Raw genomic sequence first — 56,137 nt, 5'->3', positions numbered from 1 at the left:
GCCGAACTCAGAAGTGAAACGAATTAGCGCCGATGGTAGTGTGGGGTTTCCCCATGTGAGAGTAGGACATCGCCAGGCTTTATATTATGGACACTTGCTTAATAGCGAGTAAGCCACTGCGGAGTGGTAGTTCAGTTGGTTAGAATACCGGCCTGTCACGCCGGGGGTCGCGGGTTCGAGTCCCGTCCACTCCGCCACTTATTCGAAAACCTCGCTTTTGCGAGGTTTTTTTGAATCTACAATGTGATAAACTGTAGTTTCTACAGGGGTGTAGCTCCAATTGGCAGAGCAGCGGATTCCAAATCCGCGTGTTGGGAGTTCGAATCTCTCCACCCCTGCCATATACGAAGCCTCAGCAGCAATGCTGGGGCTTTTTCGCATCTATTGCTTTTGCAAAGCAAGTGTTGGGAGCTTGTACGCAAGCCCGGTCGAATCTTCCACCCCGACCATATTCGAAGGCTCTAGCAGAAATGCTGGAGCCTTTTTCGTTTCTGGTAGAAACGAAATTAGAACGTTCGATATCTAAGATATCTCTCTTCGAGATGCGGGAACGTTCAGCATCTATGCTGCATCACTTCGAGAGGGGAAATGACTGCGATACTGCGTTTCGGGATCACTTCGTTCCGAGATGCGGGAACGTTCAGCCTCTTCGATACTTCACTTTGAAGAAGCGATCTCTAACCTGTCTTTTTAATTCTATATTCCAACGAGCGCTTCTCGACTCTCAATTCTCAACTCCCTTGCTCTTGCTCTTCTCCCGCATCCGTAGCGCAGCGTTCCAAACTCCGTTATCCGTTATCCGTTAAAGTGACTACTGTAACTTTTTCAATATCTTCTCTTTTGTTGGGTGAATATTTAGTTTGTAGACTCGAAATTTTGTAGGTTATGGCTACAATATAGCCACTTACAGTTTTGGGGGATTTATGGGACAGCTTTCCATTTTAGGTTTTATTGCTCTTGGTGGCGCTTTTGGTGCGTGTTCTCGCTATCTTGTCTCAGAGCTTTGTGTTGCCCTGTTAGGGCGTGGTTTCCCTTACGGGACACTTACTGTTAACGTTGTGGGTTCATTTATTATGGGGCTACTGATAGCGGCATTTGAAAGTGAAATCATGTCGATTGAACCTTGGCGCCAGATCATCGGTCTTGGTTTTCTCGGTGCGTTAACGACGTTTTCGACATTCTCGATGGATAATGTATTACTGATGCAACAAGGTGCTTTCTTTAAGATGGGGCTTAATGTTGTGCTTAACGTCTTTTTAAGTATTTCAGCTGCTTGGTTAGGTTTCCAACTGCTTATTAAATCTTAACAATAATTTAAAGAATTTGGCACAGGTCGGCTTGGATTCGACCTGTTGATTGCTTATAATCGAATCACTTGTCGGAGTGCCATTTGGCTGAGACCGTTAATTCGGGATCCGTTGAACCTGATCAGATTAGAATCTGCGAAGGGAACAGGAGAAGATAATATTGCTAGCGATCTTGATCCAGCTAGTGTACCTATCAACCAATCGATGTTGTTCTTAGGTTGTCACAACCTAAATTTCGATACCTCTTGTCATACCGTTCCGCCAAGCATTTTTATCCCATACGTTTATAAAAAATGAGCAAGGAAAAATGCTATGTCGATTCGCAAGCAAGCGAGACTGGAAGCTAAACAGTTTATTGATACTCTCTCAGTACAACCTTACCCAAATTCGCATAAGGTTTACGTTGAGGGTTCCCGTCCTGATATTCGAGTGCCGATGCGTGAAATTTCTTTGGCAGATAGCCTAGTAGGAGGCACCAAAGAAGCGCCTGTATTTGAACCTAACGAGCCTATTCGTGTTTATGACACCTCGGGTCTCTATACCGATCCTGAGCACCAAATCGACCTTTATAGTGGCTTACCTAAGCTTCGTGAGCAGTGGATTGAAGAGCGCAGTGATACTGAAATTCTTGATGATGTGAGTTCAGTGTATACCAAAGAGCGTCTAGAGGATGAGACTCTTGATGAGCTGCGTTATGGCAATCTACCACGAATAAGACGTGCTAAGCATGGTCAATGCGTCACTCAGCTGCATTACGCGCGTCAGGGTACGATCACCCCTGAAATGGAATATATCGCATTACGCGAAAACATGGGGCGTGCCCGTTATCGCGATCAAGTGCTTACTCAGCAGCATCCAGGTCAGGCTTTTGGTGCCAATCTACCGAAAGATATTACCCCTGAATTTGTGCGTAAAGAGGTTGCTGAAGGTCGCGCCATCATCCCATCAAATATTAACCACCCAGAGTCTGAACCAATGATTATTGGGCGTAATTTCTTGGTGAAAGTGAACGCTAACATCGGTAACTCATCTGTGACATCTTCAATCGAAGAAGAAGTCGAGAAACTGGTGTGGTCGACACGTTGGGGTGGCGATACGGTGATGGACCTCTCGACCGGACGTAATATTCACGAAACGCGTGAATGGATTTTACGTAATAGCCCAGTGCCAATCGGGACTGTACCAATGTATCAAGCACTTGAGAAAGTAAATGGCATTGCGGAAAACCTAAATTGGGAAGTGATGCGTGACACTTTGATTGAGCAAGCAGAGCAGGGCGTCGACTACTTTACTATTCATGCCGGTCTGTTGCTTCGTTACGTACCGATGACAGCAAAACGCGTTACAGGCATTGTCTCTCGTGGTGGCTCTATCATAGCCAAGTGGTGTTTAGCTCATCATCAAGAAAGCTTCCTTTATACCCACTTCCGCGAAATTTGTGAGATCTGCGCTAAGTATGATGTGGCGCTTTCGCTTGGTGATGGGTTGCGTCCAGGCTCGGTTGCTGATGCCAATGATGAAGCACAGTTCGCAGAACTTAGAACTCTCGGAGAGCTCACCAAGATTGCTTGGGAATACGATGTACAAGTGATTATTGAGGGTCCGGGTCATGTGCCGATGCACATGATTAAGGAAAATATGGAAGAGCAGCTTGAGCACTGTCATGAAGCCCCTTTCTATACGTTGGGACCGCTTACTACCGACATTGCTCCAGGGTATGACCATATTACTTCTGGTATCGGTGCAGCCATGATTGGTTGGTATGGCTGTGCCATGTTGTGCTATGTGACGCCGAAAGAGCACCTTGGTTTACCAAACAAAGAAGATGTGAAGACTGGCTTGATTACTTATAAGCTCGCGGCGCATGCCGCAGATTTGGCAAAAGGTCATCCAGGGGCACAAGTGCGTGATAACGCTCTGTCGAAAGCTCGCTTTGAGTTCCGTTGGGAAGATCAGTTTAACTTGTCGCTCGACCCAGAAACGGCACGCAGTTTCCATGATGAAACCTTGCCGCAAGAGTCTGGAAAAGTTGCACACTTTTGCTCAATGTGTGGTCCTAAATTTTGTTCGATGAAAATATCTCAAGAAGTGCGTGAGTACGCTAAAGACACCGAGCAAGTCGCAGCTGATCAAGCGATTGAGATAAAAATGCTTGATGACCCACTTGAAGGCATGCGCCAAAAATCTGCTGAGTTTCGTGCAACTGGATCTGAACTCTATCATCCAGCGGTCAGTTCAGAGGCAGAGTAATTATGGTCTCAATACTGGTTCCGTCGACTAAGATTGCGTTAACCGGTGAGATTCAACAGGCCCTATTGGTAGCCAAGCAACAAGGCTTGGCTATCGATTACATTGAGTTAGGCGTAAGCCTGACTCAGAATCTGTTGATCAAGACCGAAAGCTCTGAGCTCGCCATCGGCAGTGATTTATGGTCGTGTTCATCACCTGAATGTGATTTATATATTAACTATTTTAGTGACAAATTTAGCCAACCACTCAAGCACAATACCGCATACATCGGCGTTCAAGATGGTGATGTTTGCTTAGATGTTTGGACTCATCCTATTAACAACGAAGTGCGGGCAACTAGTTATGTGCGTGAGTCGAATCAGGCAAATTTTGACTCTCATTTTGCTTGGCTGATCGCTTTACTTAGTCTCGACTTTCCCCTCGAAGATGCGCTGATGCTTGCTCGTGCCAAGACCAATGTTTCACGTGAAACATGGCCGGTAGACTATCGTTGCTTTCCTAAACCTGTTCTAGAACATCAAGGTTTAGGTATCAAAGTCGGCTGGCGCGCCACGACAGATTTAGAACAATTCAGCCATGTTGAGCAAGATAAGTTAGCTTTGTATCCCGTCGTCGACCGTTTAGATTGGTTGGCAAAGCTGCTTGAGCTTGGTATCAAAACCGTTCAACTGAGAATTAAAGATCCCGATACACCCGATTTAGAACAGCAAGTCATCGCTGCGATCGAACTAGGCAAGCGGCATCAAGCCCAAGTATTTATCAATGACTATTGGCAACTTGCGCTTAAGCATAATGCTTATGGTGTCCATCTAGGGCAGGAAGATCTCGAAGTATCAAATATCTCTCAGCTGCAAACTGCCAATATCCGATTGGGTTTATCTACCCACGGCTATTATGAATTGTTGCGTATCGTGCAACTGAAACCTAGCTATATTGCCCTTGGGCATATATTTCCAACCACCACCAAGCAGATGCCATCTAAACCTCAGGGATTAGTACGACTGGCGCTTTATCAAGCACTGATTAATACCATTCCTAATCAGTACGGCACGAGTATAGATAAACAGTTTGGCTATCCTACCGTAGCTATCGGTGGCATTGATTTGAGCAATGCTGAACGAGTGTGGCGTTGTGGCGTAACTAGTTTAGCCGTGGTCAGAGCGATTACTTTGGCTGATGAACCGCAAAAGGTCATCACGCGGTTTGGCGACATTATGCAAAGTAGATGGCAGCGAGTTGAGGAGGTAACGGATGTTAACTGACAATCAGTTTCTTCGATATCAACGCCAAGTTGCGTTGCGAGAATTGGGGGAAATCGGTCAGCAACGTTTATTCCAGTCACATGTATTGATCATCGGTTGTGGCGGTTTGGGCAGTGCGGCAGCGCTTTATCTAGCGGGTGCAGGTGCAGGACGGTTGGTGCTGGTTGATGACGACAATGTTGAAGCCAGCAATCTACATAGGCAGATCGCTTACCGTAGTTACGATATAGACAGTGGTAAGGTCGATGCCATTTCTCGCCAGTTGTCCCAGCTTAATCCTGATGTTCAGTTGCGTAGTATCGCGCGGCGTATGGATGAGGCGCAGCTTAGCCTTGAAGTAATGTTAGCTGATGTCGTGCTCGATTGTAGCGATAATTTAGCGACTCGACAGTTAGTGAATCGTGTCTGCTTTCAGCAAAAGACACCGCTGATTTCGGCGGCGGCAGTGGGTTGGCAGGGTCAGTTTGCGGTGTTCGATTATCAGGTTAGTGCAGGGTGTTACCGTTGTCTCTATCCATTTGATGAGCTGCCAGATCCCAAGTCTTGCAGTGAGAGCGGAGTATTAGGACCCGTGGTGGGCATGTTGGGTAACTATCAAGCATTGGCTGCGATCCAAAAACTCGCACTCGAGCAGTTCTTTGTTGCCACCAATCAGCTTCATTTGTTTGATGGTAAAGCGATGCAGTGGCAGTTAATCAGTATTGCTAAAGATAGTCACTGCTCGGTTTGCGCCGCACAGGTTGAGGAGGGTATTCATGACTAATCCTAACAGTACAGATATCACCATTACGATTAATCAACAGACTCAAGTTGTTGCTCGTAATAGCCACCTAGGTCAGATCATTAGCTTACTCGGCTTGCCAGCGACAGGGTGTGTTTTTGCCATCAATAATCAAGTGATTCCCCAAAGTGAGTGGTCGAACACAACCGTTAACCAAGGTGATCAGATTGCTCTTTTTCAAGCGATAGCAGGAGGCTAAGCATGAGTCTTATATCACCATTAACCATCGCCGATAGAAGTTTTGAATCGCGGTTATTCACTGGCACGGGTAAGTTCGCCAATAGTGAAATTATGGCGCAAGCGATCAAGGCTTCTGGTTCGCAATTGGCAACCATGGCGTTAAAACGCGTAGATGTAAACGACAAGCAAGACGATATTTTGCAGCCTCTGATCGCTGCTGGAGTTAACCTCTTACCGAACACCTCGGGCGCAAAAACGGCGCAAGATGCGGTGTTTGCCGCGCATCTTGCACGTGAAGCTTTGGGCACTAATTGGCTCAAATTAGAAATTCATCCGGATCCAAAGTATCTCATGCCAGACCCTATTGAGACGCTTAAGGCTGCAGAACAGTTAGTGCGTGATGGCTTTGTGGTGCTGCCTTACTGCCATGCCGATCCTGTGTTGTGTAAGCGGCTTGAGGAAGTAGGTTGTGCCGCAGTGATGCCGCTTGGTGCGCCTATTGGTTCTAACAAAGGCATCGTTTCACGTGACTTTCTTGAAATTATCATCGACCAAGCACGAGTACCTGTGATTGTTGATGCTGGGATCGGTGCGCCATCTCACGCCTCTAAAGCAATGGAAATGGGTGCAGATGCGGTGTTAGTCAATACCGCGATTGCCGCTGCTCAGAAGCCCGTGATGATGGCTAAGGCGTTTAAACTGGCAGTTGAAGCGGGTCACTTTGCCTATCAATCTGGTTTGGCTGGGCGGGTTTCTCATGCGGTAGCCTCCAGTCCATTAACGGCATTTCTAGAACAGTAGGAGGCGTGATGAGCTTTTTACAGCAGTTCAATCAACTCAATTGGGACGATATTTCGCTGTCTATTTTGAGCAAAACCGCTGACGATGTGGAACGCGCCTTAAGCAAGCCCAAGCGAAATCTTGAGGACTTCAAGGCGTTGATCTCTCCGGCTGCGGAACCTTACTTAGAGCAGATGGCACAAGCCTCTTTTGCTTTAACGCGTAAACGATTTGGTAACACCATGTCGTTGTATATCCCGTTATATCTTTCTAACTTATGCGCGAATGCATGTACTTATTGTGGCTTCTCAATGGAGAATCGCATTAAACGTCGTACGCTGAATGCGCAGGAAGTGGAGGCGGAGATTAATGCCATTAAAGCCATGAAGTTTGATAGTGTATTGCTGGTAACCGGTGAGCATGAAACCAAGGTGGGAATGAATTACTTTCGTCAGATGCTCCCTGTCATTAAACCACACTTTAATTATCTCGCTATGGAAGTGCAGCCTTTAGCGCAGCATGAATATGCGGAATTAAAAAGCTTAGGACTTGATGCGGTTATGGTCTATCAAGAAACCTATCATCCTTCGACTTATGCACAGCACCACTTGCGCGGCAATAAAACTAACTTTGAGTTTCGACTAGAAACACCCGATCGGCTAGCAAAAGCGGGAATTGATAAGATAGGTATTGGTGCCTTAATTGGCTTAGAAGATTGGCGCACCGATTGTTTCTACGTTGCCGCGCATCTTGAATACTTAGAGCGAACCTATTGGCAGACGCGCTATTCGATATCGTTTCCTCGTTTGCGACCTTGTGCGGGAGCCTTACAGCCTAAATCGTTGATGAGTGATAAACAGCTAGTACAGCTAATTTGTGCTTACCGTTTATTGAACCCTGAAGTTGAGCTTTCGTTGTCTACCCGCGAGAGTGAAGTGTTTCGCGATAATGTATTGCCACTGGGCATCACTAGTTTATCTGCTGCGTCTAAAACTCAGCCGGGTGGTTATGCTCTGCAAGAGGAAGAGTTGGAGCAATTTGAAATCAGTGATGAGCGCAGTGCTGCGACCGTAGAAGCGATGATTCGCAGTAAAGGTTTTGCTCCGGTTTGGCGAGATTGGCATTCTGCTTATTCTGGTTAGCAGACAAGGAATGTTTCACGTGAAACATAAAAGGCTCCTTACGGAGCCTTTTGTTTATCGATGACTGGTTGGCCAAGTCACTGATTTAGTGGTTTAACGATCGAGTTGCTTCGCGCAGCCACTGTTTGACAGTTTCATCGTCAATTAAAGGACTAAGATCTTGCCATACTTTGTCATGGTAGCTATTTAACCAAGCGAGTTCAGGGCGAGTTAGCAGGTTGACATCGATATTACGTAGGTCGATTGGACAGCGCGTTAGCGACTCAAACGTTAGCACTGAGAAATCGCCTTGTGTTGGCAGTTCAACAACCAGCTCCAAGTTCTCAATACGAATACCAAATTGCTCAGCACGGTAGTAGCCCGGTTCATTAGACAGCACCATACCTTCAACTAAAGGCACATCAATTTGTCTTTTCGAGATGCTTGCCGGACCTTCATGCACACTGAGGAAGTGACCAACACCATGACCGGTACCGTGGTCGTAATCGAAGCCTTCTGCCCATAGATGTTGACGAGCAAGTGTATCGATTTGATAGCCACGAGTACCTTGTGGAAAGCGTGCACGCGCGATGCCGATGTGACCTTTTAGCGCAAGTGTGAATTGTTTGATCATCTCTGCGCTTGGCTGACCGATGGCGATGGTACGCGTGATATCAGTGGTGCCATCAAGGTATTGACCGCCGGAATCCACTAAGTACAAGCTATCCATAGTTAACTGACCTGGCTCAGGTTGGTTCTCATGGTTGTAATGACACATTGCCGCGTTACTGCCAGCAGCAGAAATAGTATCAAAGCTTAGATCCATTAAGGTTGGGTCTTGGCGACGAATCGACTCAAGTTGCTCAGCCAGCACAGCCTCATTATGCAAGTTACCTTTGGCAACCTCACTCTCTAACCAGCTTAAGAATTTGACCATCGCAACGCCATCACGAATATGACACGCTTTAATACCTGCAATTTCGGTCGCGTTTTTTGCCGCTTTTGGCATTAAGCACGGATCGGCAGCACTAATTACTTGAGCGCCTGCATTTTGCAGTACCAATTTCACCCAAGCGTTACTGGTCGCGGGGTCAACGAGGACCTTACTACCATTTAGTGCTTCGAGTTGTGCTTGTAACTGCTCAGGGTGGTAGACAGTTACGTCTTGACCAACATGCTGTGCAAACTCAGCAGGAATACGTGCTGGGTCTAAGAAAAATTCAACCGCGCCGTTAGTATGCAAAATAGCATGAGAGAGTAACACTGGCAGGCGAGATACATCTAAGCCACGGATATTGAGTAACCAACAAATTGAATCGAGAGCAGTAATCACTGCGCTGTCGGCACCTTGCTTCGCGATTAGTGCTGCGATCTGCGAGCGTTTCTCTTGGCTTGATTGGCCGACAGACTCGGTTGGCATTAGACGCACATCAGACAGTACTGGCGCTGGTCGGTCAGACCAAAGTTCATCAATTGGATTGCTAGCCAGAATTTCTAGTTGGTGGTTCTTCGCTAGCTTCGCTTGCGCACCTTCTAGCCAAGCACCATTGTGCATGCGAGGGTCAATCGCCACTTTACCGCCAACAGCAACTTGTTCTGTTACCCAATCCAATGCTGGTTCATTGATTAGGTGGCGATATTCGAACAGCTCTGCAGGTACTTGTTTGGTAACTTGTACCGTGTAGCGACCATCAACAAAAATAGCGGCTTTGTCGCGAGTAATAACCGCAACACCTGCTGAGCCGGTAAAGCCTGTTAGCCAGTGAAGACGTTCGTTATGCGCAGGCACATATTCACCTAAGTATTCGTCTTCATGAGGAACCAATAAAGCATCAAGGTTATGCTGAACAAGCCATTCTCTAATGGCATTCAAACGCTGTTCAGTAGTTGTAAGCATCGTTTTAATCCTTCAATTTGTTGTGGTCGCAACTCACGACGACCTTGGCGAATAAGCTACTCTTTTTACCCAACTGCTGCAAATACTAGCTGAAGCCTATTTGTCATTGCTTGGTTTTCACCGAGCCTTTGCCGGCAAGTTTATCTCAGCGCGTTGGTTTTATCGCGGATCATGGTTCTTAGCCAAGATAGAGCAGGGTCATTCTCACGATCGCGATGCCAAAACAGAGTGTAAGCCATAGGTGGAAACTCCATCGGTAACGGCAACACAGTCAAGTTGAGCTGCTTTGCCGCCAACTGAATAAAGTGGCTTGGCGCGGTAAAAATAAAATCGGTATAGCTACATAAACTAGCCGCACTGTTGAAGTCGGGCACGGTAATAGCGATATCTCGCTCGCGGCCCATGTCTGCGAGGCGATAATCGAGTAGCCAGCGATCGTTACCATCACAACGAACTTGTACGTGGCGCTGTTTGAGGTAGTTCTCAAGGTTCCATGGTTGGCTTAACGCGGGATGGTTATTGCGAATTAAGCACACTTGGTTATCGCGATAGATTTCCTGTTCACAGATGTCGCTTGGCGGCAGCATGGTGAGCTTGGCATCGTTAATGTCGATATCTTTACCAGTGATCCCAAGATCGATTTCGCCACGCTGCATGAGTGGAAAAGTTTGCTCATTCCACGGATGGGTACTGATGGTGACATTGGGCGCTTGTTTAAAAATATGCGGTAAAAAGTGCGGCAAGATTAGTGGGTAGACACTTTCGACGGCAGCGATTTGAAAGCGGTAATCGCTCGAGTCAGGTGTAAATTGCTCTGGTTGGGTGAGGATCTCCAATTGGTGGATCAGGTTATCGAGCTTAGGCTTTAAGAATAGCGCTTTGGGTGTGGCGGTTAAGCCATGGGAAGTACGGACGAAAAGCGGGTCATCAAACTGGGTTCGTAGCTTGGCTAAGTTCTTACTTACCGCAGATTGCGATAAGCATAGGCGACTGGCGGCACGCGTAACGTTGAGCTCCTCTAGTAACACCTTTAGGCAAACCAGCAAATTGAGGTCAATACGCGCAAGTTTTTCGATATTCATTGGTATTCCTAATTAGAATAACTGAGATGATTTAATGTCATTGGAAGTAATATCTAGCCTAACTTAGACTAGCGCCAATTTCATTATTTAATCGTTTAGTTGTTTCAATGCATACTTCATACACTCCGAAAAAATCGCAAATGGCGCTGTTAACTCTATTAGTGCTATTTAGCCCTTTAGCCATCGATATTTATCTACCTGCCTTACCATTGATGTCTGAAGCGTTTCATGTGGAACATGCATTAACTCAAGGGACGATCACTTGGTTTTTATTTGCTATGGGTATCGGTCAGCTATTTGCCGGTCCTTTGGCAGATAAACTTGGACGTCGAACTGTTGCATTAGGTGGTATTAGTATCTACGGTTTGAGTGCTCTATTGGCGTGGGGTGCTCAGAATATCGAGTGGATGCTAGTTGCTCGAATGCTACAAGGCTTAGGTGCGTGCGCGACATCGGTAGCAGCCTTTGCAACAGTTCGCGATCTATTTGGTCCAGAAAAGAGCGGGCGCATGATCAGCTACCTAAATGGTGCGATCTGTTTTATTCCAGCGTTAGCACCGATCCTCGGCAGCTGGCTAACCCAGCAGTTTGGTTGGCGTAGTAATTTTAGTTTTATGGCTTTGTATGCGTTGGTGGTGTTTGCACTGCTGTTCGTGAGCATGAAGGAGACCAACCCACAAGCAAGCCAAGAGCCGGTATTTCGCTTACGTCGTTACCTAGATATCCTGCAAACACCATCATTCTTATTCCACGCTAGTCTATGTATGTTAGCGATGGCAGTGATTCTTGCCTATGTGACGTCAGCGCCAGTTGTGCTGATGGGACAACTGGGTTTAGACATGAACCAGTTTACCTTCTGGTTTGGTATTAATGCCGCGCTGAATATCACTGCCAGTATGACGGCGCCAAAATGTATGGATCGATTAGGTACACGTGCGACCTTGTTAATTGGCTTGGCAATTCTGATGGTTGCAGGTGTGCTGATGCTGGCACTGGCGGATGTTGCGAGCCCAATTGCGTTTATGTTGCCTGTGTTTCTTTCATCGATTGGCTTTGCATGGATTCTAGGTGCAGCCGCAGGTAAAGCACTGGCGCCATTTGGCGATAAAGCGGGCACAGCTGCGGCGTTGTTAGGCTTGTTCCAAATGAGTGGTTCTGGCTTAGTGATTGGCATCGTGCAAATGACGGGTCTTGAACCTAAAGTGATGATTGCGATTCAAATGCTGATTGTGTTGCCTTGGTTTTGTATTCTGTTTACCAAACCGGCTCGTGCATGGCACCAAGTTGCTGCGCAATAATTTCTTCTGAGATTACCTGCCGACGACTATGCCTATGACTTCGTAGTAAAACGGTGTATATTTAGTCTTCAATTTTTTACGGGTGGATTTTAGCAAAACATGTCTTTAACGACGTACGAGATGGCTCGACTAATGGAGCAACTGGATAGTTCTCCAGAAAAAGTGATGTTTGGTAAATTACTTAACGAGTTGGGCAACCAAAGTGGTGAGCGTATTCAAAGTGCTGCGAAGCAAATACCGCTGCCAATGCTGAGAGATATCGTTTATCACTTTCAGCAAGTCATTGCGTCGCGCAAAGATGAGCAAGTTGACCTGTTAGCGAAACAAATCTCTGATCAAGGGATTTCAGTTGAAGAGTTAAAAGAGTATTTAGCCTCGCGCTAAATAAGCGTTTGAAAAGCTCACCAATGGCGAGCTTTTTTTATGGATTGACGTTGCGGTTAATCGGATTTTGTAGCGAGATCAGTGTTTCTGTTGATTGCACTTCATCGATCGCTTGCAGTTTATCGATCAACACGTATTGCAGTTCTTCAATCGAGCGACACATTAGCTTGACGAAGATATTGTAGGCGCCAGTGGTGTAGTAGGCTTCCACCACCTCTTCTAGCGCGTTTAACTTCTCAAGCGCTGAGTGATAATCACGTGCCGCATTGAGGTTGATGCCGATAAAGCAGCACACATCATAGCCAAGTTTTTTGGTATCGACGATCACCTCGGTGCCCTGAATGACTTCCGCCGCTTTCATCTTTTCAATTCGCACATGAATAGTGGCTGGGCTAACATTAAACGCCTTGGCCATTTCTGCGTAAGGTTTACGTGCATCGGCCATCAGCGATTTCAAGATCGCTTTATCTAGGTCGTCCAACTTATTTGCGTGAACTTGCATAAATTTTCCTATATTGCTCAGCTCTTTCGATATGTGTGAAGTACAAATTTACACCAACAATGTTACTATGAGTGCAGTAGAATTCCTAAATTTAAGAGCAACTTAAAGTGCGTTTTTGCCTCATATTTGTTACTTGTTTATTCAGTGCCTTTGCTGCAGCAAAAAGTAAAGATGTACTTATCGTTCACTCTTATCATCACGGTTTCTTTTGGACCGATCATTTTCAGCAAGGGTTAGATGAAGCATTGCAAGATGGCGACATTGAACCTCGCGTGCTGTATCTCGATACCAAGCGCTTACAAAGTGCGGAATATCTCGAGCAACTATATCGTCTTTATCAAACCAAGTTCAAACAAGAGACTTATGCTGCAGTTGTGGTGAGTGATAATAACGCACTCGACCTGATGCAAAAGCTTGCGCCGGAACTGGGTAATACACCAGTGATCTTTGGTGGCATCAACAACTACAACCCAGCAATGCATCGTGGGTTGCGAGCCACCGGAGTGACCGAAGAGATCGACATTGCTGCCAACCTTGCGCTTATCGAACGCCTGCAAAGTCAAGGTAAGAAAATCTATATTGTCACCGATAACTCGCACACTGGTGAAGTTGTGCGTGGTCAAGTGGACGCGTTTTTAGTCAACAACGCGGTATTGCAAAACAAGGTTGAGCAAGTTGTACCGCATTCGTTTCAAGATTTAATGGCATTTGTCCGCGGGTTAGATGCTCGTTCCAGTGTCATTCTGGCGGTGTTTTATCGTGATGAAATGGGCTGGGTAACCACCGCACGCGATTTACAGAAAGTGACTCGAGCATCAGGTGCGCCGATTTACATGGCGCATGATATGGGGCTGGGGTTAGGCGCTGTTGGCGGCATTATGCAAAATGGGCGAATGCACGGGCAGCAGGTAGGAGAGCAATTACTTAAAGTTCTCGAACAGCCCGACGCTGCGTTACCCGCAATCATTCAAGGCGCACAAGAGATCAAACTAGATTATCAGGCAGTATCGAATTGGAACCTTGGTGCGGAGGATGAACTTGCTTCGGTATTTATCAATCGACCAGAGTCGTTTGCCGATAAGTATCACTCGGAAATTCGTGTGGTTGGCGTACTGTTTTTGGCGTTAAGCATGGTGATTTTTGGTCTGATTTACTACCTCAGCCGGCTGAAAAAAAGTGAGCAATTGGCGCGTGATAATCAAACCATGATTGAGATGGTGTTTGATCAGAGTTACCACTTTATTGGCATTGTCGACCACACAGGTCAGTTGATTGCGACCAACAGCAAGCTGCAAAGTATTCTTTACCAAGATGATGCGCTAAGTGATCTACCGATTTGGCAATATCGCCATTGGCAAAAAGAAGCGGCAGCGCGAATTGAGCAATATTTTGCAGAGCTTGATAACAGCTCTGTGTGTCAGTTTGAGGCGGAGCTGTACCATCCTGAACAAGGAGCGATGGTACTGGAACTGTCGCTGCGTGTCTTGCCTAAACACGAATATCGTAAGCCACGAGTGATGTTAGAAGCGCGCGACATTACCTCGCGTAAACTGACCGAAGAGCGCTTATTTGAACGTGAAGCAACGCTTAGTTATTACTACAATCAGCAGCCAGTAATGATGCTGACCTTGGATGAGCAAAACCGAATCCAGCGCGTGAATAGTTTTGCGGAGCAGCTGTTGGGGTATCACGAAAAAGAGCTACTTGGGCATCGCTTAAAAGATTTCTATGTTGACCCAAAGGCAACCATTCCGCGCCAAGTATTGTTGCAGCCAAAGCAAGCCTTACAAGGTGTGTGGCGACGAGAGATTGAGTTTCGCCACCGTGACGGACATTCATTGTGGATCCGAGAAAATATCCGTCCATTGGCAGACAGCGGGCAAATCTTAATTGCTGGTGAAGATGTGACCGAGATGCGCCAGTTAGCCAAGCAACTTGCGTATCAAGCTCAGCATGACTTATTGACTGACACCTATAATCGTAACCACTTTGAAATCGAGCTAGATAAGGCGCTTAAAGAGGTGGAGAGCTACACCCGCACGCACGCGATGCTTTATCTCGATATGGACCAACTTAAGGTACTCAATGATACAGCTGGGCATGAAGCCGGTGATGCCGCGATTCAGTTTTGTGCCAGCATGCTGCAAGAAGTTTTGCCATACAATGCCACGCTCGCTCGGATGGGGGGGGATGAATTTGCGGTACTAGCCAAAGACTGCACAGAACGAGATGCAAAAAATATCGCCCATTCAATTATCGCGACCTTGAGCGAGAACCAGTTTATTTGGGATGAAATTAAGCTCAATTTAACCTGCTCAATCGGCATTCGCTTAATCGACCATACCGCTACCTCACCACAAATGGTACACGCGCAAGCGGACACGGCTTGTCATGCAGCCAAAGAAGAGGGGCGCAATCGCTACAACCTTTATTGCCCTGATGATGCAGAGCTGCGCCGCCGTGAAATGGAAATGAGCTGCGTGAACTTGGTACACAGTGCGTTAGCTGATAACCGTATTGAGCTCTTTGCGCAGCGTATCATGGGGTTAGATATTGACGATCAGCGTATGCACTTTGAAATCTTAGTGCGTATTCGAGATGCCAATGGTGAATACATCTCGCCGGGGATCTTTATGCCAGCATCGGAACGTTACAATATTGCCCATTTGCTGGATAAGCAGGTGGTGCGACAAACCTTAGCTTGGTTAGAGAGCCATCCTGAACAACTCGACAATCTCGCTCTGTGTGCGATTAACCTGTCGGGTCAGTCGATGGGTAATCAAGAGTTTATTGCCTTCTTGTTGGATGCGTTAAATCGCAGCCAAGTGCCGTGTAACAAAATCTGTTTAGAGATCACCGAAACGGCAGCGATGAGTAATATGAAACAGGCGATTGAATTGTTTACCCAACTCAAACAGTTAGGCTGTTTAATTGCCTTGGATGATTTTGGTTCGGGTCTTTCTTCATTTGGCTATTTGAAAAAACTGCCAGTTGATATTGTTAAGATTGATGGGCTGTTTGTTCGTGACATTGCCCACAATGAGATGGACCACCTAATGGTGCGTTCTATCAACGATCTCGCCAAGCAAATGGGCAAGAGAACCGTGGCTGAGTTTGTTGAAAACTCGCAGATCATCGACTTGCTGGTGGAGCTTGGGGTCGACTACGCTCAAGGTTATGTGATTGGAAAACCTAAGCCACTTGCCAGCCTGGTAGATGAATTAATGTTAGAAAGCCAAGCACTCGAACGTAGTAGCGTTGAGTAAAATTCGCTACACTTCGGCCTCTTTTTTCTGCGCTTTAATGGAGCACGCTTTTGCAACTACAACTTGTGTGTGAAGATCTAACACAAACCGAACGTCTCAATGAAATAGCTGCTCGTTGGGGGTTACAACATGATGAGCAGAGCGTGTTTGCTTTAGTGTTGACCGAGCAACGACTTGAACTGCGTAAGCTAGATGAGCCTAAACTGGGTGCGATTTATGTCGATTTGGTTTCCGGTGCGGTGGCACATCGTCGTAAATTTGGTGGCGGTAAAGGGCAGGCAATCGCAAAAGCAGCAGGTTTAAATAAAGGCGCTACACCAACCGTGCTTGATGGAACGGCGGGGCTAGGACGTGACGCATTTGTCCTTGCATCCCTTGGTTGTAAAGTGCAAATGGTCGAGCGTCATTCGGTTGTTGCTGCGCTACTCGATGATGGTCTAGCGCGAGCGAAGCAAGATGCAGAAATAGGTGAATGGGTTTCTGAGCGCATGTCACTGCTGCATGCTTCAAGCCACAGTGCATTGAGCGATCTGGCGAGTGATCCTGCGTTTGTTGCGCCAGATGTGGTTTACCTAGACCCAATGTATCCCCATCCAGAAAACAAAAAGAAAAGTGCTTTAGTGAAAAAAGAGATGCGCGTATTCCAATCGCTAGTCGGCGCGGATAATGACGCTGACGCGCTATTGCAGCCTGCACTAGCATTGGCAACCAAGCGTGTGGTGGTGAAGCGTCCGGACTATGCTGAGTGGCTGGATAATCACAAGCCAAGCATGGCAATTGAAACTAAGAAGAATCGCTTTGATGTCTATGTTAAGGCATCAATGAGCTAATTGTCACTTCTGTACCATCTCGATACACTTTGCGCTTGCGATAAAAGCGTACTACATGTATATCTTAGTAATAATAATTCTTATTCTTGCTGAGGTTGTTGTATGAGTAAGCGCTTGTGTAAATTGAATCGTCACGATATTGCTGAGCAGCTAAGTGATATTCAACGTATCGTTAGTGCGCCTAAATATTTGTGCAGCACTTGTGCACGAGCTTCGCAAGATAAAGATTTGCTGTGCAAACCGATGGCGCTGCAAGCGGTTAACCCGGAAGCCTCTCTAGCCATGCAGACGCAAAGTGGTTTACCTGCGCAGACAGAGATCCCACTGGGCGCTCAAGCCGAGCAAAGCGAAACCTTGTTGAGCAAATCCCAGCTGAAACAAGCGAAGAAACAAGCCAAACAGCAGAAGAAGTATTTCAAGAAGCTGAATAAGACGGTCAATAAGCAGCAAAAACTGCTGCGTAAACAGCGCAAGCTGGAAGCGCAGTTTAACAAGACCAATATGAGCCTCAATCAGCTTACGATTAGCAGTGTGCCGTCAGTGAATCCGCAAGCTATGCACTAACAAGCGATACACGAATAAATTCCGCTAATACTCAATCTAAACAAAATAGCCCGCTTATCACGGGCTATTGGCATTTATGGCAGGTAAGCTGTTAAGCAGAAGCGTAATCACGCGCGACGCGACGCTTTACCCAGGTCTCATTGACCCATAAAGACAGCATGATGATCGCACCGCCAATCCCTAAGCGCAGCAAGTCGACATCACGGTTCCAGATCACGATATTAACGATAAGTCCCGCAGGCACCAGCGCATTATTCATTACCGCCAGAGCACCCGCGTTAACCATGGTTGCCCCTTTATTCCAGGCAAAGTACCCAAGACCTGACGCAATCAAACCAAGATAAATCAGAATGCCCCATTGGGTGTTAGTGGTTGGTAGCTTATCTACATTCCCCATCAGGGCAAAGGCGATAGTAGCGACGACTAGAGCCCCGAGATAGAAGTAACCAAATACCGCGTGCTGTGGCAGTTCCACTTGTTCGGTTTCCATAATGTACTTGTAACCGACCTGACCGATGGCAAAGCAAAGGTTGGCGCCTTGTACCACCAAAAAGCCCAGTAGAAAGTTCTCATTAATGCCTGCAAACTTAATCACTGCCGCACCCGCAACCGCGATTGCTGCCGTGACTAAGTACCAAGGTGAGAAGCGCTTTTTAAGCAAATCGTATATTAGTGTGACGTAAATTGGCGTAAAGACGGTGAAAAGCAGTACTTCTGGTACAGAAAGGAGTAGGAAAGATTGGTAATAGAAGCAGTACATTAAGCCAAGCTGGAAGCCACCGACGACCATTAGCTTGCTGATCAGTGATTTGCTTACACCTTTAAATTTAATAAAGGGTAAAAACACCACGCTGGCTAATGCCACGCGCATAAATACTGAAAACCAAGAATCGACCTGACCGGCAAGGTAAACACCAATCAAGCTAAATGAAAATGCCCACAACAAGGTGACGGCTGATAGATAACCCATAATCTATACCCATGAACAATACCAGCCGTCAGTCTAAACGAGATTAATTCGCAGTGCGATCAATCCTTAAGTGGTACAACCAACAAATCGACCGGGGTACAATTTATTAGCTGACGAGTTGACGAAAGTAGTTTGCTCCAAAAATCTTGGTGGTGACCACACACCACTAAGTCGACTTTGTATTCGCCAATGTTTTCACACAACTCGTTACCCAGATCGCCGCTGCCTACCAAGGTATGCTTAATTGGGTAGCCCGCGTTGTCGGCGAGTTGTTGCAACTGTTGCTGCGATGCCTCGATAGCTTTGTGTTGCGTTTCTGCCATGTTGATATCGATTAGCCCGGTATACAACTCAGCATAATTAACATCAATATGAATAAAAGAGACGTCGGCGTTAAGCGGTTTTGCTAAAGAGACAGCTTTTTCCACTAAGTGTTTGCTGTCTTCAGACAGGTCGATTGCAACTAAAATATGTTGATAACTCATAATGCTATCTCCTCTAGGACTTTGAATTTAGGTTAGCATTGGTCGGCTAAGAATTATGCTAGAGCGATCTCATATCTCTTTAAGGATCGTGTTATAGTTTAGTTACTTGCAAGAATATTAGGAGTTGAACATGCTGTCACAGGCAATGGTTGATCAATTGAATGAACAAATTAACCTCGAATTTTTTTCATCCAATCTATACTTACAAATGAGTGCTTGGTGTGAAGATAAAGGATTCGATGGCGCGGCTGAATTTTTACGCGCTCACGCCGTAGAAGAGATGGAGCACATGCAGCGTTTGTTCACTTACGTGAGTGAAACCGGTGCAATGCCGATTCTAGGGGCGATAGAAGCGCCTCAGCACCAGTTTGAGAGCCTTGGTCACGTATTCCGTGAAACCTATGAGCATGAGCAAATGATTACTGAAAAAATCAACAAATTGGCTCATCTAGCGTTTACTTCACAAGACTACTCAACATTCAACTTCTTACAGTGGTACGTTGCTGAGCAGCACGAGGAAGAGAAGTTATTTAAAGGGATATTAGATAAGCTGGAGCTTGTTGGTGAAGATGGTAAAGCACTGTTCTTCATCGATAAAGATCTGGCAGCTTTAGCAAAAGAAGGTTCATCTTCTATCATGGATGCCCCGGCTGCTTAGTTAACAGCCAAAGACCCTCTAATCGGATCGTCTTTTCTTCGGGCATGTATAGAAGGTGTAGGGAGGAAAGATGATCAGTGCAGACACCATTCTATTCGTACTTATGTTGGTTACTCTAGTGAATCTAGCTAGGTATTTGACCGCGTTGCGTTCACTTATTTATGTGATGCGAGAAGCTCATCCTTTGCTTTATCAACAGGTCGATGGCGGTGGCTTCTTTACCACCCATGGCAATGTGAGCAAGCAATTCAAGCTCTACTCTTATCTCAAGACGAAAGAGTATCACCATCACCATGACCCGGTCTTTACTTCTAAGTGCGCTCGAGTCAGAGAACTCTTCATTCTGACGATGGCTTTGATCGGTGTTACGCTGCTGGCTGCCTTTATTCTCTGACCCCAGAAGTTCTGATTGATAGGCTAGCTAACAAGTTGTCGACTTGGGTTGATTAATTGGCAATCAGAAAAAGAATCGCTAGAATAGCGCCTCGATTAGCAAGGATGTGCAAAATTTGCACATCCTTTTTTATTGCGTTTAAAGTTGTTTGAGTAAGTCATCATGAGTGAGAAGTTTGACGTCGTCATTATCGGTGCTGGTGCCGCTGGATTAATGTGTGCTGCTGAGGCAGGCAAGCGTGGGCGCAAAGTATTGGTGCTTGATCATGCGAAAAAGCCAGGGCGTAAGATTCTTATTTCCGGTGGTGGTCGCTGCAACTTCACTAACTATGATGTCAGTGCGAACAACTACCTTTGCCGCAACCCCCACTTTGTTAAATCAGCTCTGTCGCAATACACCAACTGGGATTTCATCTCAATGGTGAGCAAATATGGGATTGAGTTTGAAGAGCGCGATCATGGTCAGTTGTTCTGTCTCGATTCAGCGAAGCAAATCGTCAGCATGCTGCTTGATGAGTGTCAGAATGCCAAAGTTCAGTTGCGCTACCAGCAAGATATTCATCAGATAGAGCAAACCGAGCAAGGCTTTAGTTTGCATACCAATACCAATCAGATTGAGTGTCAGTCATTGGTCGTGGCAACCGGAGGTTTGTCGATGCCAAAATTGGGCGCAACCCCATTTGGCTACAAGATTGCCGAGCAGTTTGGTTTGCCAGTGGTGCCAACTACCGCAGGCTTAGTGCCGTTTACTCTGCATAAGCAAGATAAAGAAGATTTCGAAATGCTGTCAGGTATCGCGATTCCGGCTGAAATTACCGCCCAAGATGGCACGGTATTTAAAGAGGCGCTGCTATTTACTCATCGCGGTTTATCAGGTCCTGCGGTGTTGCAAATCTCTTCCTTCTGGAAAGCAGGTCAGCAAGTGACTATCAACCTAGTGCCAGAAGCAGACGTAGATCAATTGCTTACCGCATCAAGAGAGAAGCACCCAAATCAGAGCCTGAAAAATACGCTGGCGAAAGTGCTGCCAAAGCGTTTGGTCGAAGTAATGATTGAGCGTAAAGAGCTGGAAGACAAACCGCTGAAACAATTTAATGAAAAGCAGCTTAAGCAGGTCACTGAATACTTAGAGAATTGGCAGATTGCCCCAAATGGCACAGAAGGCTACCGCACCGCAGAAGTGACTTTAGGTGGGGTTGATACCGATCATCTCTCTTCGAAAAGCATGGAGTGTAAGCAAGTGAAGGGCTTGTTCTTTATTGGGGAAGTGATGGATGTGACTGGCTGGTTGGGTGGTTATAACTTCCAATGGTGCTGGAGCTCTGGCTTTGTTGCTGGGCAGCACGCTTAATCGTTAAGTTATTTTCTTAAATCAAAGGGCGCCGAGGCGCCCTTTGTTGTTGGTTTTAAATGTGATTAGCGGTATTGATGTACGGCGTAACCACTAGAGAAAATCCATTGGTTGCCATTAGACCAGTAAACTTCAGGCTCTTGTACACATTGACCACCGGCATTGACGAAGCCAACCCCGTACCACTCACCGCCTTTAGTTAGGCTACACAAAGTGGCATTAGACTGTGGTGAAGCAATCACGGGTGCACCCACTTGGCTGCGGTCATGCAGTGACAGCCATTCAAACTGGTTAAGTTCTGAAACCATCTCACGTTCACCTTGGTTATCACGCACCGTAATGTCACTGCCGCCAGTACATTGGTAGTCACCGTTGCCGAATGATTCAACGTAACCATGCAACAGTTTTTCGTTGCCATTGATCGTCATTGGGAAGCGACACACATACTCAGATTTCTCGCCTAAGCGCATGGTTGCCAAGTAGCTGCGTTGATTTGCCGTAAGTTCCTCAGGATTAAATTGCTCGTTATGAGCCATCCAACCGCTCGGCATGTCGACATCAAAATCTTGGTAACCGTTTTCTTGTCCCACAATCACCGGACCGACTAACTCGTCTGCTGCCGGGTTACGTGGCGTCAGTACTGTATCGAGAATAGCTGTGCTGCCTTCTGCGCCAGAACATTCAATACTGATGCGCTCTGGATGACGTTCCGCTGGTAAATTGAGGTGGAACTTGTTGCTCTCACCGCTGCTGTAGCGTTTGCCATGCAGTGCAATTTTATCGACCGATCCATCTTGGTTTTCAACCACTAGCTGACACTGCTTCTGTGATTCCACTTGGTATTGGTCAATGCCACCTTGGTGAGTTGCGTAAGCCCAAAGCGCGCCATTGCTGTGTTTCATGCCATCAATTTGCTTACACTTGTTGTCCGCAAGGAAGCCCGCACCATCGTGACCGGTACCTGGCTTGTTGAGACTACACAACGTCATTTCACCTAGTTCAGGGGTTGGTGTGTAAGTAATATTGCCGACCAGTTCGCCTTTGCTTGCTAGCAGTTGGTATTGTAGCGATTCAGAGACCGGCACTTCTGTTTGACCATCAATATGCCAAACCATTTCGCTGGTTACACGGCACTGCTCACCCTCTTCATAGCCAATAAAGTTAGCTTGCGTACCGCCTTGGCTGGTGTAGCTAAACTGACACAGTGGCAACCACTGATTGTCCACTTTGATGGTTTGCCATTCGGTGTTGAGGCGATCTTCGGCAGTAATAGTATCGGCAGCGACCCAACCTTCACGTTGTACTGGGATGTTGCTTGGCTCTGGCAACTCAAACAGGTTGCCGTAGTTTGAGTAGATCAGTGGGTAGATCTGGCTTGGATTCGCTTCAGTTGGGTCGTAGATACCGAGTACGGTGATCACCGGTACGCCTTTCTCACTAACTGCGCGTTGATTGGTTGCAGATTCGACGTAACGTTGAGTCTCTTGATCCCACGCTGAGTAGCCCGTAGCGCTATTGGTATCGACGTTGCTCGCACCGTTAAACCAGTTTTGCGTTACGCGAGCGGCAATTGGGTGCTCTAAGGTGTAGTGACTGATCAAGCCAGTACGTGCACTTTCACCGCCACCCATTGCTTCGCGCATAAAGCGGAATTGATCAGCAAAGGGTTCAACGCTCTCGCCACTATTGGTATTGGTCACGGTTTGCGCTGCATCAGACCAGTGTAGGTTGCCGATAAAGCGGTTATAGCGCGCATCCCAACCCCAGCCAGATTCCATATCGTGGATTGAGGCGTTTTTCGGATGGTGACCACGACCGTAGTTGTGACCCAGCTCGTGAGACCATTCGTTACCACGGGTACCACTTAAGGTCACCATACCGCCGCCACCACTTAAACCATGGTGGATAACACTTGAGGTGATGTTGCCATCTTCATCTTCGGCGAGGTAGCGTCCGCGGTTGTTGTGCGCAGTAATATGGCTAAATGGACGAGCCCAGTGTGCGCTACCACCGGCGGTGTCAACGATGCCGAAGTTCGCATTATTGATGCCCATTGAAATCAGACGTTTACCAATGTATTCACGCATGTCACCAGCGTAAACCCCAGGGTTGTCGTATTCGCTGGCTCTAGTGTAAACCTTGCCATTGGGTAGCGTAACTTTGCGTAGGTGCAGCGGTGTGTAGTCTGCCATGACCAGTTTGGATACCGGAATTTTTTGGAAGTAGTCTGTCGCCAGTTCAGGCATACGGTCGATCATTTCGTACTGATCGCGCGGTTCGACCAACATACCGATATCGATGTTCTGAATCACCATTTCGGGCGCGCCAGCGAACACTAAATCATTTTGCGCTAGTACGCCTTCACGACCACGGTTGTCACTGAACTTAAGCGACAATCCCGGTTTCATCCAATCCCATTGCAGCGGTAGGCTCCAAGCGTATTTCGAGAAGACCACTTTGCTGCGACCGTTATCAGGTTGGTCTGTATCGGCTAGGGCACTCGGCGGTAGCAGCGCAAAGCGACCTTGGCTAATGCCATCCAGTTCAACCTCTACCCACATCTGTTGAATCAATGGTTGATTTGGTGTCACTAATAGCAGCGCTGCACGATCCATCACTAGGTTAGGGTGATTGAGTTCATCGTTGCCGTTTGGCATCACGCTGGTGTGGGTTTGGGTAAAGTTAATGTGCGCACGCAGTGAGCCTGAAAGGTGGTTTACTGCTGTGCGGCTATCGTTGTAGGCGAGACGCTCAGCTAAAGTCGTAAAGCTCAATTGTTGTTTAGCACAACCCAAATCATTACACGCTTCAATCTCAACTTCGTAGCGGGTGTTTGGCTCTAAATCACTGATATAGAGACCTGGCTCGTTGGTGCGGTAGCGGTAAACAATCGGTGAGCTGTTGGCTGGTCGTGCTGTAAGATCGATGACATAGTCATTGCCCGGGTGATGTTCATCCCAAGTTAGTTCAACGCCAATATCAGACAAAGAACCAATTTTGAATGACTCAAGGTTTGGTATTGCCAGCTCACCACAGTCAGACATAACGGTGCGCAGAATCATGTCGGATTCAGTGATGTAACTGCCGTCTTCGAGCTGTGAACCACGGCTTGCAGGGAGATATTCCACGTAGCAGCCGATGTCGTTAGCGTTCATTACGCCAAGTTCACGATGCATCAAGTAGAAACCACCATTGTAGGCGATGTATTCCCAGTTACTGTCGACAAAAGGAAAAGCGGTCGAGTATTCACCGCCAGCATCGTTGAGTGGGAACTTCGGGAAGTTCTCATGGTTTACCCAATACTGCTTGCCTTGGTATTGTAAGAAGCGGCGACCATCTTGGTGAACGACAATGTTGCTGTCATCCGTTGCCAGTTGCTGCATCGCAAACAGCTGTTGTTGCACTTGGGCACTCAGTTGCGACAGGTTAAGTGTCTCTGCCGCTATGTGTGAGCTGGCAAGAACACCGCCGATCAAAAGTGAGAGTTGCGAAAGTCTCATGCATTATTCCTTATTATTATTGATAAATGCGTTGAATAGATTCGCGGGGATTATGATTGGGATGTTAACCAGCGGCTCAAAATGATGATAAATGCTAGATCTTAATGCCAAAACAAAACTTGAAACTTGGACTCTGCTGCCAATTTGACCGCTAAGTTGTTGGTTTGATGTGTAATTTATCTTGATTGATATAGCAGTCGGTAGGAAAAAAGCCACCCGAAGGTGGCTTTTAGAAGGTCGCTTTTATTCTGCGCTGGTGGCTAATTTAGCTTTAAATTTCAGCTGCTGAATCACGAGGCCAGCAATAATCAGCACCAAACCAATTAAGGTGGTTGGGTGGATGCTCTCGCCAATCACGGTCGCGAGTAGGATCAGCGAGATAAACGGTGAGGCAAAAATCAGGTTGCTAATACGCGCGGTGTTTTGCGTCAGTTTTAATGCGCTTAGCCACAATACAAAAGTGATGCCCATTTCAAATAGACCCACGTAGGTCACAGCTAACCAGCCCGAAGGGGTGATTTGGCTCCAGTTGGCACCCTCCCAAATACTCAGACCAATCGCAAACGGGATAGCGACTAAAAAGCCGAGCAATACACCCACCACAGGATCGGCTTTATTTTTGGTATTTAGAATCCAGTAGCCAGCCCAAAGCAGGGTTGAAAGCAGCGCTAATCCCACTCCAAGTGGGCTTTCAAAATTGAGCCCGAGAATGTCGCCTTTAGTGGCAATCACCACCACACCAAAATAGCTCAGCACACATGCGATCCAATCTTGCTTGCGGATCTGCTGACCAAGAAAGACGGCTGCCATTAAGGTCAAAGTGATCGCCCAGCTGTAGTTGATCGCTTGTGCTTGCGATGCTGGGAGCAAATCATAAGCCTTAAATAAAATGATGTAGTAAGCCAATGGGTTGATTAAACCCAGTAGTAAGTAGTACCAAGGATTGGAGAGGAAAACGGCAGAGAGGGAAGCAAGCTTTCCTTGTACGCCACAAATAACAATCAAAACCAGAGCAGAAACAATGCTGGCGATTGTCAGCATTTGGATAGGAGTAAATTCAGCCAGAGTTAGCTTAAATGCGGTGGCTACTGTCGACCAGAGCAAAACTGCAGACAAACCAAACCCCAACGCGCGGCGCTCGTTCATAGTGTTCCTTCATATAGCAAGCAAAAACGCACCTAGCGAACCATTCGCACAGTGTACGGGGAGCTAAGTGTATCTGTTGATTATCTAACCGACAAACTGGACATTTATCCAGTGGTGAAATACCATTATTTGCAAGCAATAGAAAAGAGTTAACGCCTTATTATGCAATGGATTATCGAGAACCAAAGCGTGTTATTTAGTGCCCTTGGTGGCGCCGCAATCAGCGGAGTGGCAGTCGGTTGGTGGGTAAAGCAAAAATTAAGCTTAGAAAGCCAACTGCTCGAACAGCAATTAGAATCCAATCAGCAATTGGCAGACTCACAGATCAGTCAGTTAAAACAGTCGCTTAGTGAAGCGCAACAAGAGCTTGATGAGCTGGATGAAGATCGCGATAAAGCCGCATACGAACTCAAACAGTCGCACGGCAAATTGATGGCGGTGATGGAAAAGCTACGCTATTTCGAGGCGGTAAAGCAGGAGCGTCAGCAATATGCCGATGATCTGACTCAAGTGCGTGAGCAAAAATCACAACTGGAAGCGCAATTGCGTGAACAAGAAGCGCGTCATCAACAAGCGCAATTGGCTAGCCAAGAGAAACTGCAACTGTTGGAAAAAGCTGAAGAGCGTCTAAAGCAACAATTTGAGCATTTAGCCAATCAGCTGTTTGAAACTAAAACTGCCAAAGTTGATCAGCAAAATCGACAAAGCTTGGAAGGTTTACTTGGTCCACTCAAAGAGCAGTTGGAAGGGTTTAAACGCCAAGTGAATGACAGCTTTAACCTGGAAGCCAAAGAGCGTCATACCTTAGTGCATGAGCTAAAAAACCTGCAACGCTTAAACGAGCAGATGACTCGCGAAGCAGTCAATCTGACTCAAGCACTGAAAGGTGACAATAAACAGCAAGGCAACTGGGGTGAGGTGGTGCTAGCGCGCGTGTTGGCTGAGTCGGGTTTGCGTGAAGGGCACGAGTATCAAACTCAGGTTAGCTTGCAAAATGAAGCTGGTAAACGTTATCAGCCAGATGTGATCGTACATTTACCGCAAGATAAACAAGTGGTGATTGACTCGAAAATGGTGCTGGTGGCGTATGAGCGTTACTTTAATGCACAAAGCGATCACGATCGTGAGCGTGCACTAAGTGACCACTTACTTGCGCTGCGTAATCACATTAAAGGGCTGAGCCAGAAGGATTATCATCAACTTAAAGGCATCCGCAGTCTTGATTATGTGTTGATGTTTATTCCGGTTGAGCCGGCGTTCCAAGTGGCGATTCAAGCGGATCCGAGTTTGGTTAAAGATGCCATGGAGCACAATATTATCTTAGTCAGCCCGACCACTTTGCTGGTGGCGCTAAGAACAATTGATAACTTGTGGCGCAATGACAGGCAGAATCAGAACGCGCAGATTATCGCTGAGCGTGCGAGTAAGCTGTACGACAAGCTGCGTTTGTTTGTTGAAGATATGGAAGGCTTGGGCGGTGCGCTAGACAAAGCAAACCAGAGTTACCAAGGTGCGATGAATAAGTTAGCCACTGGTCGAGGTAACGTGATTCGCCAAGCGGAAAGCTTTAAACAGCTAGGGGTGGAAGTGAAACGCCCAATCTCGCCAAGTATTGCAGAACTCGCGCATGGACAAGATGTGTCAGAAAATGAATATTTGGCGGAAAATCCACCGCAGTTAGAAAGACATCCGGCTGAGGATAAAGTAAACTAATCGACCGCAGCTCAGACCTATGACGTATGAAGAGTTTTATTGAGCTGCTCGAAGAGGAATCACAATGACGGATACAAGCGTGCAGTCAAATACAGCATTAGAAACAGCAGAAACCACCCACTTTGGTTTCACTACCGTAGCTAAAGAAGAGAAAGTCGCTAAAGTGGCTCAAGTATTCCACTCGGTAGCAGCAAAGTACGACATTATGAACGACTTAATGTCTGGTGGTGTGCATCGTTTGTGGAAGCGCTTCACGATTGATTGCAGTGGCGCTCGTCCGGGTCAACGTGTACTTGACCTTGGTGGTGGTACTGGTGACTTAACCGCTAAATTCTCACGCATTGTTGGTGACAAAGGTCATGTCGTGTTGGCTGACATTAACAACTCAATGCTTAATGTGGGTCGTGATAAGCTGCGTGATATCGGCGTAGTGGGTAATGTGCATTATGTACAAGCGAACGCAGAAGAATTGCCATTCCCTGATGATTACTTTGATGTGATCACCATTAGCTTCTGCCTGCGTAACGTGACGGACAAAGATAAAGCACTACGCTCTATGTTCCGTGTGCTTAAGCCTGGTGGTCGTCTGTTGGTACTTGAGTTTTCTAAGCCAATTATTGACCCTCTATCTAAAGTGTACGATGCGTACTCATTCCACTTACTGCCTAAAATGGGCGAGCTAGTGGCAAATGATGCAGAAAGCTACCGTTACCTTGCAGAATCGATTCGCATGCACCCTGATCAAGAAACCTTGAAAGGCATGATGGATGACGCTGGCTTTGAGCAAACCAGTTACTACAACCTAACTGGCGGTATTGTTGCATTGCACCGCGGTTACAAGTTCTAAAAGGGTTGTTATGCCATTCGAACCATTAGTGACCGCCGTTATTGAAACGACGCTCAACACCCTAATTAAAGATGACCCAGACTTGGGTCGTCGTCTTGCTCGCCTAAAAGGGCAAGTGATTCAAGTTCATCTTAAAGAGCTCAACAAGACGCTGACATTTGTCTTTAGCCAACAAATTGATGTGTTGGCTCACTATGAAGGACAGCCTGATTGTTACTTATCGCTCAATTTATCGGTATTACCAGAGCTGCGTGAGCAAGCTAATATCACCAAACTGATCAAGCAAGATAAGCTGATTTTAGAAGGTGATATTCAACTGGCGCAGAAGTTCTCGCAGTTGATGACCGATTGCAAACCCGATATCGAAGAGTGGTTATCGCGCGTGACCGGCGATGTGGTCGCGCATACCTTAGTCAAAGGTGCGACTCAAGTCGGTCAGTTTGTTAAAGCGCAAGCGAGTAAGCATCAAAACCACCTTGGTCAGGTGATCACTGAAGAGTGGAAGCTCACGCCAGCACCACTTGAAGTGGCGTATTTCTGTGACCAAGTGGATGATGTCAAAAGCCAAGCAGCACGTTTGGAAGCGAAACTGAATCAACTGTTGGAGCGAGTATGACGCCGTCTGAACTTCGTCGCCTATACCGCATCATCAAAGTCCAACTCGAATACGGGTTGGATGAATTACTGCCCAATCATCAGCTGACCAAAGCGCCATTATTGGCTCGTAAAGGGTTGTTTTGGCTTAAGAACCAACACACAGACAAAGAGCTGGGTGATCGTCTACGCCTTGCGCTGCAAGAGCTGGGTCCGGTATGGATTAAGTTTGGTCAGATGATGTCGACTCGACGTGATCTGTTTCCACCGCACATTGCCGATCCACTCGCGCTGTTGCAAGACCAAGTGTCGCCGTTTGATGGTGAACTGGCTAAGCAGCAGATGGAGCAGGCACTTGGTGGTCCGCTGGAAAACTGGTTTACCGACTTCGATATCAAGCCGCTGGCGTCTGCCTCGATTGCTCAAGTGCATACCGCTCGTCTAAAAGAGAGTGGCGAAGAAGTCGTTTTAAAGGTGATCCGACCGGATATTCGCCCTGTGATTGATGCAGATCTAAAACTGATGTATCGCATGGCGCGTATAGTCGCGAGGGCGCTGCCTGAAGCACGTCGTTTAAAACCGGTAGAGGTGGTTCGCGAGTATGAGAAGACTCTGCTTGATGAACTAGACTTAAGAAGAGAGGCGGCAAACGCGATTCAGTTGCGCCGCAACTTTGAAGGCAGTGAAGAGCTGTACGTTCCCGAAGTATTCCCTGATTTTAGCAGCGAATCTTTGATGGTATCGGAACGCATCTACGGTATTCAGGTTTCTGACGTCGCTGGCTTAGAAGCCAATGGCACCAATATGAAGTTATTGGCTGAGCGTGGTGTGAGCGTATTCTTTACCCAAGTATTCCGAGACAGCTTTTTCCATGCAGACATGCATCCAGGCAACGTATTCGTTAAACCTGAGCATCCAGAAAATCCGATGTGGATTGGTTTGGATTGTGGCATTGTCGGCACGTTAAATAGTGATGACAAACGCTACTTAGCAGAAAACTTTTTAGCCTTCTTTAATCGTGATTATCGTCGTGTGGCGGAATTGCATGTCGAATCAGGTTGGGTTCCACGTGAAACCAATATCGACGAGTTTGAATTTGCGATTCGCATTGTGTGTGAGCCCATTTTTGCTAAACCACTGTGTGAAATCTCATTTGGTCATGTGTTGTTGAATCTATTTAACACCGCGCGCCGATTTGAGATGGAAGTGCAGCCGCAATTGGTGTTACTGCAAAAAACGTTGCTCTATGTAGAAGGCTTAGGTCGTCAGCTTTACCCACAACTTGATTTGTGGGCGACAGCCAAACCTTTCTTAGAAACGTGGATGATGAATCAAGTCGGTCCACAAGCGGTGATCAATGCGGTGAAAGATCGCGCGCCGTTTTGGGCAGAAAAATTACCCGAGCTGCCAGAGCTGCTTTATGACAGCCTCAGACAAGGCAAAGCGCTGAATCAGCGTATGGATCAGCTTTATCAAGGCTACCGCGATTCGAAGCGCCAGCAGGCGACCGGTAAATTTTTATTTGGTGTTGGTGCCACATTAGTCGTATGCTCGGCAATATTGGTTAACAGCACTTACGAACAACTATCGACAGCTAGCGCTATCGCAGGTGTCACATTTTGGTTGTTCAGTTGGCGAGCTTATCGCCGATAGGCGTTAGACTTTAACGATAATTTTTGTTTAATAGAACCCGAGGTAAAAAGAATGGGTGGTATTAGTATTTGGCAACTTCTTATTATTGCTGTGATTGTAATCTTGCTGTTTGGTACAAAGAAACTACGTAACATCGGTGGTGACTTGGGTAGCGCAGTAAAAGGCTTCAAGAAAGCAATGAGTGACGAGGAAGCTCAGCAAGAGAAGAAAGACGCTGACTTCGAACCTAAAAATCTAGAGCAGCAGAAGACTGAAGCGACTGCTGAAACTAAGAAAGACAAAGAGCAGGCATAACACGTGTTTGATATCGGTTTTTGGGAACTGGTATTAATATCTGTCGTCGCGCTCGTAGTTTTAGGTCCTGAACGTTTGCCACACGCAATTCGTAGTGTGTCGCGCTTTATCTCATCTGCGAAAAGTATGGCAAACAACGTGAAAGATGAAATCAATCACGAGCTCAAGATCCAAGAACTGCAAGAGAACCTTCGCAAAGCTGAACAGATGGGGATGGATGATCTGTCTCCGGAATTGAAGTCTTCGGTGGATGAACTCAAAAAAGCGGCGCAAGAGGTGCAGCGTCCCTATGCCCCAAAGGCTACAGAGACCAGTAAAGTAGAGGCAGAAACTAAGCCACTATCGACTGAAAGCACTGCCTCTGCAGATAAGAAAGCCGAGTAGTCTCATCGTGAGGAGCTGCAATCTAACTGTAGCTCCTTTTTGATCTTTTTGAATGAGGTTTGATATGTCCTCTGTCGAGCAGACACAACCTTTAATCAGCCATCTACTTGAGTTAAGAAACCGCTTATTGCGTGCAATCTTGGCTGTGCTGGTGGTTTTTGTTGGCTTAATTTACTTCTCAAATGACATCTATGAGTTTGTATCTAAGCCGTTGGTTGATAAGTTGCCTGAAGGGGCGACCATGATTGCAACTGATGTTGCATCGCCATTCTTTACCCCACTTAAATTGACCTTAATCGCTTCGGTCTTTGTTGCGGTGCCATTTATCCTTTATCAGGTTTGGGCATTTGTCGCGCCAGGATTGTACAAGCATGAGCGTCGTTTAATTATGCCGCTGATGTTCTCAAGCTCACTCTTGTTCTATGCAGGTGTGGCGTTTGCGTACTTTGTGGTATTCCCACTGGTGTTTGGCTTCTTTACTGCCATTTCGCTTGGTGGCGTAGAGTTTGCCACCGATATTTCGAGTTACCTCGACTTTGTCTTGGCGCTATTCTTAGCCTTCGGTATTGCGTTTGAAGTTCCGGTGGCGATTATTTTGCTTTGCTGGACGGGTGCGACTGACCCAGACAGCCTGCGTGAAAAGCGCCCTTATATCATCGTTATTGCGTTTATCGTTGGTATGCTACTGACGCCGCCAGATATGATTTCGCAAACCTTACTCGCCATCCCGATGTGTTTGCTGTTTGAGGTGGGTCTGTTCTTTGCGCGATTCTATGTGCGCAAAGATGAAGGCGAAGAAGAACAAACAGAAGAATAGAAAAAAGGTTGGCTAAGCCAACCTTTTTTATTGCCTGCGATAAGCGCTTTCTCATCGAAATAACTTACAGTCGAAATAGCGTTTTGGCATTTTGGGTCGTAATGCTATCGACTTGCGCTAAGGTCAATTCGCGTAAATCGGCAACACGTTGCGCGACTAGCTCGGTATAAGCTGGCTCATTGCGTTTACCGCGATGAGGCACTGGCGCGAGATAGGGGCAGTCGGTTTCAAGAATCACATAGTTCATATCAAGGTGCGGGATAACTTTATCCATACCGCCATTTTTAAATGTCGATACGCCACCTAAGCCTAAATGAAAGCCAAGTTGATTGATCGCTTTGGCTTCTTCAACTGTGCCACCAAAGCAGTGGAACACGCCGCTCAGTGAACCGTCTTGTTCTTTTTCCAGTAGTGCTAAGGTTTCTTCAATCGAATCACGGGTGTGGATCACCACTGGCAATTGCATCTCTTTCGCCCAATTTAATTGAGTGACAAACGCATGCTCTTGCTCGGTCTTATAGGTTTTGTCCCAGTAGAGATCGATACCAATTTCACCCACGGCAATAAAGGGGTGTTTGCTAAACCAGCTGTGAATAGTGGCGAGAGTTTGCTCGACATTGCCATCGACATAGCATGGATGTAAGCCCATCATTGAGCGGCAAATTTGTGGGTATGCGGCTTCGGTTGCCAACATCGGCTCGATAGAGTCAAGGTCAATATTCGGTAGCAAAATCTTACTAATGCCTTGAGCTAGCGCGCGCTCAACCACTTGATCGCGATCGTTATCAAATTCGCTCGCGTAAATATGCGCATGGGTATCGATCATGGTAGTACTCGTCTATAACTGATGGCATGAGTATACGGCAGTGTGAAGCCAAGGTCATTTTTTGCATTTTTCGCTTTTGGCGCTAGCGTGCTGAAGTGAGAGTGATATCATTCTGAGCAAGCACTTCACCAGATTGAAGGAGAATAGAGTGTCAGTTTCCATCCAAGGTCAATTCCCAGCGCGTCGTATGCGCCGTATGCGTAAACATGATTTCAGCCGCCGTCTTATGGCAGAAAACCAACTGTCAGTGAATGATCTGATCTACCCAATGTTTGTTTTGATGGGTAAAGATCGTCGTGAGCAAGTGGAATCTATGCCGGGTATTGAGCGTTTGTCGATTGATCTACTGCTTGAAGAGGCGCAATACCTAGCGCAACTTGGTGTGCCAGCGATCGCTCTATTCCCAGTAGTTAACCAAGACGCGAAAAGCCTGTGTGCCGCAGAAGCCTATAACCCTGAAGGTTTGGTTCAGCGTACCGTTCGTGCTCTTAAAGAACATGTGCCAGAAATTGGTGTGATAACCGATATCGCCTTGGATCCGTTCACCACTCACGGTCAAGACGGGATCATCGATGAAGAAGGTTACGTGCTGAATGATGAGACTACAGAGGTGTTGATCAAGCAGGCACTATCACATGCAGAAGCAGGTGCAGACGTGGTTGCGCCATCTGATATGATGGATGGTCGAATTGGTGCGATTCGTGAAGCGTTGGAAGAAGCTGGTCACATCAACACGCAAATCATGGCTTACTCAGCTAAGTATGCGTCAAGTTACTACGGTCCTTTCCGTGATGCGGTCGGTTCTGCCTCTAACCTGAAAGGTGGTAATAAGAAGAACTACCAAATGGATCCGGCAAATAGTGATGAAGCCTTGCATGAAGTGGCAATGGACATCAACGAAGGTGCCGATATGGTGATGGTGAAACCAGGTATGCCGTATCTTGATCTGGTTCGTCGCGTGAAATCAGAGCTACAAGTTCCGACATTTGCCTACCAAGTTTCTGGCGAATATGCGATGCACAAAGCTGCAATTCAAAATGGTTGGCTGAAAGAGCGCGAGACCATATTGGAATCACTGCTATGTTTCAAGCGCGCTGGTGCGGACGGTATTTTGACTTACTTTGCGAAAGATGTGGCGGAGTGGCTGGCAGAAGAGAACAGCAAAGCGGCTCAATATCTGCGTGATGGCGAATAAAGATTAATGCTAATAAATAGGTCAGCAATGCTGGCCTTTTTTATTGCCCACTGCTTTGCGAGAAGTCGAGTTGTTTTAAATTAAAACAATAACTTAACTAGACTTTAAAAAATAAATGAGATTTTTTCTCATTTAGGTGTTGACTGGTTAAATGAGAATCATTATTATTAATCTCGTCTTAGGGAATGAGGAAAGTTCACAAGGACGTTGAGTTACCAGATTCAACCGATTGGATTTAGTGATGAGACAGAACTTAACGGGCTTGCACAAATTCTTTTTGACACGACATTGCTCACATTGCTTCCAGTGTAATTTATAGCTTTATGGCAAAGCGGCATGGCTCACATGAAAAGCTTTGACCTTTTTTCGCTAGGCGACATCGAAAGATGTCGCTTTTTTTATCTCTTTTATTTGCCTTTGAGCAAAAGGACACCAGCACTCTTTTCCACAGTCAAGGATCGTTTTTAGATCGCTGAAAAAAGGATTGATCTTTCTTTTTGTTCTTAATATACATAGTGTTATGTTTTAATTTCAAAAAAATGTGACATTGGTCAACGTCGGTGGATAATTATTATAAACAGAGTTATCCACAGGTGACCACATCATGTGGTGGCTTCTTCAGCAAATCTCGCTAGAGACATCACAGAGTTTGCATAGCATCGTCGACCCAGTCATGGCATCCTTAGCAGATCTAATTCGCATTCTCTTTGGAAACTATAAGACTATGGCTCGCATTCCAGATAATCCACTGATTTTGATCGACGGTTCTTCTTACCTCTACCGTGCATTTCATGCCTATCCAGGCACCATGAGTAACGGTGAAATTCCGACTAACGCTGTATATGGTGTGGTGAATATGTTGCGCAGCATGATGCGCCAATTTGCCTCAGATCGCATTGCGGTGGTATTTGATGCTAAAGGTAAGACGTTCCGTGATGATATGTATCCGGAATACAAAGCGAACCGTCCACCAATGCCAGATGATCTACGTTGCCAGATCGAGCCATTGCACAATGTGATCCGAGCAATGGGTTTGCCATTGATCTCGATCTCGGGTGTTGAAGCGGATGATGTGATCGGCACCTTAGCTTCGCAAGCTTCTCAGCAAGGCATTCCGGTATTGATCAGTACCGGTGATAAAGATATGGCTCAGCTGGTGGATGAGAATGTTACCTTGATCAACACCATGACCAATGTGGTACTCGATCGTGAAGGCGTGATTGAAAAATTTGGTATCCCGCCAGAGCTGATCATCGATTACCTTGCGTTGATGGGTGACAAAGTCGATAACATTCCTGGCGTACCGGGTGTGGGTGATAAAACTGCAACTGCTTTGCTACAAGGCATTGGTGGCTTAGATAAGTTATTTGAAAACCTTGATGATATTGCGCCACTGGGTTTCCGCGGTTCGAAAACCATGGCGAAAAAGTTAGTCGACAATAAAGACAATGCGCTGCTTTCTTACGAGCTTGCGACCATCAAACTTGATGTCGAGATGGAGTTTAAGCCGCAAGAGCTAGTAAAAGCAGAACCAAATACCGATGAGCTGATTAAGCTATTCGGTCAGCTGGTATTTAAGTCTTGGCTCAATGAGCTACTCGAAGGCGGCAGCGGTGTGGTTGAAGCGGATGAAAAGTCCGGTGCCATGGCAGCCACGACATCATCTGCGAGCCAAGCTGAGATCAACACTGCCGCAGTTACGATTGATCGTAGCCAATACCAAACCATTTTAGATAAAGAGACCTTTGCTGAGTGGCTAGAAAAGCTAAAAGCAGCAGAGGTGTTTGCCTTTGATACCGAAACCGACAGCTTAGACTACATGGTGGCGAACCTTGTTGGTCTGTCATTTGCAGTGGAAGAGGGCGTTGCGGCATATGTACCTGTGGCGCATGACTACTTAGATGCACCTGAGCAGCTTGATCGCGATTGGGTGTTAGCGCAGTTAAAACCAATTCTTGAAGACGAGAATCAAGCCAAAGTAGGTCAAAACCTTAAGTACGATGCGAGTGTGCTGGCACGTTATGACATTGAGATGCGCGGGATTAAATACGACACCATGCTGGCGTCTTACGTTTATAACAGTGTAGGTGGCAAGCATGATATGGATAGCTTGGCACTGCGTTTTCTTCAGCATAGCTGCATTTCTTTTGAGCAAATTGCTGGCAAAGGCAAAAATCAGCTGACGTTTAATCAAATTGATCTCGAGCAGGCTGCACCATATGCTGCCGAAGATGCTGACGTGACTTTGCGTCTGCACAATCGTCTTAACGAGCACTTGCTACAAGACGAAAAGTTAAATGCCATTTATCAACAGATTGAAGTACCACTCGTACCGGTGCTTTCACGTATTGAACGCACTGGCGTACTGATCGACGACATGATGTTGGCGGCACAATCTCAAGAGATCGCGGTTCGCTTGGATGAGCTTGAACAGAAAGCGTATGAACTTGCTGAGCAAGAGTTCAATATGAACTCACCGAAGCAGCTGCAAGCGATTTTGTTTGAGAAGATGGGTTTACCAGTGGTGAAGAAGACACCATCAGGTACACCGTCGACCAATGAAGAAGTACTGCAAGAGCTGGCTTTGGATTACCCATTACCAAAATTGATTTTGGAATACCGCGGCTTAGCTAAGCTGAAATCAACTTATACCGATAAACTGCCGAAGATGATTAATCCTGAAACGGGTCGCGTGCACACCTCTTACCATCAAGCGGTGACAGCGACAGGTCGTCTATCTTCGACTGATCCAAACTTGCAGAACATTCCAATTCGTAATGAAGAAGGTCGTCGTATTCGCCAAGCTTTTGTTGCGCCGCATGGTTACAAAATTATGGCTGTCGACTACTCGCAAATTGAACTGCGTATTATGGCGCACCTATCGGGAGATAAAGCGTTATTGGATGCCTTCCGTGAAGGTAAAGATATCCACGCGGCAACAGCGGCTGAGATCATGGGCACCACAATTGAGAACGTTACCTCAGAGCAGCGTCGTCGTGCTAAAGCGGTGAACTTTGGTCTTATTTACGGCATGAGTGCTTTTGGTCTGGCGAAGCAACTTGGTATTCCTCGTGGTGAAGCGCAAGAGTACATGAACAAGTACTTCGAACGTTACCCAGGCGTGATGCAGTACATGGAAGACACTCGTAGCGCGGCTGCAGAAAAAGGGTATGTTGAGACGATTTACGGTCGTCGTCTGCACCTGCCGGAAATTCAATCACGTAACGGCATGCGCCGTAAAGCAGCAGAGCGCGCGGCAATCAACGCGCCGATGCAAGGCACAGCGGCTGACATTATCAAAAAAGCGATGTTGTTGGTTGATGAGTGGATTGAGAAAGAAGGCGACGGTCGAGTGAAATTGCTGATGCAAGTGCACGATGAATTGGTGTTTGAAGTTCAAGAGTCAGCTTTAGCCGAAATTGAAATAAAAGTACAAAAACTGATGGAATCTGCTGCTCAACTAGAAGTGCCACTTATTGCTGAAGCGGGTCATGGTGATAACTGGGAACAGGCTCACTAGACAAAAAATGAACAATAATTAACATTTAACATGAGCCAGCGCACAAATGCTGGCTTTTTTTTGCGGTTAAAAAAGCCAGTTGCGAAAAGGGGTTTGTGTTGTTTTAACTAAAAATGCTGAAAAAAACTTACAAAATGGCTTTGAATTTCTGACCAATTGTTGTACATTAATCGACGTAGGGTACAGAGGTAAGATGTTCTATCTTTCAGACCTTTTGTTTCACGTTATTGGATTAGGCTGATTCAGCCGCCCCAGCCAGTGTTTGGCTGGGGCGTTTTTTCTTGTGGCAAAGAAAATTTCTCTACACACTTCTCAGCGGCTCCAACGCACACAACTTTTCCTATCTTAATCAATATTTATTAGCGCGTTTATGCACTTGAAACGTCTGATTACAAAAATCTGTAATATTCCTTCATCACACTTTTGTTATTTCGTATAAAAAATAAATCTCTACAATTTAACTAATTGAAAAGAAACAATTTGCTCTAACCTTTAAGTCATAAGGCTTAGGGTGAGATTAGGCGATGGCGAACAGCATTTGGCAAGGGGTTGAAAATTAGCGTGAGTTGCGGAAAGCTAGCAACATAACTATAACAACTTATTATTCTCTCCCGTTGCCCCATTGTTGAGTGGGGCTTTTCTTTCTACTGATACTATTTGCTGGGCTAACTTTGCTCAGAAACAAAAAAGCCCCGCAAAAGCGAGGCTATCAATTGTTGTGCGAGTTATTCGCCGTCGTGATCAGAGGCTACATCCGCATCGAAATCTTCATCAATCAGATCGGCAAATGCTGGCGCAAACCATTCATCGAGTTTGTTACGCAGAACATCTACACCAAGACCTTTAAGTGAAGAGAACGCGTCTACTTTCACTGTGCCACCGAAACCTTTGGCATCTTCACGGATCTTAAGCACAGCCGCTTTGCGCGCGCCACTTTTCAGCTTGTCTGCTTTAGTTAGCAGAACTTGTACTGGAATGCCGCTATCTACTGCCCAGAAAATCAATTGTTGGTCGAGGTCTTTCATCGGATGACGAATATCCATCAATACCACCAAGCCTTTTAGACATTGGCGTTTTTGTAGATATTCACCGAGAGACTTTTGCCACTTCTTCTTCATTTCAAGTGGTACTTGAGCAAAACCGTATCCTGGTAGGTCGACGATATGACAGCCATCAGCCACCTTGAATAGGTTGATCAACTGGGTACGACCTGGTGTTTTACTGGTTTTAGCGAGACTCTTTTGGTTGGTCAAACGGTTAAGAGAGCTCGATTTCCCGGCATTGGAGCGTCCAGCGAACGCAATTTCAATGCCCTCATCCTCTGGCAAGTGGCGAATATCTGGCGCACTTGTGATGAAATGGGTGTTTTGGTAATTAATTTTTACGCTCACTGTTAACTCCATCTCGACTTTGTGTAGTCAATTGATTACTTTTTTGTGAAATTGTGTAAAATAACCGTACTCGGCATGAGGTCGCCTATTGTACCATGAGTGGCAATGCAGAGTGGTACTGGAAGCTTGATAATTATAATGGAATGTCATGAAGAAATTAGTGCTAATTGTGAGTCTTTTGGCCAGCTGCTCCGTATGGGCCCAAGGCAGCATAGAAGCTGGTAAAGCAAAATCTCAAACTTGTGTTGCGTGTCATGGAGCAGATGGCAACAGTTTACTTGGAATGTACCCTTCACTGGCCGGTCAGCATGCGAAGTATATTGAGAAGCAGCTGAAAGACCTTAAGCTCGGAATGACGAGTGGTGGTAAACAAGGTCGTTATGACCCTGTAATGAGTGGCATGGCGATGCCACTGAATGAGCAAGATATGGCAGATCTCGCTGCTTACTATGCGTCATTACCACTGGCTCACAACACCACGCCAGAAAATGTGGTCGAGCAGGGCAAAAACCTCTACGCCGCAGGTGATGCTGAGCGTGGCATTGCGGCTTGTATTGCTTGTCATGGTCCGCGTGGTAATGGTACAGAGCTATCTGGATTCCCTAAAATCTCAGGTCAGCATGCAGATTACGTTAAGCTGCAGCTAGAGAAATTCAGAGACGGCAACCGCAACAACGACATGAACGCGATGATGCGCGATGTTGCGAAAAAATTAACAGATGAAGACATCGACGTACTATCTAAGTATGTAGGCGGACTTCACTAAACATTTACCTTCCAGTAAGACTCTCAAAGCCATGTTTCACGACATGGCTTTTTGTTTGTCACCCATTTATTTGATCAATATCACACACGCTATTTTGTCGCGTCTGACGATCTTGCTCAGAACTTTGTAAGACATTTGCCATTCATTACTCAGCTAAATGTGTATCTCCATATTAAATGGCTTTTAAATACAATGTGTTATGTGATTGTGTTTTATTTAACCACAGTTTTTTAGTTTGACCTGTTGCCTGAAAAGGCTCGGATAGTAAAGTATCTCCATCAACACGATGTTGAGCAGGACAAAAGACTAGGATGGTCTCCATGGATGCAAGTAAGGATTGCTTGGCAGATGGAAAAAGGATTCAAAGGTAAGCAGGATGTTTGCCTTAATAAGGATGGTTAACTCGTCTGATGGTACAGACAGGGGAAAGGATCAGGCTTAGGAAGAGCTCAGCTACAGGAAGTAATGGAAAGCCAAAAATTCATTAGGATGATGACAAACAACACCTTTTTGGCAGGGAAAGCTCGAAAAACAAATGGAAATTTGGAGTACAGTTTTTGTACAACCCAGTTTAGCCATCATGGCATTTAGAAAGCGATAGTTCATCTATCGCTTTTTTTATATCTATTTTTACCGATTTGATGATTTATTGCACAATAATACTCCACTCTAAGAGCAGTTTCTGGTATGTTTCGCATCCCCTGTAAGAAGGATGTATCAATGCACAACTGCCCGCTTTGTCAAAGCAATCAAACTCACCATTACTTTGAAGATAAGCACCGTCAGTATTTACAGTGCTCACGCTGCGCGTTGGTGTTTGTTAACCCAGACCAGCGTCTTGATGCAAAGACAGAGAAAGCTCACTATGATCTTCATGAGAACGATCCTAGTGATGAAGGCTATCGCCGTTTTCTCTCGCGTATGGCAGATCCAATTTGCCAGCTAGTCGCGCCTAATTCTCAAGGGTTAGATTTTGGTTGTGGTCCTGGTCCAACGTTATCCATAATGTTGGAAGAGCAGGGGCACGCTATGAAGTTGTATGACATCTACTATCACCCAGAACGCTCGGTGTTGGATGAACAATACGATTTCGTGACTGCTACAGAAGTGATCGAACACTTATACCATCCGGATATGGTGTGGCAGCAATGGTTAAATTTAGTTAAGCCCGGTGGCTGGCTTGGTATCATGACCAAGATGGTGATCGATGTTGAAGCGTTTGCACCATGGCACTATAAAAATGATCTTACCCATGTGATCTTTTTTAGCCGTGCAACGTTTGAGTACTTGGCTGAGCGGGATAAGCTCGAACTTGAATTTATTGGAAAAGATGTAATTTTACTGAGGAAAACCCAGTAATGAGTCGTAGTAAGAAAGCTAGATCAGGCGGTAACGGCGACGTTATCGTAGTTCGTAACCGTACCCAATCAGACGTTGAAGGACGTCTGCGCAAACGCGATAAAAAGCGTAAAGGCTTAAAGACTGGTAGCCGCAACTCAGAAGCGAAATCAAGCAAAGAGTTCACTAACGGTCAAAAGCGCGATCCACGTTTAGGCAGCAAAAAACCAATTCCATTGATTGTTGAAGCTGTTAAGAAGCCAACTAAAGTTGAGCGTCGTCTAAGCGCTGAGAAAGAGCTAGAGATGCTGGAAAATGATGCGCAATTGAACGTGTTGCTTGACCGTATCGATGAAGGCGAAAAGCTGGGCGCTGGTCTACAGAAATACGTAGACGAGAAATTGGCTCGCATCGAAGCATTGATGAAGCAACTAGGTATCTATGAAGATGACCTAGAAGCTGATGATTACTCGGAAGAAGAATTCTTCGAAGATGAGACATATTCTGTTGCAAATAATGCAGAGAAAAAATCGTCATCTGATGATGATCTGTTGTCTCAATTTGAGTCACTAGATATCAATCAATACAAATAGGATAACAGTAAGATATGAATGTAACCTTGTTAGCCATTGCTGGTGGAATCATTGTTCTCGGCTTAGCGTCATACGCAGGTTACCTTCTTCTCCAACTGAAGAAGCAAAAGGAGTTGCAGCTTAGACATCAGCAACTGGCGATTGAAAAGCGCAACGCGAATATTTTTGAAAACGTAAACACACTGTGTTTAGCGGGTATTCAAGGTCAATGTGACCTGTCTGAAATCAGTATTCGCGTCTACTGCATTATGGACTACGTTCAAGGCGATGATCGCGTCGACTTTGATAAAGAGTTCCCAGCGACAGCTGAGCTATACCATGTGGTGAAAGACATGGCTCGCGGTGAAGACCGTCAGGCGCTGAGCAAAAAAGAGCGCATGCAGGAAAACTTAACTCGCCATAAAGCGGAGTCGCGTCTGCAAGATGCGATTGTTGAAGAGTTAAAAGTGCTGCAAGAGAAAGTGCAGCCACTGAATAATCAAATCAACATCCAAATGCTTTAGGCGCCAGCGCCTTCCCTGATAACGTTCAGGGAACGATAGCCGATTTCTAAGTCGGATAACTAAGCCTGATAACCGAACGTCGATCACTTACACTTAAGGGTGAGTGATCGATTTATCAGTTCTGGCATCAGTTCTGAGTATTTGTACTCAAAAAACGGTACGCCTAGGTACTTCAACTAAGCACCTATGGCAAAATAGCCCGTTATTGTAACCATGACCTTTCAGTCAAAAGAATGGAAAGAGCACCATGTCGCAGCAAGTCGTAGCAAGCCAACAAATCGAGTGGGATCAAACGGTTCTGGATAAATATAACTATTCCGGTCCACGTTACACATCTTACCCAACCGCATTAGAGTTCCATGAAGCCTTTACGGTCGCGGACTTTGATATGGCGTGTACGGCTTACCCAGAGCGACCATTGTCTCTGTACATTCATATCCCATTTTGTCACAAGCTTTGCTACTACTGTGGTTGTAATAAAGTCATCACTCGTCATGCGCATAAAGCGGATGAGTATCTTGATGTGTTAGAACTAGAGATCCGCACGCGTGCAAGCTTGTTGCAAGAGCGTCGTGTGACGCAATTGCACTTTGGCGGTGGTACACCAACCTTCCTAAATAAAGCGCAGATCAGCCGTATTATGGCGATTTTACGTGGCGAGTTTGATTTTGAAGCGACCGCTGAAATCAGTATCGAAGTAGACCCACGTGAAATTGAACTGGATGTGCTTGATCACCTCCGTGAAGAAGGATTTAACCGCCTGAGTATTGGTGTGCAAGACTTCAATAAAGAAGTTCAGAAGCTAGTTAACCGTGAACAAGATGAAGCGTTCATTGTTGTGATGGTTAAACGTGCGAAAGAGTTAGGTTTCCGTTCAACCAACCTAGACTTAATCTACGGTCTACCAAAACAGACTCAAGAATCCTTTGCTGAAACATTGAAGCAAGTGCTAGAGATGCAACCGGGTCGTCTATCGGTGTTTAACTACGCGCACATGCCGCAGCTATTTGCTGCACAGCGTAAGATTAAAGATGAAGATCTGCCGCAAGCGACCGAAAAAATGGCGATCCTGCAGCAGACCATTGGCACTTTAACCGGAGCGGGTTACCAGTTTATCGGTATGGACCACTTTGCTCTGCCTGATGATGAATTGGCGGTTGCTCAGCGCAATGGCATTTTGCACCGTAACTTCCAAGGCTACACCACTCAAGGTGAGTGTGACCTAATGGGCTTTGGTGTTTCGGCTATTTCGATGATTGGTGATGCTTACGCGCAAAACCAGAAAGAGCTTAAAAAGTACTACGCGCAGGTGAATGAACAGCGCCACGCATTGTGGAAAGGCGTATCACTGGATAGCGATGATCTGATTCGCCGTGAAGTTATCAAGCAACTGATTTGTAACTTCAAGCTGGACAAAGTGTTTATTGAACGTGAATTTAAACTCAACTTTAATCAATACTTTGCGCAAGATTTAGAGCTTTTACAGACCTTTATCAATGATGGGTTAGTGGAAGTGGATGAGAGCGAAATCCGTGTGACTCTGCGTGGTCGCCTACTGATCCGTAATATCTGTATGTGTTTTGATAAATACCTACGTGATCGCGCTCGTCAGCAGCAATTCTCTCGCGTTATCTAAGCGCTCGTTTAAGAGATTTAGATTTGAAAGCCACGCCTAGCGTGGCTTTTTGCGTTTTGGCGAAGGCTTACAAAGTAATGTATTTTTCTTGCGCCACTTTCCACAGCGCTTTTACCAGCGGATTATCAAGTTGCGAGCGCTTGCAGCATACGCCAAGTTCAAAAGGTGCGATCGGTGCGACTTTTAGACGCTCAATTTTATCTCTCACTGGGCTATTGTTGATCACCACATCTGGCGCGATACCAACCCCACAACCGAGTGCGACCATACTGACGATTGCTTCATGACCGGATACTTGCGCATAGATGTTTGGTTTGATTTTCATCGCTTTAAACCAAGTGTTGGCACGCTCACGAGCCGTACCAGCTTCCGGTACGATAAATGGAATTGAGTTCCAATCTGGCTTATCGCTTTGCAGTTGCTGGGCAAAATTACTCACCCCAGATGGCGCAATCACCGATAGAGGGATCTCGCTAATGGTTTCAAACTCAATTCGTGATGGCAGTTGCTCTGGCATCGCTGAAATGGCGATATCTGCCTCGTCATTGAGTATTTTCTCAATCGCTTGAGCAGGGTCACCCGTTGAGAGTTTGAACTCAATAAAAGGGTGTTGCAGGCGAAACTCAGACAGCAGTTCTGGCAAATGGCTATAGCTGGCAGTCACTGAGCAAAAGAGATGAATTTCCCCTTTCAGTTCGCTATCAGAATCAGCAAATAACGCATGGTAGTTTTGCCACTCAGCTAAGATGTTCAGTGCGACAGGCAGCAGTTTCTTGCCTGCGGGTGTGAGTTCAACGCTGCGGTTATCACGCAGAAATAATCCTTGTCCGGTTTCTTGCTCAAGTTTTTGAATTTGGCGACTGAGCGCCGAAGGGCTAATGTGCATCGCTTCGGCAGTTTTGGCGAAGCTTTTACTCTCACATAAATGAATAAAGAGTTGCAGGCTCTTAATGTTCATAGCTTGTCACATCCATGTTGCATTTTTTGCAATAACTAATTGTGAATATATCACTTTAAGCAACTTTTTGTCTGTTTTAGTATCAGGTTATTCGGTAAGCAAAATTACCGACCTCATGGACATTATTCTTAAAGGAGAGCCCTACAATGGCTAACTATTTCAATACCCTAAACTTGCGTGAGCAATTGGACCAATTAGGTCGTTGTCGTTTTATGGATCGTAGTGAGTTTGCAACGGAAGCAGACTACCTGAAAGGTAAGAAGGTTGTCATTGTAGGTTGTGGTGCTCAAGGTCTAAACCAAGGTCTGAACATGCGTGATTCAGGTCTAGACGTTGCCTACGCACTTCGCCAAGCGGCGATTGATGAGCAGCGTCAGTCATACAAAAATGCCAAAGAGAATGGGTTTGAAGTTGCCAGCTACGAAGCGCTCATTCCTCAAGCTGACCTTGTGGTAAACCTAACGCCAGATAAACAGCACACCAATGTAGTAGAAACGGTAATGCCATTGATGAAGCAAGGCGCTGCACTGGGTTACTCACACGGCTTTAACATTGTTGAAGAAGGCATGCAAATCCGTAAAGACCTAACCGTGGTGATGGTTGCGCCTAAGTGTCCAGGTACGGAAGTACGTGAAGAATACAAACGTGGCTTTGGTGTACCAACGCTAATCGCGGTTCACCCAGAGAACGATCCGCAAGGCGAGGGTTGGGACATCGCGAAAGCATGGGCAGCTGCAACAGGTGGTCACCGTGCAGGTTGTCTAGAGTCATCATTCGTTGCAGAAGTGAAATCTGACCTAATGGGTGAGCAAACTATTCTATGTGGCATGCTGCAAGCGGGTTCTATCGTATGTTACGAGAAGATGGTTGCCGAAGGTATTGATCCAGGTTACGCAGGTAAGTTACTGCAATACGGCTGGGAAACAATCACGGAAGCCCTGAAGTTTGGTGGTATCACTCACATGATGGATCGCCTATCAAACCCTGCGAAAATCAAAGCGTTTGACCTATCAGAAGAGCTAAAAGATCTAATGCGTCCGCTATACAACAAGCATATGGATGACATCATTCAAGGTGAGTTTTCAAGCACCATGATGGCTGACTGGGCGAATGATGATGTGAATCTATTAGGCTGGCGTGCAGAAACGGGTGAAACCGCCTTTGAAAACTACCCAACCACTGACGTTCAAATCTCAGAGCAGGAGTACTTTGACAACGGTATCCTAATGATCGCTATGGTTCGTGCAGGGGTAGAGTTGGCATTTGAAGCGATGACAGCATCAGGCATCATTGATGAGTCTGCATACTACGAATCACTACACGAGCTACCGCTAATCGCCAACACAGTAGCACGTAAGCGTCTATACGAAATGAACGTAGTCATCTCAGATACGGCAGAATATGGTAACTACCTATTCGCTAACGTAGCGACACCGCTACTGCGTGAGAAGTTCATGCCTTCAGTAAACACAGATGTGATTGGTAAAGGTCTGCAAGTTGAGTCAAACCAAGTCGATAACCAGCGTCTAATTGAAGTGAACGAAGCGATTCGTAACCACCCAGTGGAGTACATTGGTGAGGAGCTGCGTGGGTATATGACGGATATGAAGCACATCGCCGTGGGTGGCTAATTTCTTTGCTCTAGAGCTGAATCTCTTTGTCGGGAATGCTCATTTGCAGGTGCAAACTGTGCGTTCCCTTCGCGAGCTTAAGCGCTATAGCGTTGAAATGATCAGAAGGTTTTTTCTGCGGGATGGCTTTATTTGTACTAGGTTTAAAGAACTCTGTTAGACAGAGTCAAAAAATACAAAGTACAGACACAACATTAATAAAAAGGCTTGCTCCGGTTGGGGCAAGCCTTTTCAATTTCTCGCTTATTTATCCGCAAGCTTCGCTTCTAGATCCGCCAGTTTCTTTTCCATTTCGGTAAGTTTTTGGCGAGTGCGTAGTAGAACTTGAGTTTGTACATCAAACTCTTCGCGGCTTACTACGTCTAGCTTGTTAAGCTGACCTTGGATTACTTGACGAACTTTCTGATCAACGTCTGCACCTAGGTCTTTCACTGGTTGCGGCATTGACTCATGAATTTGCTTAGCGATTTGCTCTAATTTCTTTGGGTCAAACATGGTGTGAACACTCCTGTATCTTTGGCGTCATTTTATGTAATTGATACGCAAATGTCGCTAGTTGTAGGGCAAAAAAGCGACTTTTGCGCTTGGCTTATCACCATTGCAGTATCAAATTGCTGGGAATAAAAAAGGTCACCGAAGTGACCTTTTAAGAGTGAATGTTGCGACTAATGATTAGCTTTTCTTGGCGAGTTCACGACAAGCCGCTTTCGCTTCGTCAACTCTGGCTAACTTTTCTAAGTCTTTATCTTCAACAAACACAGGCAGTGGCTTATGTTTCTCTGCTAGGTAACTGTAAATCACTGGCAGTACAAACAGTGTAAACAGCGTACCAATCGCAAGACCTGCGACGATTACGATGCCGATACTAAAGCGCTGCGCTGCACCCGCACCGGTGGCGTACATCAGTGGGATTAGACCCGCAATCATTGCCGCGGTCGTCATCAGGATAGGGCGTAGACGAACTTTCGCCGCCTCCATTACTGCATCCATCTTGCTGAGTTTGTTATGCAGCTGCTCTTCTTTGGCTACCTCACAAATCAAGATACCGTGCTTGGTGATCAGACCGACTAACGTGATCAGACCGACTTGCGAGTAGATGTTCATCGTTGCCGCGCCCCAAGCCAGAGCAATCAATGCACCACAGATCGCCAGCGGTACCGATACCATGATGACGATTGGGTCTTTGATTGACTCAAACTGAATCGCCAGTACCAAGAAGATGATCGCCAAAGCGAGACCGAAGGTGGCATACAGTGCACTACCTTCCGTTACGTATTGGCGCGCTTCACCCATATAGTCGTGGTTGTAACCACTCGGTAGGGTATTCGCTGCGACATCTTCAAACCATGTGATGGCATCACCCATTGCCGTGCCTGGTGCAGGTACTGCACCAACCGTCGCTGAGTTTAGCTGGTTGAAGTGTGGTAGTGAGCGAGGCTCCGCGACAACATCAATGGTAATTAGGCTACCTAGAGGTACCGCTTTGCCATCGGCTGCGCGTACGTAGTAGTTATTCATTGATTCTGGGTTAAGGCGCCACTTACGCTCAACCTGAGGAATAACTTCGTATGAGCGACCATTTAGGTCGATACGGTTAACGTAGCCATCCGCCATCATGGTACTAAGCGTGATACCGATGTCCTGCATCGTCACGCCATAAGCACCAGCTTTGTCTTTGTCGATGTTGATTTTCATCGTCGCGGAATCGTAGTTCAGATCCAGATCCGAGTAGACAAACATCGGGCTCGACTTCACTTGTGTCAACACTTCAGTAGCAATCGCAAACAAGCTTTCAAAGGCATTTGGCGTGGTAATGACGAACTGCAATGGCAGACCTGAGCCTGCACCTGGCAGCTCTGGCATCTGGAATGCCGTTACCGCCATACCTGGAACGTTAGCAACTAGACCACCAACACGGTTCGCCACTTCTGCTTGGCTCGCTTCACGTTCGCTCCACGGCACCATTGAGGCAATACCAAAGGCTTGGTTTGAGTTAGGCACACCAGTAAACACCTGAGCAAACGCCACTTCTGGCTGATCAGACAGAATCTTGTTTACGTCGTTCATGGTGTTTTGCATGTAGTCCAAGTTCGCATTTGATGGGGCTGTACCCATCAACATCACTACGCCTTTATCTTCTGAAGGGGCAAGTTCACTTGGAATAAACTTAAACAGCACTGGGAGTGTGGCAAACACGATAACCGCAAAAGCAAGCACCACTGGGCGATGGTCCATAACGGCTTTAAGCATTTTCGCGTAGCGATTAGTCATGCCATCGAGAATATGATGCACTTTTTGCTCAAACTTGCTCGGCTCTTCATTAGCTTTGAGCATTTTTGAACACATCATTGGCGATAGGGTCAGTGCCACGATACCCGAGACAAACACCGCACCCGCCAAGGTGAGAGCAAACTCTTTAAATAGCGAGCCAGTAATACCACCCATGAGTGCGATTGGCGCGTATACCGCACCGAGCGTTAATGTCATCGCAATTACGGGTACCGCAATTTCACGCGTACCGATAATGGCGGCGCGGAAAGGTGATTCACCCAGTTTGACGTGACGGTCAACGTTCTCGAGTACCACGATCGCATCATCCACCACCAGACCGATTGCCAGTACCATCGCTAGGAGGGTCATCAAGTTCCAAGAGAAACCCATTGCCTGCATCACCATCGCTACACCAATCAGTGAGAGCGGAATAGTAACGATAGGAATGATTACCGCACGGAAAGAACCCAAGAACAGCGTGATTACTACCAGTACGATTACTGCCGCTTCAAGGATGGTCTTCACCACTTCATGAATGGATTCATTAATCGCGATGGTTGAGTCATACATCACGTTCATTTTGATGGTGCTAGGTAAGTTACGCTCGAGTTGAGGCAGCAGTTCTAACACATCGGCAGCGATGTTGATTGGGTTAGCACTAGGCGCGGCGTTAATCGCAGCGACCACGGCTTCTTGACCATTGGCACTCGCGCGGTAAACGTCATGGCTTTTCGCCAGTGTTACTTTGGCGATATCACCAAGGCGGATAACTTCACCTTCGTCAGATTTCACCACCAAGTTGGATAGCTCTTCGACGTTGGAGACTTGGGTATCCGCACTACCGTTGTAAAGTACGAATTCGCCGACTGCTTGACCGGTTGCAGATTGATAGTTGTTGGCGTTAAGCACGTTCATCACATCTGTCGCGGTCATCTTGATCGCAGCCATCTTAGCTGGGTCTAGCCAAATACGCAGCGCGTATTTCATGCCACCATAAAGGTCGACTTTTGATACGCCGTTAACCGTAAATAGCTGCGGGTTGATCACTCGCTCTAGGTAGTCAGTGATTTGGCTTGAATTAAGCTCGTCACTGGTAAAGCCGATGTACAGTACCGCGGTAGTCGAACCGGTCGACATGGTTACCGTCGGGTCTTCCGCTTCTTTAGGGAGCTGCGAACGTACCGAGTTGGTTTTAGCCAGAATATCCGATAAGGCAGCATTCGGGTCGGTATTGAGCTTCATGTTGACTGTGATGGTCGATTTACCTAACACAGACTGTGAAGTCATATAATCAATATTATCTGCCTGCGCGACGGCTTGTTCCAAAGGCTGGGTAATAAAGCCTTGGATAAGGTCGGCACTGGCGCCGTAGTAGCTGGTGGATACCGTCACTACTGTGTTCGTCATTTCAGGGTATTCGCGAACCTGCATCTTGAAAACCGCTTGCATACCAAGCAAGGCAATCAAGAAACTGATCGATACCGCTAAAACTGGACGTTTAATAAAAACATCAGTAAAGCGCATGAATCCTCCAATTACAGCATTGGTGTTTCAGCAGGTGGTGTGGTTGCGTCACTTTCCACGACGCGAACTTTCGCACCATTACTCAAGCGTACTTGACCTGTTGTCACGACCGTATCTCCTGGCTTAACGCCTTCAAGAATATGGGCGATATCAGCCACACGCTCACCAACTTTAACAACGTGTTGTTGTACACGTTTCTCACCATCTTCTTCTGTCACGATGTAAACATTGTCGCCGTATAGGGTGTAGGTAATGGCGGTTTGTGGCAGAGTCACTTGGTCGACTAGCTTAGGTAGGATGATGTTGGCACGGGCGAACATGCCGCTGCGCAATTTACCATCGCTGTTAGGGATATCCGCTTGTACTTGGATCAGACCACTTTGCACGTTAACAGCAGGCTCAATCGCTGAGATGGAACCTTTAAACGGTTTTTCTGGGTAAGCATCCACGTAGATTTCTACTTCTTGTTTAAGCTGGATACGCGAGATGTCGGTTTGCGACACAGTAAAACGCAGGCGCATTACGGTGGTGTCTTCTAGACGGACGATATCGCTGCCAGCTTGTAGATACTGACCAAGATAAACATTACGAATACCCACTTCACCAGCAAATGGCGCTTGGATTTCGCGGCGGTCAATTGAGGCTTTTAGGCTTTCAATTTCTGCTTGTAGAGAGAAGTAGTTAGCGCCAGCTTCGTCGTAAGCCTCTTTGGAGATAGAGCCTTTTTTGTACAGACCTTGGTAGCGCTTATATTTGGCTTGTGCCGCTGGCAATTTTGCCTGAGCACTTTTTAAATTGGCTTTTTCTACTTCAGAATCAAGAGTGATAAGTAACTGACCTTCTTCAACCTGGGTTCCCGACTCGAAACTAATTTTATCAATTACACCGCTGGTTTCATTGGCGACGGTGACACCTTGGTTAGGCTCGATAAAACCGATCGCTTCGATAACAGGTACCCAATCGACAGGTTTTACTTGCGTTACCGTCACCGGAAATTCTGGCTCTGGTCGGTTAGCGAGATATTCAGCTATTTTTTGTTGCTTGAATAGATTGAAACCAATCACGCTACCAAACAGTAGCAAGACGATGACAATCATAAAGAAAGTCCACTTTTTCATTCTTATTAGAACTCCAAGTTAATGATTAATTACTGCGTCCCAGCTGGCATTGATGGCGGCTTCAATCGCCTCATCATCCAGATGGTAAAACCCCCACGCATGTTTACGAGCAAGCGCTACACACGCCTCAAATGTCAAACCAGACAAAACTTCATTAGCAATCGGCTTAAAGACCTTTTGCGTTTTGCCATCTTCAAATAGCTTTTGTACTTGGTGAAACTTCAGCTTTTCTTGGGCACGAATCTCTATATCGGTAGTGCAGGGTAGTGAGTCATATTGCACTCGGTTACTTAAGGCGTTTTTATTCGACACCGCTAAGTTCCAAGTGTTTAACCACATGGTGCGATAACGATCTTTGAGAGGCTCATCCCCATCGACCCCAGCTTGTACGGCATCGGCAATACGTTGGGTGACATTGAGCCGCACCTCAGCAAGAAGGTGCTCCTTATCAGAAAAGTAACAATAGATAGTTCCCGCAGCGACGCCGGCAAGTTTGGCGACTTTCTGCATGGATAAGCCATGAAACCCTGACTCCGCGAGAATTGCTTCTGCGGCATCCAGAATTTGCTGCTTTTTATCTACACTGAGTTTTTTGGTCATTTAATGAGACCGCTAATGAATGAACGTTCATTCATTATAGACCAAATTACACACAGAAGTTCAATAAAGTATTGCATTAATTCAGTAAAAATCTTGTTGATGGATATAAGTGCGAGGGTGGCAATCGCACCTTGTGGGCGCTTTACTTAAATATTAGCAATCGTCGTGTTGCACCATTATTATAGGCGCCATTAATTTTTCTGGATGAGACCATCATGAAGCTGAACCCCGGACAAGACCAAGCGGTTAAGTATGTGTCAGGCCCATGCCTTGTATTGGCAGGCGCGGGCTCTGGTAAAACGCGAGTGATCACTAACAAAATTGCTTACTTGGTTCAGCAGTGCGGCTATAAAGCGCGCAATATTGCGGCAGTAACCTTTACCAATAAAGCCGCACGTGAAATGAAAGAGCGTGTTGGACAGACATTAGGGAAACAAGAGTCGAAAGGGTTGATGGTCTCAACTTTCCACACTCTTGGTTTGAATATTATTAAGCGTGAGCACAAGCATCTCGGTTTGAAATCGGGTTTTTCGCTGTTTGATGACCAAGACCAGTTAGCTCTATTAAAAGAGCTGACCGAGAAACAGTTAGATGGTGATAAAGATCTGCTGCGTCAACTGATGAGTGCTATCTCGAATTGGAAAAACGACATGTTGTCGCCAGATGAAGCCAAAGCGCGTGCTCAGGGTGAGCAACAGCAGCTATTTGCTTTCTGTTTTGAGATGTACCAAAAGCAGATGCGTGCTTATAACGCTTTGGATTTTGATGATCTGATCTTGATGCCAGTATTGCTGCTGCGTGGTAATGCCGAGGTGCGCGAGCGTTGGCAAAATAAGATCCGCTACCTGTTGGTCGATGAGTACCAAGATACCAACACCAGTCAGTATGAGTTGGTGCGTTTGCTGGTGGGTGAGCGTGCGCGTTTTACGGTGGTAGGTGATGATGACCAGTCGATTTACTCATGGCGCGGGGCAAAACCACAAAACCTGGTGTTGCTTGGTGAAGATTACCCAAGTCTTAAGCTGATTAAGCTGGAGCAGAACTACCGTTCAACCAATCGTATTTTGCGCTGTGCTAACATTCTGATTGCCAATAACCCGCACGTCTATGAGAAGTCGTTGTTCTCAGAGCTGCCTGACGGTGAGCAACTGAAAGTGTTGTTGGCAAAAAATGAAGACCATGAAGCTGAACGGGTTACCGGTGAAATCATTGCGCATAAATTCTTAAATCGTACTGATTACCGTGACTATGCGATTTTGTATCGTGGTAATCATCAGTCACGTTTGATTGAAAAATCCTTGATGCAAAACCGTGTGCCATACAAGTTATCTGGCGGCACGTCGTTTTTTGCTCGCGCTGAAATCAAAGACATCATGGCTTACCTCAAAGTCTTGGTGAACCCTGATGATGACAACGCCTTCCTACGTATCGTGAATACGCCGAAGCGTGAAATTGGACCGGTCACGTTAGAAAAGCTTGGCAGCTACGCCAACATGCGTGGTAAGAGCTTGTTTGAGGCAAGCTTTGAGTTAGGTCTAGAGCATCACCTTTCTGGACGAGGCTTAGAGAATTTGCGCCGTTTTACTACCTGGCTGGTGGCGATTTCTGATCAAGCTGAGCGTGGCGATACAGTAGAAGCGGTTCGCTCTCTTGTGCGTGATATCAATTACGAAGATTGGTTGTATGAAACCTCTTCAAGCCCGAAAGCGGCTGAGATGCGGATGAAGAACGTTTCGGATCTTTACTCTTGGATAGTGTCAGACTTAGAAGGTGATAACTACGACCAAGAAGAGAAAACACTGCGTGAAGTGGTTCAACGCCTGACACTGCGTGACATGATGGAACGTGGCGAAGAAGATGAAGATAGCGACGCGGTGCAGTTAATGACGCTGCACGCCTCAAAAGGTTTGGAGTTCCCATACGTCTATTTGATTGGTACGGAAGAGGGCATTTTGCCGCACCAAACCAGCATTGATGAGGATAACGTCGAAGAGGAGCGCCGCCTGATGTACGTGGGTATTACCCGCGCACAGAAAGAGCTGACTTTTACTATGTGTCGTGAACGTCGCCAGTATGGTGAGTTGATCAAACCGACTCAGAGTCGTTTTTTAGATGAATTGCCATTTGATGATGTTGAATGGGAACAAACTAAAAAGCCAGTGACACAAGAAGAGCGTATGGCAAAAGGGCAGGCGCATATCGCGAACTTACGCGCGATGTTTAAGAAGTAACGTTTGTGTAGAGCAAAAATCAAAAAGGCTTGGGGTTCCCAAGCCTTTTGCTTTTTATCACGGTGGTCTTACAGACCTTCAATCATATGGTCGATAGCGGCGATGATTTCATCGTCAGAACAATCCATACATGAACCTTTGGCTGGCATGGCATTAAAGCCATTGATAGCGTGGTTGTTCAACACATCGCGACCTTGGGCGATACGTGGTGACCAGTCACCCGCGTCACCGGTTTTTGGAGCGCCACTGATCCCTGTTGAGTGACAAGCGGTACAGAAGGTGCCGTATACCGTTGCACCATCGCGAGGACCCGTTGGTACTGCTGCCGCAACAGGCTCACTGCCAACTAGATAAACATCACCGACAGGTTTAATTCTTTCTGCAATCGCATCATATTGTTCTTGGCTCACGTTTGCTGCAAAAGTAGCGCTAGAAAATGTTGCTGCAGCGACCAAAGCGGTTAAGATTTTTCGAGACATATCCATTAAACTCACTATACATTCCTGAGGGTAAGTTCATGCTTACCTTTTATTTAGAGTTTCATTTGACAAACAGAACAATTGAGCTGTTAAATCAATGTAAACAGTGGGTGATTATATCTCGATAAGTTGTTGCAATAAACAATAACTTCCCAACGAGCGGGGTTATATCACATGCTTAAGTGACTTTTATTTGACCTTTGTTGCTGAAAAAGGCATCAAACGATAAAAAAAGTTGAAAAAGTACTAGACGCAATAGTGTGATATCCGTATTATTCCTCTCCGCCGATGGGGCATGCGCCCGTAGCTCAGCTGGATAGAGCGTTGGCCTCCGGAGCCAAAGGTCGAAGGTTCGAATCCTTTCGGGCGCGCCATAAGCCTGGAGGAAAATCGGTGAAAAACTATGGTGGCTATAGCTCAGTTGGTAGAGCCCCGGATTGTGATTCCGGTTGTCGCGAGTTCAAGTCTCGTTAGCCACCCCATTTTCCTTTTTGAAAATGGTTTAGGTAGCATAAGCTTCCATTCTCTTAGAGATAAAACATAAGTCGGTGAATAGCGCAGCTTGGTAGCGCATCTGGTTTGGGACCAGAGGGTCGGGGGTTCGAATCCCTCTTCACCGACCACTATTTAGTTTAACGTTTTGAACGGTAAACATGACAATTTGATGGTGGCTATAGCTCAGTTGGTAGAGTCCCGGATTGTGATTCCGGTTGTCGCGGGTTCAAATCCCGTTAGCCACCCCATTCTTTTCTAAAGAATACATGCTCGGTGAATAGCGCAGCTTGGTAGCGCATCTGGTTTGGGACCAGAGGGTCGGGGGTTCGAATCCCTCTTCACCGACCACCATTTAAGACCTCGTCAGCAATGACGGGGTCTTTTTGCATTTACAGCATAAGACTAAGTCTGCACATGTTGAGTCGGGGTCTGGAATGCCAGTCCAATCGAATCCCGCTGCACCGACCACCATTTAAAGCCTCGTCAGAAATGACGGGGCTTTTTGCATTTACATGTCCCGTCCTGAAATGTGTTTACACATTGAGGACGAATTATGACCACTTCAAATAAACTCTACATTAAGCGCACTCAGCGTGATTACACACTAGGCTTTAAATTGCAGGTCGTTGATGCCGTAGAAAAAGGAGAAATGACCTACAAGCAAGCACAAGCCATTTATGGTATCCAAGGTCGCTCAACTGTTTTAACTTGGCTGAGAAAGCACGGAAAAATGGATTGGACGCAAAACCCAAG

48 protein-coding genes, 7 tRNA genes, 1 rRNA gene and 1 riboswitch are annotated in these 56,137 nt (G+C 46.3%); of the genes, 41 read left to right on the top strand and 15 right to left on the bottom strand.

Annotation, left to right across the window (positions count from 1 at the left end; all coding sequences use genetic code 11):
- The 10 genes from rrf to thiH form a co-directional block, all read left to right on the top strand.
- Positions 1 to 78 (top strand): 5S ribosomal RNA (gene rrf / locus DPF93_RS21565); the annotation flags it as partial.
- Positions 79 to 120: 42 nt separating this feature from the next.
- A tRNA-Asp gene (locus tag DPF93_RS18485) sits at positions 121 to 197 on the top strand.
- 67 nt (positions 198 to 264) lie between these two features.
- Positions 265 to 341, top strand: a tRNA-Trp gene (locus DPF93_RS18480).
- Positions 342 to 923: 582 nt separating this feature from the next.
- Positions 924 to 1,307, top strand: a complete 384-nt coding sequence (gene crcB, locus DPF93_RS18475) for a fluoride efflux transporter CrcB (RefSeq protein ID WP_114767535.1) — start codon at positions 924 to 926, stop codon at positions 1,305 to 1,307.
- 62 nt (positions 1,308 to 1,369) lie between these two features.
- A riboswitch (TPP riboswitch) is annotated at positions 1,370 to 1,468 on the top strand.
- A 151-nt stretch (positions 1,469 to 1,619) separates the two neighbouring features.
- Positions 1,620 to 3,557, top strand: a complete 1,938-nt coding sequence (gene thiC / locus DPF93_RS18470) for a phosphomethylpyrimidine synthase ThiC (RefSeq protein WP_114767534.1) — start codon at positions 1,620 to 1,622, stop codon at positions 3,555 to 3,557.
- Positions 3,557 to 4,819 carry a thiamine phosphate synthase gene (locus tag DPF93_RS18465; protein WP_208638804.1) on the top strand — a complete coding sequence of 421 codons (1,263 nt, stop codon included), beginning with the start codon at positions 3,557 to 3,559 and terminating at the stop codon, positions 4,817 to 4,819. The genes thiC and DPF93_RS18465 overlap by 1 nt, the downstream gene beginning before the upstream one ends.
- On the top strand, positions 4,809 to 5,582 hold the full coding sequence (locus tag DPF93_RS18460) for a HesA/MoeB/ThiF family protein (protein WP_114767532.1): 774 nt from the start codon (positions 4,809 to 4,811) through the stop codon (positions 5,580 to 5,582). The genes DPF93_RS18465 and DPF93_RS18460 overlap by 11 nt, the downstream gene beginning before the upstream one ends.
- The gene (gene thiS, locus DPF93_RS18455; RefSeq protein ID WP_114767531.1) at positions 5,575 to 5,799 is read left to right on the top strand and encodes a sulfur carrier protein ThiS; all 225 of its coding nucleotides are present in this window, start codon (positions 5,575 to 5,577) and stop codon (positions 5,797 to 5,799) included. The genes DPF93_RS18460 and thiS overlap by 8 nt, the downstream gene beginning before the upstream one ends.
- 2 nt (positions 5,800 to 5,801) lie before the next feature.
- The gene (locus tag DPF93_RS18450) at positions 5,802 to 6,581 is read left to right on the top strand and encodes a thiazole synthase (protein ID WP_114767530.1); all 780 of its coding nucleotides are present in this window, start codon (positions 5,802 to 5,804) and stop codon (positions 6,579 to 6,581) included.
- 8 nt (positions 6,582 to 6,589) lie between these two features.
- Positions 6,590 to 7,702 (top strand): 2-iminoacetate synthase ThiH, encoded by a 1,113-nt coding sequence (gene thiH, locus DPF93_RS18445; protein WP_114767529.1) that lies wholly within the window; start codon positions 6,590 to 6,592, stop codon positions 7,700 to 7,702.
- An 85-nt stretch (positions 7,703 to 7,787) separates the two neighbouring features.
- On the opposite strand, the gene DPF93_RS18440 is transcribed toward thiH, so the two are convergent.
- Positions 7,788 to 9,578 (bottom strand): aminopeptidase P family protein, encoded by a 1,791-nt coding sequence (locus tag DPF93_RS18440; RefSeq protein ID WP_114767528.1) that lies wholly within the window; start codon positions 9,576 to 9,578, stop codon positions 7,788 to 7,790.
- Between the two features lie 140 nt (positions 9,579 to 9,718).
- A complete protein-coding gene (locus tag DPF93_RS18435; protein ID WP_114767527.1) occupies positions 9,719 to 10,660 on the bottom strand; it encodes a LysR family transcriptional regulator in 942 nt (313 codons plus the stop codon).
- A gap of 107 nt (positions 10,661 to 10,767) precedes the next feature.
- Between DPF93_RS18435 and DPF93_RS18430 the strand changes: the two genes are divergently transcribed.
- Positions 10,768 to 11,958 carry a multidrug effflux MFS transporter gene (locus DPF93_RS18430; RefSeq protein ID WP_114767526.1) on the top strand — a complete coding sequence of 397 codons (1,191 nt, stop codon included), beginning with the start codon at positions 10,768 to 10,770 and terminating at the stop codon, positions 11,956 to 11,958.
- 99 nt (positions 11,959 to 12,057) lie between these two features.
- Positions 12,058 to 12,342, top strand: a complete 285-nt coding sequence (tsrA, locus tag DPF93_RS18425; protein WP_114767525.1) for an H-NS-like global regulator TsrA — start codon at positions 12,058 to 12,060, stop codon at positions 12,340 to 12,342.
- 37 nt (positions 12,343 to 12,379) lie between these two features.
- Here tsrA and asnC read toward each other — a convergent pair whose 3' ends face one another.
- A complete protein-coding gene (gene asnC, locus DPF93_RS18420; protein WP_114767524.1) occupies positions 12,380 to 12,844 on the bottom strand; it encodes a transcriptional regulator AsnC in 465 nt (154 codons plus the stop codon).
- Between the two features lie 107 nt (positions 12,845 to 12,951).
- On the opposite strand from asnC, the gene DPF93_RS18415 reads away from it, so the two are divergent.
- The 3 genes from DPF93_RS18415 (at position 12,952) to DPF93_RS18405 (ending at position 17,504) form a co-directional block, all read left to right on the top strand.
- Positions 12,952 to 16,110, top strand: coding sequence for an EAL domain-containing protein (locus tag DPF93_RS18415; protein ID WP_114767523.1), 3,159 nt, complete (start codon positions 12,952 to 12,954; stop codon positions 16,108 to 16,110).
- A 50-nt stretch (positions 16,111 to 16,160) separates the two neighbouring features.
- A complete protein-coding gene (locus DPF93_RS18410) occupies positions 16,161 to 16,940 on the top strand; it encodes a class I SAM-dependent methyltransferase (RefSeq protein WP_114767522.1) in 780 nt (259 codons plus the stop codon).
- A gap of 102 nt (positions 16,941 to 17,042) precedes the next feature.
- A complete protein-coding gene (locus tag DPF93_RS18405; protein ID WP_114767521.1) occupies positions 17,043 to 17,504 on the top strand; it encodes a hypothetical protein in 462 nt (153 codons plus the stop codon).
- Positions 17,505 to 17,595: 91 nt separating this feature from the next.
- Here DPF93_RS18405 and DPF93_RS18400 read toward each other — a convergent pair whose 3' ends face one another.
- Together DPF93_RS18400 and uspA are read right to left on the bottom strand one after the other, a co-directional pair.
- The gene (locus DPF93_RS18400) at positions 17,596 to 18,474 is read right to left on the bottom strand and encodes a carboxylate/amino acid/amine transporter (RefSeq protein ID WP_114767520.1); all 879 of its coding nucleotides are present in this window, start codon (positions 18,472 to 18,474) and stop codon (positions 17,596 to 17,598) included.
- 59 nt (positions 18,475 to 18,533) lie between these two features.
- Positions 18,534 to 18,959 (bottom strand): universal stress protein UspA, encoded by a 426-nt coding sequence (gene uspA / locus DPF93_RS18395; RefSeq protein WP_114767519.1) that lies wholly within the window; start codon positions 18,957 to 18,959, stop codon positions 18,534 to 18,536.
- Positions 18,960 to 19,089: 130 nt separating this feature from the next.
- Between uspA and ftnA the strand changes: the two genes are divergently transcribed.
- The 3 genes from ftnA to DPF93_RS18380 all read left to right on the top strand — a co-directional run bounded on the left by ftnA (position 19,090) and on the right by DPF93_RS18380 (position 21,361).
- Positions 19,090 to 19,617, top strand: a complete 528-nt coding sequence (gene ftnA, locus DPF93_RS18390; RefSeq protein WP_114767518.1) for a non-heme ferritin — start codon at positions 19,090 to 19,092, stop codon at positions 19,615 to 19,617.
- A gap of 70 nt (positions 19,618 to 19,687) precedes the next feature.
- The gene (gene uspB, locus DPF93_RS18385) at positions 19,688 to 20,011 is read left to right on the top strand and encodes a universal stress protein UspB (RefSeq protein ID WP_075647704.1); all 324 of its coding nucleotides are present in this window, start codon (positions 19,688 to 19,690) and stop codon (positions 20,009 to 20,011) included.
- 162 nt (positions 20,012 to 20,173) lie between these two features.
- The gene (locus DPF93_RS18380) at positions 20,174 to 21,361 is read left to right on the top strand and encodes a BaiN/RdsA family NAD(P)/FAD-dependent oxidoreductase (RefSeq protein WP_114767517.1); all 1,188 of its coding nucleotides are present in this window, start codon (positions 20,174 to 20,176) and stop codon (positions 21,359 to 21,361) included.
- A 65-nt stretch (positions 21,362 to 21,426) separates the two neighbouring features.
- Here the strand turns inward: DPF93_RS18380 and DPF93_RS18375 are convergent, their stop codons facing one another.
- Entirely contained in the window at positions 21,427 to 24,861 is a 3,435-nt protein-coding gene (locus tag DPF93_RS18375) for a M66 family metalloprotease (RefSeq protein ID WP_114767516.1), read from the bottom strand.
- 243 nt (positions 24,862 to 25,104) lie between these two features.
- Positions 25,105 to 26,007 (bottom strand): DMT family transporter, encoded by a 903-nt coding sequence (locus DPF93_RS18370; RefSeq protein ID WP_075647707.1) that lies wholly within the window; start codon positions 26,005 to 26,007, stop codon positions 25,105 to 25,107.
- A 162-nt stretch (positions 26,008 to 26,169) separates the two neighbouring features.
- On the opposite strand from DPF93_RS18370, the gene rmuC reads away from it, so the two are divergent.
- The 7 genes from rmuC to tatC all read left to right on the top strand — a co-directional run bounded on the left by rmuC (position 26,170) and on the right by tatC (position 32,309).
- The gene (rmuC, locus tag DPF93_RS18365; protein ID WP_114767515.1) at positions 26,170 to 27,720 is read left to right on the top strand and encodes a DNA recombination protein RmuC; all 1,551 of its coding nucleotides are present in this window, start codon (positions 26,170 to 26,172) and stop codon (positions 27,718 to 27,720) included.
- A gap of 64 nt (positions 27,721 to 27,784) precedes the next feature.
- Positions 27,785 to 28,567, top strand: coding sequence for a bifunctional demethylmenaquinone methyltransferase/2-methoxy-6-polyprenyl-1,4-benzoquinol methylase UbiE (gene ubiE / locus DPF93_RS18360; protein WP_075647709.1), 783 nt, complete (start codon positions 27,785 to 27,787; stop codon positions 28,565 to 28,567).
- A 10-nt stretch (positions 28,568 to 28,577) separates the two neighbouring features.
- Complete coding sequence (locus DPF93_RS18355) at positions 28,578 to 29,183, top strand: ubiquinone biosynthesis accessory factor UbiJ (RefSeq protein WP_114767514.1); 606 nt, start codon at positions 28,578 to 28,580, stop codon at positions 29,181 to 29,183.
- Positions 29,180 to 30,814, top strand: coding sequence for a ubiquinone biosynthesis regulatory protein kinase UbiB (gene ubiB / locus DPF93_RS18350; protein ID WP_114767513.1), 1,635 nt, complete (start codon positions 29,180 to 29,182; stop codon positions 30,812 to 30,814). Before DPF93_RS18355 ends, ubiB begins: the two co-directional genes overlap by 4 nt.
- A gap of 51 nt (positions 30,815 to 30,865) precedes the next feature.
- Entirely contained in the window at positions 30,866 to 31,108 is a 243-nt protein-coding gene (gene tatA / locus DPF93_RS18345; RefSeq protein WP_075647712.1) for a Sec-independent protein translocase subunit TatA, read from the top strand.
- Positions 31,109 to 31,111: 3 nt separating this feature from the next.
- Complete coding sequence (gene tatB, locus DPF93_RS18340) at positions 31,112 to 31,492, top strand: Sec-independent protein translocase protein TatB (RefSeq protein ID WP_114767512.1); 381 nt, start codon at positions 31,112 to 31,114, stop codon at positions 31,490 to 31,492.
- A 64-nt stretch (positions 31,493 to 31,556) separates the two neighbouring features.
- Positions 31,557 to 32,309 (top strand): twin-arginine translocase subunit TatC, encoded by a 753-nt coding sequence (tatC, locus tag DPF93_RS18335; RefSeq protein WP_114767511.1) that lies wholly within the window; start codon positions 31,557 to 31,559, stop codon positions 32,307 to 32,309.
- A gap of 64 nt (positions 32,310 to 32,373) precedes the next feature.
- Here tatC and DPF93_RS18330 read toward each other — a convergent pair whose 3' ends face one another.
- Positions 32,374 to 33,135 (bottom strand): TatD family hydrolase, encoded by a 762-nt coding sequence (locus tag DPF93_RS18330; RefSeq protein WP_114767510.1) that lies wholly within the window; start codon positions 33,133 to 33,135, stop codon positions 32,374 to 32,376.
- Positions 33,136 to 33,283: 148 nt separating this feature from the next.
- Between DPF93_RS18330 and hemB the strand changes: the two genes are divergently transcribed.
- From hemB to spfP, 3 genes are all read left to right on the top strand, one after another.
- Positions 33,284 to 34,330, top strand: coding sequence for a porphobilinogen synthase (hemB, locus tag DPF93_RS18325; protein ID WP_114767509.1), 1,047 nt, complete (start codon positions 33,284 to 33,286; stop codon positions 34,328 to 34,330).
- 724 nt (positions 34,331 to 35,054) lie between these two features.
- Positions 35,055 to 37,850, top strand: coding sequence for a DNA polymerase I (polA, locus tag DPF93_RS18320; RefSeq protein ID WP_114767536.1), 2,796 nt, complete (start codon positions 35,055 to 35,057; stop codon positions 37,848 to 37,850).
- A gap of 193 nt (positions 37,851 to 38,043) precedes the next feature.
- Positions 38,044 to 38,091, top strand: coding sequence for a small protein SpfP (spfP, locus tag DPF93_RS21590; RefSeq protein ID WP_438356636.1), 48 nt, complete (start codon positions 38,044 to 38,046; stop codon positions 38,089 to 38,091).
- Positions 38,092 to 38,575: 484 nt separating this feature from the next.
- Here the strand turns inward: spfP and yihA are convergent, their stop codons facing one another.
- Complete coding sequence (yihA, locus tag DPF93_RS18315) at positions 38,576 to 39,241, bottom strand: ribosome biogenesis GTP-binding protein YihA/YsxC (protein WP_114767508.1); 666 nt, start codon at positions 39,239 to 39,241, stop codon at positions 38,576 to 38,578.
- A 148-nt stretch (positions 39,242 to 39,389) separates the two neighbouring features.
- Here yihA and DPF93_RS18310 point away from each other — a divergent pair, with 148 nt between their 5' ends.
- From DPF93_RS18310 to hemN, 5 genes are all read left to right on the top strand, one after another.
- Entirely contained in the window at positions 39,390 to 40,007 is a 618-nt protein-coding gene (locus DPF93_RS18310) for a c-type cytochrome (protein ID WP_114767507.1), read from the top strand.
- Positions 40,008 to 40,727: 720 nt separating this feature from the next.
- Positions 40,728 to 41,366, top strand: coding sequence for a class I SAM-dependent methyltransferase (locus DPF93_RS18300; RefSeq protein ID WP_114767506.1), 639 nt, complete (start codon positions 40,728 to 40,730; stop codon positions 41,364 to 41,366).
- On the top strand, positions 41,366 to 41,938 hold the full coding sequence (gene yihI, locus DPF93_RS18295) for a Der GTPase-activating protein YihI (RefSeq protein WP_075647721.1): 573 nt from the start codon (positions 41,366 to 41,368) through the stop codon (positions 41,936 to 41,938). The genes DPF93_RS18300 and yihI overlap by 1 nt, the downstream gene beginning before the upstream one ends.
- Positions 41,939 to 41,952: 14 nt before the next feature.
- Positions 41,953 to 42,441 carry a DUF2489 domain-containing protein gene (locus DPF93_RS18290; RefSeq protein ID WP_075647722.1) on the top strand — a complete coding sequence of 163 codons (489 nt, stop codon included), beginning with the start codon at positions 41,953 to 41,955 and terminating at the stop codon, positions 42,439 to 42,441.
- 247 nt (positions 42,442 to 42,688) lie between these two features.
- A complete protein-coding gene (gene hemN, locus DPF93_RS18285; protein ID WP_114767505.1) occupies positions 42,689 to 44,077 on the top strand; it encodes an oxygen-independent coproporphyrinogen III oxidase in 1,389 nt (462 codons plus the stop codon).
- Between the two features lie 67 nt (positions 44,078 to 44,144).
- Here the strand turns inward: hemN and ilvY are convergent, their stop codons facing one another.
- A complete protein-coding gene (gene ilvY, locus DPF93_RS18280; protein ID WP_114767504.1) occupies positions 44,145 to 45,035 on the bottom strand; it encodes an HTH-type transcriptional activator IlvY in 891 nt (296 codons plus the stop codon).
- 146 nt (positions 45,036 to 45,181) lie between these two features.
- Here ilvY and ilvC point away from each other — a divergent pair, with 146 nt between their 5' ends.
- Entirely contained in the window at positions 45,182 to 46,666 is a 1,485-nt protein-coding gene (ilvC, locus tag DPF93_RS18275; RefSeq protein ID WP_114767503.1) for a ketol-acid reductoisomerase, read from the top strand.
- Positions 46,667 to 46,909: 243 nt separating this feature from the next.
- On the opposite strand, the gene ubiK is transcribed toward ilvC, so the two are convergent.
- The 4 genes from ubiK to DPF93_RS18255 form a co-directional block, all read right to left on the bottom strand.
- Positions 46,910 to 47,161 (bottom strand): ubiquinone biosynthesis accessory factor UbiK, encoded by a 252-nt coding sequence (gene ubiK / locus DPF93_RS18270; RefSeq protein WP_075647726.1) that lies wholly within the window; start codon positions 47,159 to 47,161, stop codon positions 46,910 to 46,912.
- A gap of 177 nt (positions 47,162 to 47,338) precedes the next feature.
- The gene (locus tag DPF93_RS18265) at positions 47,339 to 50,461 is read right to left on the bottom strand and encodes a multidrug efflux RND transporter permease subunit (protein WP_114767502.1); all 3,123 of its coding nucleotides are present in this window, start codon (positions 50,459 to 50,461) and stop codon (positions 47,339 to 47,341) included.
- An 11-nt stretch (positions 50,462 to 50,472) separates the two neighbouring features.
- The gene (locus DPF93_RS18260; protein ID WP_114767501.1) at positions 50,473 to 51,579 is read right to left on the bottom strand and encodes an efflux RND transporter periplasmic adaptor subunit; all 1,107 of its coding nucleotides are present in this window, start codon (positions 51,577 to 51,579) and stop codon (positions 50,473 to 50,475) included.
- 18 nt (positions 51,580 to 51,597) lie between these two features.
- Complete coding sequence (locus DPF93_RS18255; RefSeq protein WP_114767500.1) at positions 51,598 to 52,179, bottom strand: TetR/AcrR family transcriptional regulator; 582 nt, start codon at positions 52,177 to 52,179, stop codon at positions 51,598 to 51,600.
- A gap of 215 nt (positions 52,180 to 52,394) precedes the next feature.
- On the opposite strand from DPF93_RS18255, the gene rep reads away from it, so the two are divergent.
- Positions 52,395 to 54,410: a DNA helicase Rep gene (gene rep, locus DPF93_RS18250; RefSeq protein WP_114767499.1), complete on the top strand. Its 2,016-nt coding sequence runs from the start codon at positions 52,395 to 52,397 to the stop codon at positions 54,408 to 54,410.
- A gap of 68 nt (positions 54,411 to 54,478) precedes the next feature.
- On the opposite strand, the gene DPF93_RS18245 is transcribed toward rep, so the two are convergent.
- Positions 54,479 to 54,895 (bottom strand): c-type cytochrome, encoded by a 417-nt coding sequence (locus DPF93_RS18245; RefSeq protein ID WP_114767498.1) that lies wholly within the window; start codon positions 54,893 to 54,895, stop codon positions 54,479 to 54,481.
- Between the two features lie 291 nt (positions 54,896 to 55,186).
- Here DPF93_RS18245 and DPF93_RS18240 point away from each other — a divergent pair.
- From DPF93_RS18240 to DPF93_RS18215, 6 genes are all read left to right on the top strand, one after another.
- Positions 55,187 to 55,263 (top strand) — tRNA-Arg (locus DPF93_RS18240).
- Positions 55,264 to 55,295: 32 nt separating this feature from the next.
- Positions 55,296 to 55,371, top strand: a tRNA-His gene (locus DPF93_RS18235).
- A gap of 64 nt (positions 55,372 to 55,435) precedes the next feature.
- A tRNA-Pro gene (locus DPF93_RS18230) sits at positions 55,436 to 55,512 on the top strand.
- A 44-nt stretch (positions 55,513 to 55,556) separates the two neighbouring features.
- A tRNA-His gene (locus tag DPF93_RS18225) sits at positions 55,557 to 55,632 on the top strand.
- Between the two features lie 23 nt (positions 55,633 to 55,655).
- Positions 55,656 to 55,732: transfer RNA gene (locus tag DPF93_RS18220), tRNA-Pro, on the top strand.
- 205 nt (positions 55,733 to 55,937) lie between these two features.
- Positions 55,938 to 56,137: helix-turn-helix domain-containing protein (locus tag DPF93_RS18215; RefSeq protein WP_164675337.1), on the top strand; the 200-nt coding region annotated here is incomplete at its 3' end.

Source organism: Vibrio rhodolitus, assembly GCF_003350325.1.
Taxonomy (GTDB): Bacteria; Pseudomonadota; Gammaproteobacteria; order Enterobacterales; family Vibrionaceae; genus Vibrio; species Vibrio rhodolitus.
The sequence above is the reverse complement of the archived record's forward strand: the minus strand, read 5'-3'. Positions and strand labels throughout refer to the sequence as shown.

Bases quoted from the DNA above. Each gene is read 5' to 3' on its own strand.
- crcB (WP_114767535.1), top strand. From the start codon at position 924: ATGGGACAGCTTTCCATTTTAGGTTTTATTGCTCTTGGTGGCGCTTTT.
- thiC (WP_114767534.1), top strand. From the start codon at position 1,620: ATGTCGATTCGCAAGCAAGCGAGACTGGAAGCTAAACAGTTTATTGAT.
- DPF93_RS18460 (WP_114767532.1), top strand. From the start codon at position 4,809: ATGTTAACTGACAATCAGTTTCTTCGATATCAACGCCAAGTTGCGTTG.
- thiS (WP_114767531.1), top strand. From the start codon at position 5,575: ATGACTAATCCTAACAGTACAGATATCACCATTACGATTAATCAACAG.
- DPF93_RS18450 (WP_114767530.1), top strand. From the start codon at position 5,802: ATGAGTCTTATATCACCATTAACCATCGCCGATAGAAGTTTTGAATCG.
- thiH (WP_114767529.1), top strand. From the start codon at position 6,590: ATGAGCTTTTTACAGCAGTTCAATCAACTCAATTGGGACGATATTTCG.
- DPF93_RS18440 (WP_114767528.1), bottom strand. From the start codon at position 9,578: ATGCTTACAACTACTGAACAGCGTTTGAATGCCATTAGAGAATGGCTT.
- DPF93_RS18435 (WP_114767527.1), bottom strand. From the start codon at position 10,660: ATGAATATCGAAAAACTTGCGCGTATTGACCTCAATTTGCTGGTTTGC.
- DPF93_RS18430 (WP_114767526.1), top strand. From the start codon at position 10,768: ATGCATACTTCATACACTCCGAAAAAATCGCAAATGGCGCTGTTAACT.
- tsrA (WP_114767525.1), top strand. From the start codon at position 12,058: ATGTCTTTAACGACGTACGAGATGGCTCGACTAATGGAGCAACTGGAT.
- asnC (WP_114767524.1), bottom strand. From the start codon at position 12,844: ATGCAAGTTCACGCAAATAAGTTGGACGACCTAGATAAAGCGATCTTG.
- DPF93_RS18405 (WP_114767521.1), top strand. From the start codon at position 17,043: ATGAGTAAGCGCTTGTGTAAATTGAATCGTCACGATATTGCTGAGCAG.
- DPF93_RS18400 (WP_114767520.1), bottom strand. From the start codon at position 18,474: ATGGGTTATCTATCAGCCGTCACCTTGTTGTGGGCATTTTCATTTAGC.
- uspA (WP_114767519.1), bottom strand. From the start codon at position 18,959: ATGAGTTATCAACATATTTTAGTTGCAATCGACCTGTCTGAAGACAGC.
- ftnA (WP_114767518.1), top strand. From the start codon at position 19,090: ATGCTGTCACAGGCAATGGTTGATCAATTGAATGAACAAATTAACCTC.
- uspB (WP_075647704.1), top strand. From the start codon at position 19,688: ATGATCAGTGCAGACACCATTCTATTCGTACTTATGTTGGTTACTCTA.
- DPF93_RS18380 (WP_114767517.1), top strand. From the start codon at position 20,174: ATGAGTGAGAAGTTTGACGTCGTCATTATCGGTGCTGGTGCCGCTGGA.
- DPF93_RS18375 (WP_114767516.1), bottom strand. From the start codon at position 24,861: ATGAGACTTTCGCAACTCTCACTTTTGATCGGCGGTGTTCTTGCCAGC.
- DPF93_RS18370 (WP_075647707.1), bottom strand. From the start codon at position 26,007: ATGAACGAGCGCCGCGCGTTGGGGTTTGGTTTGTCTGCAGTTTTGCTC.
- rmuC (WP_114767515.1), top strand. From the start codon at position 26,170: ATGCAATGGATTATCGAGAACCAAAGCGTGTTATTTAGTGCCCTTGGT.
- ubiE (WP_075647709.1), top strand. From the start codon at position 27,785: ATGACGGATACAAGCGTGCAGTCAAATACAGCATTAGAAACAGCAGAA.
- DPF93_RS18355 (WP_114767514.1), top strand. From the start codon at position 28,578: ATGCCATTCGAACCATTAGTGACCGCCGTTATTGAAACGACGCTCAAC.
- ubiB (WP_114767513.1), top strand. From the start codon at position 29,180: ATGACGCCGTCTGAACTTCGTCGCCTATACCGCATCATCAAAGTCCAA.
- tatA (WP_075647712.1), top strand. From the start codon at position 30,866: ATGGGTGGTATTAGTATTTGGCAACTTCTTATTATTGCTGTGATTGTA.
- tatC (WP_114767511.1), top strand. From the start codon at position 31,557: ATGTCCTCTGTCGAGCAGACACAACCTTTAATCAGCCATCTACTTGAG.
- DPF93_RS18330 (WP_114767510.1), bottom strand. From the start codon at position 33,135: ATGATCGATACCCATGCGCATATTTACGCGAGCGAATTTGATAACGAT.
- polA (WP_114767536.1), top strand. From the start codon at position 35,055: ATGGCTCGCATTCCAGATAATCCACTGATTTTGATCGACGGTTCTTCT.
- DPF93_RS18310 (WP_114767507.1), top strand. From the start codon at position 39,390: ATGAAGAAATTAGTGCTAATTGTGAGTCTTTTGGCCAGCTGCTCCGTA.
- DPF93_RS18300 (WP_114767506.1), top strand. From the start codon at position 40,728: ATGCACAACTGCCCGCTTTGTCAAAGCAATCAAACTCACCATTACTTT.
- yihI (WP_075647721.1), top strand. From the start codon at position 41,366: ATGAGTCGTAGTAAGAAAGCTAGATCAGGCGGTAACGGCGACGTTATC.
- DPF93_RS18290 (WP_075647722.1), top strand. From the start codon at position 41,953: ATGAATGTAACCTTGTTAGCCATTGCTGGTGGAATCATTGTTCTCGGC.
- hemN (WP_114767505.1), top strand. From the start codon at position 42,689: ATGTCGCAGCAAGTCGTAGCAAGCCAACAAATCGAGTGGGATCAAACG.
- ilvY (WP_114767504.1), bottom strand. From the start codon at position 45,035: ATGAACATTAAGAGCCTGCAACTCTTTATTCATTTATGTGAGAGTAAA.
- ilvC (WP_114767503.1), top strand. From the start codon at position 45,182: ATGGCTAACTATTTCAATACCCTAAACTTGCGTGAGCAATTGGACCAA.
- ubiK (WP_075647726.1), bottom strand. From the start codon at position 47,161: ATGTTTGACCCAAAGAAATTAGAGCAAATCGCTAAGCAAATTCATGAG.
- DPF93_RS18265 (WP_114767502.1), bottom strand. From the start codon at position 50,461: ATGCGCTTTACTGATGTTTTTATTAAACGTCCAGTTTTAGCGGTATCG.
- DPF93_RS18260 (WP_114767501.1), bottom strand. From the start codon at position 51,579: ATGAAAAAGTGGACTTTCTTTATGATTGTCATCGTCTTGCTACTGTTT.
- DPF93_RS18255 (WP_114767500.1), bottom strand. From the start codon at position 52,179: ATGACCAAAAAACTCAGTGTAGATAAAAAGCAGCAAATTCTGGATGCC.
- rep (WP_114767499.1), top strand. From the start codon at position 52,395: ATGAAGCTGAACCCCGGACAAGACCAAGCGGTTAAGTATGTGTCAGGC.
- DPF93_RS18245 (WP_114767498.1), bottom strand. From the start codon at position 54,895: ATGGATATGTCTCGAAAAATCTTAACCGCTTTGGTCGCTGCAGCAACA.